General features: G+C 73.4%; 49 protein-coding genes (2 of these 49 cut by a window edge). 18 read left to right on the forward strand and 31 right to left on the reverse strand.

The window, feature by feature from the left end:
* On the reverse strand, positions 1–468 hold the 5' portion of the coding sequence (locus CLV63_RS01995; protein ID WP_106581088.1) for an SDR family NAD(P)-dependent oxidoreductase. Its footprint begins 213 nt before the window's first position; the window shows 468 of its 681 coding nt (coding positions 1–468); it begins with the start codon at positions 466–468; its stop codon lies beyond the left edge, outside the window.
* Between the two features lie 183 nt (positions 469–651).
* Between CLV63_RS01995 and lhgO the strand changes: the two genes are divergently transcribed.
* Positions 652–1,857 (forward strand): L-2-hydroxyglutarate oxidase, encoded by a 1,206-nt coding sequence (lhgO, locus tag CLV63_RS02000; protein ID WP_106581089.1) that lies wholly within the window; start codon positions 652–654, stop codon positions 1,855–1,857.
* A gap of 83 nt (positions 1,858–1,940) precedes the next feature.
* On the opposite strand, the gene CLV63_RS02005 is transcribed toward lhgO, so the two are convergent.
* From CLV63_RS02005 to CLV63_RS02035, 7 genes are all read right to left on the reverse strand, one after another.
* A complete protein-coding gene (locus tag CLV63_RS02005) occupies positions 1,941–2,345 on the reverse strand; it encodes a hypothetical protein (protein ID WP_106581090.1) in 405 nt (134 codons plus the stop codon).
* Between the two features lie 108 nt (positions 2,346–2,453).
* Positions 2,454–2,807, reverse strand: a complete 354-nt coding sequence (locus CLV63_RS02010; protein WP_106581091.1) for a VOC family protein — start codon at positions 2,805–2,807, stop codon at positions 2,454–2,456.
* A 74-nt stretch (positions 2,808–2,881) separates the two neighbouring features.
* Positions 2,882–3,352, reverse strand: a complete 471-nt coding sequence (locus CLV63_RS02015; RefSeq protein ID WP_106581259.1) for a Clp protease N-terminal domain-containing protein — start codon at positions 3,350–3,352, stop codon at positions 2,882–2,884.
* Between the two features lie 107 nt (positions 3,353–3,459).
* Positions 3,460–4,650, reverse strand: a complete 1,191-nt coding sequence (gene fahA / locus CLV63_RS02020; protein ID WP_106581092.1) for a fumarylacetoacetase — start codon at positions 4,648–4,650, stop codon at positions 3,460–3,462.
* A 188-nt stretch (positions 4,651–4,838) separates the two neighbouring features.
* Entirely contained in the window at positions 4,839–5,597 is a 759-nt protein-coding gene (locus CLV63_RS02025) for an SDR family NAD(P)-dependent oxidoreductase (RefSeq protein ID WP_211301096.1), read from the reverse strand.
* A gap of 208 nt (positions 5,598–5,805) precedes the next feature.
* Positions 5,806–7,500, reverse strand: coding sequence for an FAD-dependent monooxygenase (locus CLV63_RS02030; protein ID WP_106581094.1), 1,695 nt, complete (start codon positions 7,498–7,500; stop codon positions 5,806–5,808).
* A 58-nt stretch (positions 7,501–7,558) separates the two neighbouring features.
* Positions 7,559–8,518 carry an MBL fold metallo-hydrolase gene (locus CLV63_RS02035; RefSeq protein ID WP_106581095.1) on the reverse strand — a complete coding sequence of 320 codons (960 nt, stop codon included), beginning with the start codon at positions 8,516–8,518 and terminating at the stop codon, positions 7,559–7,561.
* Between the two features lie 275 nt (positions 8,519–8,793).
* Between CLV63_RS02035 and CLV63_RS02040 the strand changes: the two genes are divergently transcribed.
* Together CLV63_RS02040 and CLV63_RS02045 are read left to right on the forward strand one after the other, a co-directional pair.
* Positions 8,794–10,569: a gamma-glutamyltransferase family protein gene (locus CLV63_RS02040; protein ID WP_106581096.1), complete on the forward strand. Its 1,776-nt coding sequence runs from the start codon at positions 8,794–8,796 to the stop codon at positions 10,567–10,569.
* Between the two features lie 110 nt (positions 10,570–10,679).
* Positions 10,680–11,399, forward strand: coding sequence for an IclR family transcriptional regulator (locus tag CLV63_RS02045; protein WP_106581097.1), 720 nt, complete (start codon positions 10,680–10,682; stop codon positions 11,397–11,399).
* Positions 11,400–11,893: 494 nt separating this feature from the next.
* Here CLV63_RS02045 and CLV63_RS02050 read toward each other — a convergent pair whose 3' ends face one another.
* The 3 genes from CLV63_RS02050 to CLV63_RS02060 all read right to left on the reverse strand — a co-directional run bounded on the left by CLV63_RS02050 (position 11,894) and on the right by CLV63_RS02060 (position 15,452).
* Positions 11,894–13,078: a C40 family peptidase gene (locus tag CLV63_RS02050; protein WP_394339728.1), complete on the reverse strand. Its 1,185-nt coding sequence runs from the start codon at positions 13,076–13,078 to the stop codon at positions 11,894–11,896.
* Between the two features lie 158 nt (positions 13,079–13,236).
* The gene (locus CLV63_RS02055) at positions 13,237–14,904 is read right to left on the reverse strand and encodes a bifunctional 3'-5' exonuclease/DNA polymerase (RefSeq protein ID WP_106581099.1); all 1,668 of its coding nucleotides are present in this window, start codon (positions 14,902–14,904) and stop codon (positions 13,237–13,239) included.
* Between the two features lie 56 nt (positions 14,905–14,960).
* Positions 14,961–15,452 carry a MarR family winged helix-turn-helix transcriptional regulator gene (locus tag CLV63_RS02060; protein ID WP_245928524.1) on the reverse strand — a complete coding sequence of 164 codons (492 nt, stop codon included), beginning with the start codon at positions 15,450–15,452 and terminating at the stop codon, positions 14,961–14,963.
* Positions 15,453–15,528: 76 nt separating this feature from the next.
* Between CLV63_RS02060 and CLV63_RS02065 the strand changes: the two genes are divergently transcribed.
* A complete protein-coding gene (locus CLV63_RS02065; RefSeq protein WP_106581101.1) occupies positions 15,529–16,737 on the forward strand; it encodes an FAD-dependent oxidoreductase in 1,209 nt (402 codons plus the stop codon).
* A 40-nt stretch (positions 16,738–16,777) separates the two neighbouring features.
* Here CLV63_RS02065 and CLV63_RS02070 read toward each other — a convergent pair whose 3' ends face one another.
* From CLV63_RS02070 to CLV63_RS02095, 6 genes are all read right to left on the reverse strand, one after another.
* Complete coding sequence (locus tag CLV63_RS02070; RefSeq protein WP_106581102.1) at positions 16,778–17,878, reverse strand: Gfo/Idh/MocA family protein; 1,101 nt, start codon at positions 17,876–17,878, stop codon at positions 16,778–16,780.
* A gap of 206 nt (positions 17,879–18,084) precedes the next feature.
* Positions 18,085–18,711, reverse strand: coding sequence for a methylated-DNA--[protein]-cysteine S-methyltransferase (locus CLV63_RS02075; RefSeq protein WP_106581103.1), 627 nt, complete (start codon positions 18,709–18,711; stop codon positions 18,085–18,087).
* Positions 18,708–19,190 (reverse strand): RNA polymerase sigma factor, encoded by a 483-nt coding sequence (locus tag CLV63_RS02080; RefSeq protein WP_106581104.1) that lies wholly within the window; start codon positions 19,188–19,190, stop codon positions 18,708–18,710. The genes CLV63_RS02075 and CLV63_RS02080 overlap by 4 nt, the downstream gene beginning before the upstream one ends.
* Before the next feature lie 438 nt (positions 19,191–19,628).
* A complete protein-coding gene (locus CLV63_RS02085) occupies positions 19,629–21,053 on the reverse strand; it encodes an HNH endonuclease (protein ID WP_106581105.1) in 1,425 nt (474 codons plus the stop codon).
* An 831-nt stretch (positions 21,054–21,884) separates the two neighbouring features.
* Positions 21,885–23,234, reverse strand: a complete 1,350-nt coding sequence (gene allB, locus CLV63_RS02090) for an allantoinase AllB (protein ID WP_106581106.1) — start codon at positions 23,232–23,234, stop codon at positions 21,885–21,887.
* 138 nt (positions 23,235–23,372) lie between these two features.
* The gene (locus CLV63_RS02095; RefSeq protein WP_245928525.1) at positions 23,373–24,680 is read right to left on the reverse strand and encodes a DUF6986 family protein; all 1,308 of its coding nucleotides are present in this window, start codon (positions 24,678–24,680) and stop codon (positions 23,373–23,375) included.
* Between the two features lie 250 nt (positions 24,681–24,930).
* Between CLV63_RS02095 and CLV63_RS02100 the strand changes: the two genes are divergently transcribed.
* Positions 24,931–25,734 carry an IclR family transcriptional regulator gene (locus tag CLV63_RS02100; RefSeq protein ID WP_106581108.1) on the forward strand — a complete coding sequence of 268 codons (804 nt, stop codon included), beginning with the start codon at positions 24,931–24,933 and terminating at the stop codon, positions 25,732–25,734.
* Positions 25,735–25,799: 65 nt separating this feature from the next.
* Here CLV63_RS02100 and era read toward each other — a convergent pair whose 3' ends face one another.
* The 6 genes from era to CLV63_RS02130 all read right to left on the reverse strand — a co-directional run bounded on the left by era (position 25,800) and on the right by CLV63_RS02130 (position 30,769).
* Positions 25,800–26,768 carry a GTPase Era gene (era, locus tag CLV63_RS02105; protein WP_106581109.1) on the reverse strand — a complete coding sequence of 323 codons (969 nt, stop codon included), beginning with the start codon at positions 26,766–26,768 and terminating at the stop codon, positions 25,800–25,802.
* Positions 26,769–26,889: 121 nt separating this feature from the next.
* Positions 26,890–27,249: a cytidine deaminase gene (locus CLV63_RS02110; protein ID WP_106581110.1), complete on the reverse strand. Its 360-nt coding sequence runs from the start codon at positions 27,247–27,249 to the stop codon at positions 26,890–26,892.
* 35 nt (positions 27,250–27,284) lie between these two features.
* On the reverse strand, positions 27,285–28,643 hold the full coding sequence (locus CLV63_RS02115) for a hemolysin family protein (RefSeq protein WP_106581111.1): 1,359 nt from the start codon (positions 28,641–28,643) through the stop codon (positions 27,285–27,287).
* Positions 28,640–29,140, reverse strand: a complete 501-nt coding sequence (ybeY, locus tag CLV63_RS02120; protein ID WP_106581112.1) for an rRNA maturation RNase YbeY — start codon at positions 29,138–29,140, stop codon at positions 28,640–28,642. The genes CLV63_RS02115 and ybeY overlap by 4 nt, the downstream gene beginning before the upstream one ends.
* 63 nt (positions 29,141–29,203) lie before the next feature.
* Positions 29,204–30,259: a PhoH family protein gene (locus CLV63_RS02125; protein WP_106581113.1), complete on the reverse strand. Its 1,056-nt coding sequence runs from the start codon at positions 30,257–30,259 to the stop codon at positions 29,204–29,206.
* Positions 30,260–30,412: 153 nt separating this feature from the next.
* On the reverse strand, positions 30,413–30,769 hold the full coding sequence (locus tag CLV63_RS02130; RefSeq protein ID WP_106581114.1) for a histidine triad nucleotide-binding protein: 357 nt from the start codon (positions 30,767–30,769) through the stop codon (positions 30,413–30,415).
* Positions 30,770–31,304: 535 nt separating this feature from the next.
* Here CLV63_RS02130 and CLV63_RS02135 point away from each other — a divergent pair.
* The gene (locus tag CLV63_RS02135; RefSeq protein ID WP_106581115.1) at positions 31,305–31,844 is read left to right on the forward strand and encodes a SigE family RNA polymerase sigma factor; all 540 of its coding nucleotides are present in this window, start codon (positions 31,305–31,307) and stop codon (positions 31,842–31,844) included.
* Positions 31,841–32,470: a hypothetical protein gene (locus CLV63_RS02140; protein ID WP_106581116.1), complete on the forward strand. Its 630-nt coding sequence runs from the start codon at positions 31,841–31,843 to the stop codon at positions 32,468–32,470. The genes CLV63_RS02135 and CLV63_RS02140 overlap by 4 nt, the downstream gene beginning before the upstream one ends.
* An 87-nt stretch (positions 32,471–32,557) precedes the next feature.
* Here CLV63_RS02140 and CLV63_RS02145 read toward each other — a convergent pair whose 3' ends face one another.
* The 3 genes from CLV63_RS02145 to hrcA all read right to left on the reverse strand — a co-directional run bounded on the left by CLV63_RS02145 (position 32,558) and on the right by hrcA (position 35,611).
* Complete coding sequence (locus CLV63_RS02145; RefSeq protein WP_106581117.1) at positions 32,558–33,298, reverse strand: 16S rRNA (uracil(1498)-N(3))-methyltransferase; 741 nt, start codon at positions 33,296–33,298, stop codon at positions 32,558–32,560.
* A 159-nt stretch (positions 33,299–33,457) separates the two neighbouring features.
* Positions 33,458–34,597 carry a molecular chaperone DnaJ gene (gene dnaJ, locus CLV63_RS02150; RefSeq protein WP_106581118.1) on the reverse strand — a complete coding sequence of 380 codons (1,140 nt, stop codon included), beginning with the start codon at positions 34,595–34,597 and terminating at the stop codon, positions 33,458–33,460.
* A complete protein-coding gene (hrcA, locus tag CLV63_RS02155) occupies positions 34,598–35,611 on the reverse strand; it encodes a heat-inducible transcriptional repressor HrcA (protein ID WP_106581119.1) in 1,014 nt (337 codons plus the stop codon).
* A gap of 178 nt (positions 35,612–35,789) precedes the next feature.
* Here hrcA and CLV63_RS02160 point away from each other — a divergent pair, with 178 nt between their 5' ends.
* The 3 genes from CLV63_RS02160 (at position 35,790) to CLV63_RS33970 (ending at position 38,699) form a co-directional block, all read left to right on the forward strand.
* Complete coding sequence (locus CLV63_RS02160) at positions 35,790–36,437, forward strand: hypothetical protein (protein ID WP_106581120.1); 648 nt, start codon at positions 35,790–35,792, stop codon at positions 36,435–36,437.
* Between the two features lie 83 nt (positions 36,438–36,520).
* Entirely contained in the window at positions 36,521–37,372 is an 852-nt protein-coding gene (locus CLV63_RS02165; RefSeq protein WP_106581121.1) for a DUF3097 domain-containing protein, read from the forward strand.
* Positions 37,373–37,478: 106 nt separating this feature from the next.
* Positions 37,479–38,699, forward strand: a complete 1,221-nt coding sequence (locus CLV63_RS33970; RefSeq protein ID WP_211301097.1) for a DUF4870 domain-containing protein — start codon at positions 37,479–37,481, stop codon at positions 38,697–38,699.
* Positions 38,700–38,726: 27 nt separating this feature from the next.
* Here CLV63_RS33970 and hemW read toward each other — a convergent pair whose 3' ends face one another.
* Complete coding sequence (gene hemW / locus CLV63_RS02180) at positions 38,727–39,959, reverse strand: radical SAM family heme chaperone HemW (RefSeq protein ID WP_106581122.1); 1,233 nt, start codon at positions 39,957–39,959, stop codon at positions 38,727–38,729.
* A 40-nt stretch (positions 39,960–39,999) separates the two neighbouring features.
* Complete coding sequence (locus CLV63_RS02185) at positions 40,000–40,659, reverse strand: MOSC domain-containing protein (protein ID WP_245928526.1); 660 nt, start codon at positions 40,657–40,659, stop codon at positions 40,000–40,002.
* 357 nt (positions 40,660–41,016) lie between these two features.
* On the opposite strand from CLV63_RS02185, the gene CLV63_RS02190 reads away from it, so the two are divergent.
* Positions 41,017–42,633: a glycoside hydrolase family 13 protein gene (locus CLV63_RS02190; RefSeq protein ID WP_106581124.1), complete on the forward strand. Its 1,617-nt coding sequence runs from the start codon at positions 41,017–41,019 to the stop codon at positions 42,631–42,633.
* 516 nt (positions 42,634–43,149) lie between these two features.
* Here the strand turns inward: CLV63_RS02190 and lepA are convergent.
* Positions 43,150–44,994: a translation elongation factor 4 gene (gene lepA / locus CLV63_RS02200; RefSeq protein ID WP_106581261.1), complete on the reverse strand. Its 1,845-nt coding sequence runs from the start codon at positions 44,992–44,994 to the stop codon at positions 43,150–43,152.
* A 331-nt stretch (positions 44,995–45,325) separates the two neighbouring features.
* On the opposite strand from lepA, the gene CLV63_RS02205 reads away from it, so the two are divergent.
* The 7 genes from CLV63_RS02205 to CLV63_RS02235 all read left to right on the forward strand — a co-directional run bounded on the left by CLV63_RS02205 (position 45,326) and on the right by CLV63_RS02235 (position 54,776).
* Positions 45,326–46,327, forward strand: coding sequence for a hypothetical protein (locus CLV63_RS02205; protein ID WP_106581125.1), 1,002 nt, complete (start codon positions 45,326–45,328; stop codon positions 46,325–46,327).
* A gap of 244 nt (positions 46,328–46,571) precedes the next feature.
* Positions 46,572–46,841 (forward strand): 30S ribosomal protein S20, encoded by a 270-nt coding sequence (gene rpsT / locus CLV63_RS02210; RefSeq protein ID WP_106581126.1) that lies wholly within the window; start codon positions 46,572–46,574, stop codon positions 46,839–46,841.
* A 166-nt stretch (positions 46,842–47,007) separates the two neighbouring features.
* Positions 47,008–48,000: a phosphotransferase gene (locus CLV63_RS02215; RefSeq protein WP_106581127.1), complete on the forward strand. Its 993-nt coding sequence runs from the start codon at positions 47,008–47,010 to the stop codon at positions 47,998–48,000.
* Between the two features lie 1,213 nt (positions 48,001–49,213).
* Positions 49,214–50,458, forward strand: coding sequence for a helix-hairpin-helix domain-containing protein (locus CLV63_RS33975; RefSeq protein ID WP_211301098.1), 1,245 nt, complete (start codon positions 49,214–49,216; stop codon positions 50,456–50,458).
* A gap of 85 nt (positions 50,459–50,543) precedes the next feature.
* A complete protein-coding gene (locus CLV63_RS02225) occupies positions 50,544–52,901 on the forward strand; it encodes a ComEC/Rec2 family competence protein (protein ID WP_106581128.1) in 2,358 nt (785 codons plus the stop codon).
* A 214-nt stretch (positions 52,902–53,115) separates the two neighbouring features.
* On the forward strand, positions 53,116–54,090 hold the full coding sequence (gene holA / locus CLV63_RS02230; RefSeq protein WP_106581129.1) for a DNA polymerase III subunit delta: 975 nt from the start codon (positions 53,116–53,118) through the stop codon (positions 54,088–54,090).
* Between the two features lie 86 nt (positions 54,091–54,176).
* Complete coding sequence (locus tag CLV63_RS02235) at positions 54,177–54,776, forward strand: Uma2 family endonuclease (protein ID WP_211301099.1); 600 nt, start codon at positions 54,177–54,179, stop codon at positions 54,774–54,776.
* A 225-nt stretch (positions 54,777–55,001) separates the two neighbouring features.
* Here CLV63_RS02235 and CLV63_RS02240 read toward each other — a convergent pair whose 3' ends face one another.
* A complete protein-coding gene (locus CLV63_RS02240) occupies positions 55,002–56,210 on the reverse strand; it encodes an amidohydrolase family protein (RefSeq protein WP_106581131.1) in 1,209 nt (402 codons plus the stop codon).
* A 267-nt stretch (positions 56,211–56,477) separates the two neighbouring features.
* Positions 56,478–57,153: the 3' portion of a GTPase HflX gene (hflX, locus tag CLV63_RS02245; RefSeq protein ID WP_106581132.1), read on the reverse strand. The gene runs 842 nt beyond the window's last position; 676 of the gene's 1,518 nt are visible here — the last part of the coding sequence; its start codon lies off the right edge, out of view; its stop codon occupies positions 56,478–56,480.

Raw genomic sequence — 57,153 nt, forward strand, 5'->3', positions numbered from 1 at the left:
CAGGACGGCGGACTTCGCGGTGATGTACCCGACGGCGCCGGGGAACGGGCGCACCGCCGCACGGCTCGACACGCACACGATCGACCCGCCCCCGCCGTCGACGAGGTACGGCAGCGCCGCCCGCGACACCAGGAACGTCGGCAGCACGTTCAGCTCGATCTGCCGCCGGAAGTCCGCCTCGCTCGTCTCGTGCACGCGAGCGCCCATGGCGAAACCGCCGACCAGGTTCACGACCGCATTGAGCGGGCGCTCCGGGTCCGCCGCCGCGACACGCACGCACTCCGCCGCGTCGTCGGCGTCGAACAGGTCGGCGCGGACCAGTTCGAGCCCTGGTTCCGGGGTCCAGAGCGCCCGCTCCTCCGGCACGATCCACGGCACGACGACGCGCCGGCCCGCGGCCAGCATCGCCCGCACCACCGCGGTCCCGAGTCCGCCCGTACCGCCGGTGACCAGCGCGGTCCCGCCCATGCGCATCCTCCACGTCGCACCACTGAGTCCGTCGATGACGCCCCCACTGTGGCCCACCGGACCCGGCGCCGCCAACCCGGCGCGCGCCGCACCGCACCGGATCCCGCCCGCGGACCGGACCGCCGCCACTGGATAGGGTCCGTCCCACAGGGCGCTGCCGACGGACACGGAGGGGGCCGGGACATGGCGGGAAACCGGATCGGGATCATCGGGGCCGGGATCGTCGGACTGGCGCTGGCGCGGCGGCTGAGCCGCGACGGCGCGCAGGTGACCGTCCTGGAGAAGGAGGACCGGGTCGCGGCGCACCAGACCGGCCGCAACAGCGGGGTCGTGCACGCCGGCCTGTACTACCGGCCGGGCTCGCTGAAGGCCCGCCTGTGCCGCAGCGGCGCGGTGCGGCTGCGCGACTACTGCGCGGAGCACGGCATCCCCTACCAGGAACTGGGCAAGATCCTGGTCGCCGCGAACGCCGAGGACGCCGCGCGGCTCGACGGGATCGAGGTGCGCGCCGGGGAGAACGGCGTCCCCGGCGTCCGGCGGGTCGGCCCCGGCGGACTGCGCGACCTCGAACCCCACGTCGCCGGCGTCTCCGGGCTGCACTCCCCGCACACCGCGGTGACCGACTTCGCCGCGGTCGCCGCCGCCATGGCGGAGGACGTCCGGCTGACCGGCGGGCGGGTCGTCACCGGCGCGCCGGTGGTCGGCGTCCGGCAGACCACCGACTCCGCATCGGTCCTGACCGGCGCCTCCGGGCGGCGGCTCCGCTGGGACTTCGACAGCCTCGTCATCTGCGCCGGGCTGCACAGCGACCGGTTGGCGCAGATGGCAGGGGCGCCGCGCGAGCCGGCGATCATGCCCTTCCGCGGCCAGTACCTCGAACTCGCGCCGCACCGGCGGCACCTCGTCCGCGGCCTGGTCTACCCGGTGCCCGACCCCCGCTACCCGTTCCTGGGCGTCCACCTGACCCGGCATGTCCACGGCGAGGTGAAAGCGGGGCCCAACGCCGTCCTCGCGACCGCGCGGGAGGGCTACCGCTTTCGCGACTTCGCGGCGCGCGACCTCGCCGACACCCTGCGCTGGCCGGGCATGTGGCGGCTGGCCCGCCGGAACTGGACGGTGGGCGCGCGCGAGATGGCGGTCGCGGCGTCGCGGGCCGCATTCGCGCGCGAGGCGCGGCGCCTGGTTCCCGAGGTGCGCGCCGCCGACCTGCGCCCCGCCCCGGCGGGGGTGCGGGCGCAGGCGCTCGACCGCGCCGGGCGGCTGCTCGACGACTTCGCGGTCGACACGAGCGGGCGCGTCAGCTCGGTCCGCAACGCCCCGTCGCCCGCCGCGACCTCGTCGCTGGCGATCGCCGATTACCTCGTGGACGAGGTGCTGGAGCTGCGCTGACCTGACCTGACCTGCCGCCGCGCCTGCGTGCGGCGCCCAGCGGCCCGCCCACGCGACCCGTCCGAGCGGCCGGGTCCCGGTGGTCAGTCCCGGCGCGGGGCCTCGGTGCGGTGCACGCGCGACGCCAGCCCGCCCGGAGGGCCGCCCGTGCAGGGCCGGGGCGCGGCGAGCCAGCCGCACAGCCGCGCCAGTTCCCCGGGCGTGCCGATGGGGCCCACGAGGTAGGGCGGTCCGGTGGGCGTCGTGCCGCTCTCAGCGGGCTGCACGACCGCGCTGAACCCGGGCCGCGGCGACGCGCTCCGCCGGTCGGCGCACAGCCCGATCAGGCAGTGGGCCGACAGGAGGATGCCGTGCGGTGTGGACCGGACGGTCCTGCGCAGCCGGTCCATCGCGTCCCTGCCGGGTGCGTGCGGGCAGGTGCTGCACCCGCACGTCACCGTGACGAACCCGGGACGGCCGTCGCGGCCGCGCGCAGCAGGGCGGTCCATAGCGCTCCTCGATACCGATACAACGCGGAGAACCCCCGCGCCCGAGCCGGGCCTGACCCCGACTCGAATGAAAATGATTTTCATTTTATATCATCGACGGAGCCGGCCTCACTCGACCAGTTCGAGGACCTCCAAGCGGTTGCCATGCGGATCGTCGGTGTAGAAGCGGCGCATCCCGGGGAACCCGTCGTCCCACACGACCGGGGACCCGGCCGCCGAAAGGCGGCGCGCCCACGCGTCGATGTCGCCGACCAGCAGCCCCGGGTGGGCCTTGCGGGCCGGCCGGAAGTCCTCCTCGACACCCAGGTGGAGTTCGATGCCGAAGCCCCGGAACCAGCAGCCGCCGCGCCCTTCGAGCGAGGCCGGTTTCGGGATCTCGGCCAGACCGAGCACACCCTCGTAGAAGCGGCGCGAGCGGTCCTCGGAACCGGGCGGGCAGGCGAGGAGCACGTGGTGCAGCATGGGGGACCTCCGCGTGGTCGGCGAACGGCGCGGGGCCGAACCTAGCGCACCTCGATGCCCGCGCCGCAGCGGAATCAGCCGCCGTCGGCGGCTGATTCCGCTGCGGCGTGGAGGGCGGGGACGTCGACCCCGGCTTCTTCCAGGGCGTGGACGGCGGTGCCCGTCTCGTCGGTGAGCACGCCCAGGAACAGGTGGGCGGCCCCGATGTCGCCCTGGCCCCGCTGCACCGCGGCGCTGAGGGCACCCTTCAGGGCCGTCTTGGTGTCGCCCCCGAACGGGATGTGCCCCCCGCGGAGCTTTTCGAGCAGGCCGCGGCCCTCCCTGCGCCGCTCGTCGACGGCACCGAGGACCTCCTCGGCGCTGCTGCGGAGCGGGCCGGGGTCCGCGCCCGCCGACCGCAGCGCTCGGGCCCCGGCCCCCGCGTCGTCGTCGATGAGGGCGAGGAGCAGGTGCCCCGCCCTGACCCGCTGGTGGCCGAGGCGCACCGCCTGCGCCTGCGCCCCGGTCACGGCCGCACGTGCCTCTTCGGTGAACCGCTCGAACATGATCCCGACCTCCATTGCCGCCGACTGCCATCGACATCTACGTTCGTCAATTTACATTGACGAACGTTCGAAGTCAATGAATGTTGACGGCATGAGGTTCGGTGTTCTCAGCAGTTCCCCGGGACGACGGTTCCGCGCACCTCTCCCAGGCTGATGGTGCCGCCGCCCATGCCGCGCGCGGTGGCGGAGATGGCGACGGTGTCGCCGTCCAGCAGGAAACCGCGGCGGCCGAAGTCCAGCTCCAGCGGCTCGGCCCCGTTCCACGTGAGTTCCAGCAGCGACCCGCGCTGGTCGGGGCGGGCCCCGGACACCGTGCCCGAGGCGTAGAGGTCCCCCGTGCGCAACGATGCCCCGTTGCAGGTAAGGTGCGCGAGCATCTGGTCGGGCGTCCAGTACATCGCCGCGTACGGCGGCCGGGAGACGAGCTCATTGTTGACGCGGACCTCCATGGCGAGGTCGAGCCCCCAATCGGCGCCGCGGTGCAGGTACGGCAGCGGAGCGGGGACCTGCTCCCGCCCCGCGAACCGGGCGGCGCCAAGCGCGTCGAGGGGGACCACCCACGGCGAGACCGACGTGGCGAACGACTTGCCCTGGAACGGGCCGAGCGGCACGTACTCCCATGCCTGGATGTCGCGCGCCGACCAGTCGTTCACGACCACCACGCCGAACACGTGCTCGGCGAAGGCGTCGGTCGGCACCGAACGGCCGAGCGACGTGCCGGTACCGACCACGAACCCCAGCTCCGCCTCGATGTCGAGCCGGGTGCTGGGGCCGAACACCGGTTCGCCGGTGTCGCCCCTGCGCTGCCCGCACGGCCGCACGATATCGGTGCCCGACGGCACCACGGTGCCCGCGCGGCCGTGGTACGCCACCGGCAGGTGCCGCCAGTTGGGATTCAACGGCTCCTCGCCGGGCCGGAACATCCGGCCGACGTTGGTCGCGTGCTCCAGCGAGCTGTAGAAGTCCACGTAGTCGCCCACGGTGAACGGCGGCAGCAGCCGGGTCTCCGCGAGCGGCACCAGGTGCGGTTCGGCCTGCGGGCGGGCGGCGTCGGCCGCGAGCATCCCGGCGGCCTTGGAACGGGTCGACCGCCAGGCGGTCGACCCCCGCGCCATGAACGGGTTGAGCGAATCGGCGAAGAACTCGGGCTCGCCCAGCGCGCCCGCGAGGTCGAGGATGTGGTCGCCGATGCGCACACCCACCCGGGGGGCGGCGCCGCCCCGGACGAACACTCCGTAGGGCAGGTTGTCGGCGCCGAAGCCGGAGTCGTCGGCTCCGGGGACCCAGGTGGTCGACACGGTTCTCCTTATTGACCGGACTGCACTGGCCGGACTGAACTGACTGGACCGCACTGGCCGGACTGCACTGGTCGGACCGCACTGACCGGACCGCACTGCTGACTGGACCGCACTGCTGACTGGACCACACTGGCCGGACCGCACCGACCGGGCTCGACCGGCCGGACCGCGTTGGCGTGCGCGGTGCGCTACTTCTCGGCGAACAGCGGACCGCGGTGCAGGCGGTGCTGGGCCGCCTGCGCCAGGGGGCGGACGACCAACCGGTCGATGTTGACGTGCGCCGGCTGGGCGATCACCCAGGTGACGCAGCCCGCGACGTCCTCGGGCGTGAGCGGGCGGTCGACGTCGGCGTAGACCGCGTCGGCGCGGTCGGCGTCGCCCCGGTACCGGTTCAGCGCGAACTCGCCCGTGTGCACCATCCCGGGGGCGATGTCGATGACGCGCACGGGTTCGCCGCACAGCTCCAGGCGCAGCGTCTCGGTGAACGCGCGCTCGGCGTGTTTGGCCGCCGTGTACCCGCCGCCGCCCTCGTAGACGCCGAGAGCCGCCGTCGAGGTGATCGTGACGATGGTCCCGCACTCGTCGCGCGGCGCCCGCAGCAGCGGCAGCAGGGCCTGGGTGACGTGCATGCTGCCGAGCACGTTCACCTCGTACATGCGCGCCCAGTCGGCGGGGTCGCCCGCGGCGACGGTCTCGGTGCCGAGGGCGCCGCCCGCGTTGTTCACCAGGACGTCGCAGCGCTCCAGCCCGCCGACGGCGGCGTCGACCGCGGCACGGTCGGTGATGTCGACGGGGAACGCGCGCCCGCCCAGTTCCGCCGCCAGCGCGTCGAGCCGCTCGGCCCGCCGCGCCAGCAGCACCACCTCGTAGCCCGCTGCGGCGAGGCCGCGCGCGCAGGCCGCCCCGATTCCGCTGCTCGCCCCGGTGACCACCGCGGTCTTGCCCATCACACCCACACCCCACTGCCGCCGGACCGCCAGGTGCCCGGAACCGACCGCCGGGCACCGCTCGTTCAGGATCAGGCGGTCCCCGCCGTTGCGGGCGCCACCTGATCCACCCCGAACCTTAGGCCCTGCACGTCCGTTGCGCGGCGCACGCCCCACCGTCTGGGCGCCCGCCGACCCGAGAACCCGCCCCGCACTCGGCGGCGGGACGTCAGGGCGCCGGGGCGGGGGCCCGCTCCGCCACTCCGGGTTCGGCGGGGTCGCGGCGCCCGCTGGCGCGCTGGACGGCCGCCCGGACCTCCCGCGGGTCGGCGTCCGGGAGCACGGCGCACAGGTGGGCGTCGGGCCGCAGGACGTACACAGCGCCCGGCACGCCGCCGAGGAGCGCGGTGAGCCGCCCGTCGGGGTCGATGGCGTCGAGCGCGTGGACCCGCACGGGGACCGGGAGACCGGCGACGGCCGACGCGGCGGCCGCTGCGCCCGCTGCGTCGGGAGCGAGCACGGTGAACCCGGCGCCGAGGAGCCGGCGGAACCGTGTGGCCCCGGTACCGCCGGGGCCGCGGCACGGGCCGTCGGGGCAGATGGCGCCGGGCACGGGCCCGCCGACGCCCGGCCGTGCCGGGCTGGTCAGCGGCGAATCGGCGTAGACGTGGGGCACCGCGAGCCGGCCGGAGTCGATGCTCTCGCGCGCCGCCGGGTCGGTGATGGCGCGTTCGAGGGTGGACCGGCGCACCTCCCACTGCGCTTCGTCCTGCGGCACGAGGAAGCGCATGGTGGCGCCGGTGACGGCGAGGTTCTCCAACGCGGCGGAGCGGCGTTCGCTCGCGTAGCTGTCGAGCAGCGCCTCGCTTTCGCGCTCCCCCGCCAGGCGCCGCGCGACAGCCAGCTTCCAGCCGATGTTCTCGGCGTCCTGGACCCCGGAGTTGAGGCCGCGCGCGCCGAACGGCGCGTACAGGTGCGCGGCGTCGCCGGCCAGGAACACGCGTCCGGCGCGCAGCCGGTCGGCGCACCTCTCGTGGAAGCGGTACACCGACGACCAGACGACCTCGTAGGGCCGGTCGCCCACGATGCGCCGGATGCGCTCCTCCAGCGCGCCGCTGCCCGCTTCGGCCTCGGGGTCGTAATCGTCGGGGACCTGCCAGTCGATCCGCCAGGTGGAGTCGGGGCACTGGTGGACGAGCACCTGGCGGCCCGGGTTCCACGCCGGGTCGAAGTAGAACCGGCGCTCCTTGGGGAACGGCAGGTCGGCCCGGATGTCGCAGATGAGGAAGCGGTCGGCGTAGGACTCCCCGGGGAAGCCGATCCCCAGGAGGCCGCGGACCGCGCTGCGCGCGCCGTCGGCGCCCACCAGATGCGTGCCGCGGTGGGTCCCCTCGGCGGCGCCCCCGGTGCGCACGGTCACGCCCCCGGCGTCCTGCGCGAGCCCGGTGACGGGGCTGTCGAAGCGCAGGGCGACGAGCGGTTCGGCGGCCGCGGCGCGCATCAGCTCCTGCTCGACCCGCGCCTGGGAGATGTTGATCCAGGGCGGGAGCTCACCGGTGAACGCCGGGGCCCGCCCGGCGAAGGTGACCGTGCGGATCTCGTGCTCGCGGTAAAAGGTGCGGGCCGTCGTCCAGGTGGTGCCTTCGGCGAGGAGCCGCTCGGCGGCGCCGAGCCGGTCGAAGACGTCCAGGACGTCGCGCTGGAAGCAGATGGCCTTGGACCCGGTGGTCCGGAAGTAGGCGGCGTCGCGCTCGGCCTGCGCCTCCAGGACCACCGACGGCACGCCGAACCGCGCGAGGGTCAGCGCCGTGCACAGCCCCACCGGCCCGGCGCCCGCGATGAGCACCGGAGGGGCGTCCGGTGCCGCGGCGGGCGGCGGACGGTCGTCGGCCGCCGCGGCCGGGGGCGGAACGATCGGCGCCATGGTCACTCCTGTCGGTTCCCGTGCTCCCGTGCTCCCTGCTCGCTGCCCCCGGCGGTGGTCAGTCCTGCAATCGGGCCCAGATCTCGCGGTCGCGCTCGGCCGTCCACACCGTTGGGCGCTCGACGCCGTCGTACTCCTCCCAGAGCCGGGCGACGTCGAAGGGCAGGCAGTGCTCGAAGATGGGCCACCGGCCGAACGTCGGCGCCAGCGCGGTGTGCGCGGCCTGGAACGCGTCCTTGAGGGTGCCGCCGCCGCGGTGCACCGCTCCGACCTCGGCGCGCATGACGTCGAGGAAGCCGCGGGTCTGGTCGACGGCCGCCGCGCAGGCCTCGGCCCCGCGGGCGACGGCGCCGCGCCCGCCCACGAGCGCCTCGGCGCCGAAGGCGGCCACGCGGTCGAGGGTGGTGGTGGCCCATTCGTGGTGGAAGGCGTCGCCGGTGTAGAGGGCGGCCTGGGCCTCGACGAGGTCGCCCGCGAACAGGATGCGGTGCCGCGGCAGCCAGGCGACGATGTCGCCCTCGGTGTGGCCGCGCCCGCAGTGGGCGAGGACGAGTTCGCCGCGGTCGCCGCCGAGGTCTATCGTGAAGCGGTCGTTGAACGTGGCGGTCGGCCAGGTCAGCCCCGGGATGGACGACGGGTCGCGGAACAGCCGCGGCATGCGCCCGTACTCGCTGTCCCAGTCCTGCCTGCCGCGCTCGGCGATCAGGGCGCGGGTCTGCTCATGGGCGACGACGACGTCGGCATCGAACGCGCTCGCGCCGAGGACCCGCACCGCGTGGTAGTGCGAGAGCACCAGGTAGCGCACCGGTTTGTCGGTGTGCTGCCGGAGCAGGGCCAGCCAGTCGCGCGCGGCGACCGGTGTGGCCAGCGCCTCGAAGCAGACGACGAAGTCCTCGCCCTCGATGGCGCCGACGTTGGGGTCGCCTTCGGCGGTCAGCGCGTACACGCCGTCGGCGAGGACCTCAAGGGTCTGCTGCTTCTCATCGAGGTCCGTGGAGCTCGCGAAGGGCTTGCCCATTCGGGACGCACTCCTTGTTCGATTCTTGTTCGATTATCGAATTTATGGTTCGTTATTAGAGATTCGCGGTACGAGTGATGGTAAGTGTGACCCGCCCCACCCACAAGCCCCCGAATCCGTTGCCGCCCGACTGGTAATCCTCGAACCGCCAACCCGCAAACTGTTACCCCCCGACTACCGACGTCCCCCGGCCGCGGCACCCGGAAACGGCAACACCGCCGCGGCGCAGGTCCGGCGGCCCCGCCGGACCTCCCCCACGGAAAGGCACACCCGCGATGCCCGACTTCACCACCCGGCCCGAACTGCGCGGCGGTTTCGGCATGGTGGCTTCGACGCACTGGTTGGCGAGCGCGGCAGGGATGTCGGTACTCGAACGCGGCGGCAACGCCTTCGACGCCGCCGTCGCCACCGGCTTCGCCCTCCAGGTCGTCGAACCGCACCTGAACGGCCCCGGCGGCGAGGTCCCGATCATCTTCCAGGCGGTGGGCGGCGAACCGACCGTCCTGAACGGCCAAGGGCCCGCCCCCGCCGCAGCGGACATCGCGGCGTTCGCGGGGATGGACCGCGTCCCCGGCAGCGGGGTGCTGCCGGCGTGCGTGCCCGGCGCCTTCGACGCCTGGCTGCTGCTGCTCCGCGACCACGGCACCTTCGAACTCCGCGACGTCCTGGAGTACGCCATCGGCTACGCGGCCGGCGGCTTCCCGCTGCTGCCGCAGATCCGCGCCAAGCTCGCCGACGTCGCCCCGGTGTTCTCCCGCTGGTGGCCGACCTCCGCCGAGCTGTACCTGCCCGGCGGGTCCCTGCCCCGCGAAGGCTCGTCCCTGCACAACGAGGTGCTGGCCGGCACCTTCAAGCGGATCCTCGCCGAGTCCGGCGGCGCCGCCCGCACCCGCGAGGGCCGCATCGACGCCGCCCGCCGGGTATGGCGCGAAGGCTTCATCGCCGAGTCGATCGCCGCGTTCCTCGCCCAGCCGCGGCCCGACGGCAGCGGCGCCCACCACGACGCGCTGCTCACGGCCGACGACCTCGCCCAATGGCGCGCCCGGTACGAACCGACCGCGCACGTCGACTACGCGGGACTGACCGTGCACAAGACCGGGCCATGGGGCCAGGGGCCGGTCTTCCTCCAGCAGCTCCGGCTCGCGGAGGAGCTCGGCACCGGGGAGCTCGACACCGGGTCGGCCGAGTTCGTCCACCGCGTCGTGGAGGCCGCCAAGCTCGCGTTCGCCGACAGGGAGGCGTGGTACGGCGACCCCGACCACACCGATGTGCCGCTGGACGCCCTCCTCGACCCCCGCTACGCCGCCGCCCGCGCGGCGCTGGTCGCCGACGACGCGTCCCTGGACCTGCGCCCCGGCACCGTCGCCGGCCGCGAGCCGTTCGTCGTCGACCCGGTCCCCGCCGGGACCTACGGCCCCGGCTTCGCCACCACGGGCGAGCCCACACTCGACGGCGCCGTGCAGCGGGGCGACACCTGCCACCTGGACGTGGTCGACGCCGCGGGGAACATGATCGCCGCGACCCCGAGCGGCGGCTGGCTGACCGGCTCACCCGTCATCGGCGACCTGGGATTCCCGCTCGGCACCCGCGGCCAGATGTTCTGGCTAGACCCGCGGTCGCCGAGCGCGATCGCGCCCCGCAGGCGCCCGCGCAGCACACTCAGCCCGACCCTGGTCACCCGCGGCGGCGACCCGGTCATGGCGTTCGGCACCCCGGGCGGCGACCAGCAGGACCAGTGGTCGTTCACGTACTTCCTGCGGCTCATGCACGGCGGCATGGACCTCCAGGCCGGGATCGACGCCCCGATGTTCCACACCAACGCGTTCCCCTCGTCGTTCCACCCGCGCGAGACGGCGGCGGGCGAGGTCCTCGTCGAATCGAGGCTGGGCGCCGACGCGATCGCGGACCTACGGCGGCGGGGGCACCGGGTGGTCGTGGCCGACCCCTGGTCGCTCGGCCGGCTGAGCGCCGTCGCACGCGACCCCGGCACCGGGGAGTTGCGGGCCGCGGCGAACCCCCGCGGGGCGCAGGGCTACGCGGCCGGACGGTAGCACTCCGGTACGGCGCCCCCGGCGCCGTACCGGCTCTGCACCGGCGCCGTACCGGCGCCGTACCGGCTCCCTTGTGAAACGATGGACGACCTCCCGCGATAGGAGTGCGCATGGCCGACGGCGCAACCCCACGGAACCACGGCACCGAGCCGTCGGGCAGCAGGTCCCAGACGCTCGACCGCGGCGTCCGGGTGCTGGAGACCCTGCGCGACCGCGGCCGCCCCATGACCATCATCGACCTCGCCCGGTCGCTGGAGGTCCACCGGTCGATCATCTACCGGATCCTGCGCACATTGGAGGACCACCGGCTGGTGGCCCGCACCGCCGACGGCGGCTACGAGCTCGGCCCCGGGCTGCCCGCGCTGGCGCGCGGCGTCTCCCGGCCGTTGCAGTCGGCCGCGCTGCCGGTCCTGTCCGGGCTGGCCGACGAGACCGGGATGACCGCGTTCGTCGTCGTGCCGAGCGGCGATGAGGCCGTCACCCTGCTCACCGTCGAACCGCGCCAATCGGACGCGCACATCGCCTACGCGCCGGGCGTGCGCCACCCGCTCGACCGGGGTGCGCCGGGCCTCGCGCTGCTGGCCGCCCGCCCCGAGCGCGCCGGTGAGCGCTCCGAGGTGGCGCGGGTCCGCGAGTCCGGCTGGGCGTACTCGCGCAGCGAGGTGCTGACGGGGATGTCGGCCGTCGCCGCGCCGATCCCCTCGGCGCCCGCACCGGCGTCGGTGGCGCTGATCTTCCTCGAACCGCCCGAGGGCGACCCCGAGGAGCGCCGGGTGCTCGGCGAGCGCGTCCGGGCGGCCGCCAAGGAGATCACGGCCGGTCAGGGGTAGCGCCCCGGCGTGCCCGCTCCGAGCGGGCCGCGGGGGCGCATCCGGGGAAGGCGCTGGTCGCCGCCGCGGGGCGGCGATCCGGGCGGTTTTCCGCCCTTGCGGTCATCGCTCTCCCACTCTTGCCAAATCGCCCGTTCACTGCTTTCCTTGACCCGGAACACAACGTTGTTCGAATAAAGAATCGCCTTGTTCGATTAACGAAATACGTCCCGCAGGGTCGGTACTACTGAACCCCCTCCCTCAGTTGCCCCCTGCCTCCCCTCTTGGGCTGAGTCCGGCCACTCCCCTCCCGGCCGTACTCAGCCCATGAGGCCAATGGGGCCGTGCCCACGGGCACGGCCCCATTCTCTGTGCCGCCCTGTGCCGCTCTCTCGCCCTGTGCCGCCCTGTGCCGCTCTCTGCCGCCGCTGCGCCGCTCCGGCGCTGTGCCTTCCCAGTGCCTGCCCTGCGCCTGCCGTGCCGCCCGCCGCTCCCCGGCGGGGCCGGGCCACCCCTCAGGTGTGGACCCGGACCACCCCGGCGAGCTTGGCGGTGCGGACGTCGGTCTCCTTCACGACGTCGCCGGTGCGCGGCGCCTCCAGCATCTTCCCGTCGCCGAGGTAGATCGCGACGTGCGAGATGTAGTCGGGCGCGGTGGGGTCGCTGCGCCAGAAGATCAGGTCGCCGCGCTCGGCGTCGGCCAGCTCGACGTGCTCGCCCGCGTACCACTGGTCGTGGGTCACGCGGGGCACCGCCACACCGGACTTCGCGAACGCCCACTGCACCAGGCCGGAGCAGTCGAACCCGCCATCGGGGGTCTCGCCGCCCCACACGTACGGCACGCCCTTCTGGGACTCGGCGGCCGAGATCATGGACTCCACGACGTCGCCGCCGACGGCGTCGCCCTTGGCGTCGGACGGCCGGGGCTCGGGGTTCTCGGCGAGCAGTTGCAGGGCGACGTCCTCGCCCAGCGCCTCGGTGAGGTCGTCCTTGAGCTTCCACAGGTCGGCCTTTGGCGCGGAGACCACCAGCGCGTTGCCCTCGGGGAAGCCCATCGCTGCCGCCGACTCGCGGGAGACCAGCGCGTCGATACCGGCGACACCCGACGTGGCGTGGGTCCACACCTCCTTGCGGACCTCGCCCTTGCCGCCCGCGACGGTGACGTCGGAGCCCACCTTCAGGCCGCGCTGCTTCCCCGCGTCGTTGGACAGCGCGATGCGGCCCTCGGCGATGCCCTGCCACACCTCGTCGGACTTCGCCGAGGGCTTCGGCGCGAAGTTGCGGAACGTGGACGGGTCGACGCCGAGCACCGAGGTGGCCTCGCCCTCGACCTGGACCCGCGCGGCGTCGACGACCTCGACGGCCTTGACGCCCTTGAGGCCGCGCACCTTCTCGATCTGGGCGTCGCTCAGGGTGTCGGCCGCCGCCGCGAAGTACTGGCGCGAGCGCGCCTTGTCGAACTCCGCGACGTCGACGTCGCGCTTGAGGTCGCGGGTGTCGGCGACGGGAGGGGCGTCCTTCGTGCCGCGCTGCGCCCCCTCGCCCGATGCCGCGGCGCGCGGCTCGGTGGTCTGGGCGTCGACAGGGGGGCGGTCCTGGACGTTGGGGACGGGGTCGGCCCATGCGGGCGGCGCGAACCCCCCGAGGACCACTGCGAACGCCACCGTCGTGCCAGCACACTCCGCCCAACGACGCCGCACTCCGCACCAACTCCCAGTCGTCTCCGCGCCTCGGGCCGCCGCGGGGGACCCGGTCGGCCGTGCGCGTTCTCGGTCCAACCAAGAATGGAACCATCGGGCGCGCAATTCAAGCGACCGCGTGGTGAACCTTTGTGCCACGCCGGGAGTCGGCGAGCGGTTCATGCGTCGGCATAGCAGTCGACCACGGAGATGTCCAAGGGGAACCTGACCGGAGTCGGCCCGAAGAGCAGCGCGCGGGTCTGCTCCTCGGCGTCGTGCAGCAGCTCCACGACCGGCCCGGCGAGCGCGCGGGGGACGTGCAGCACGAGTTCGTCGTGTTGGAAGAACACGAGCTGGGCCGTTCCGGGGGCGGGGTCGAGCCGGGTGAGCCCGCGCCGGACCGCCGCCATGAGGACGAGGGCCCACTCGGCCGCGGTGGCCTGGATGACGAAGTTGCGGGTGAAGCGGCCGCGCTCGCGCGCCGCGCGGGCGCCGTCGCCGCTGTCGCCCGCCACCCGCCGCCAGGAGGGCGACGGCGGCGGGCAGGTGCGGCCCAGCCACGACCGGACGAGGCGGCCGCGCTCCCCCAGGCCGGCGGCGCCGTCGACGTAGTCCATGGCGCGCGGGAAGGTGCGGCGCATGACGGCGAGCAGCGGGGCGGCGTCGCCGCCGGTCTGGCCGTACATGGCGGCGAGCACGCCGATCTTGGCGCGCTCGCGGTCGCCGCCGAACTCCCCGGCGAGCCGGGTGTAGAGATCCTCGCTGCCCGCCGCGGCTGCGAGGGCGGAGTCGCCGGACACCGCGGCGAGGATGCGGGGTTCGAGCTGCCCGGCGTCGACGGTGACGAGGGTGCGGTCGGGGTCGGCCATGACCGCGCGCCGCACGATCTTGGGGATCTGCAACGCGCCCCCGCCCCGGGTGGCCCAGCGGCCCGAGACAACGCCGCCGACGACGTAATCGGGCCGGAACCGGCCACCGCGCACCCAGGAGTCGAGCCAGGACCAGCCGTGGGCGGAGTGCAGCCGCGCCAGCTCCTTGTAGCGCAGCAGGTGCGGGATGACGGGGTGATCGACCTCCTTGAGCACCCAGGAGCGGGTCGACGGCACCGGGTGGCCGATGGCGCCGAACGCCTTCAGCAGCTGGACCGGGGAGTCGGGGTTGACGGTGCGGCCGAACTCGGCGCTGATGCGGGCGGCGAGCTCGGCGAGGACGGGCGGGCGGTCGCCGCGCGCGGGCCGCTTGCCGAGCTGCTCGCTGAGCACCTGGTCATGGAGGTCGGGCCGCCACGGCACGCCGTCGTGCCCCATCTCCACGGCGGTCATGGCGCCGGCGGACTCGACCGCCCCGAGCAGCGCGAACCGGCCGGGGTGCGCGATCGCGGCGATGCGGCGGCGCTGGTCGGCGTGGACCTCGATGACCGCTGTGAGGGGGTCGACCCCCGGCGGGAGGGTGGAGAGGTCGGGTTCGAAGAGCGCCGGGGGCGTCTCGGCGCCGGTGCCCGCGGAGCGCACGGGGTCGGGCGGGACCACGTGCCCGTGCAGCCGGGCCCAGGCCGCGCCGAGGCTGTGGGCCTCGCCGAACCGCCCCGCGTGACCGAGCAGCAGGCTCTCGACCAGGGTGATGTCGTGGCACCGGCCCAGCCGCACCGAGCGCTCGACCAGCGCGGGGTAGACCTCGCCGGTATCGGCCCAGACCCACCGCGGCGGTTCGGCGGCGGCGTCCTCGACGGCCCCGACGGCAGCGGTGAGGTCGGCGACGTGGCGCACCTCGCCGGACGGGCGGTCGTCGGCGTCGAGGACGCACAGCCGACCGCTGCCCTCGTCGCCGGGGACCACCGCGATGCGCATACTCCGATTGTGCGCCCCGGCTGTGACAGTACGCCCGGCGAGCACGCCCGGTGCGGTCAGCCGCCCTGTGTGCGCAGTTCGACCGTTGCCCGGCTCTGGATCTCGGTCGAGCGCTCGACGAAGTCGAGGATGAGCGCCAACTGGTCGTCGTCGTACTCGCCGTACAGCTTGGCGAGTTCGCCGGTCAGCCCCTCGAAGGACGACCCGACCTCGGCGAGGCGGCTCTTGTCGAGGGACACGACGACGCGGCGGCGGTCGTTCTCGTCGCGTGAGCGGCTGACGTGGCCGGACCGCTCCAGCCGGTCGATGACCCCGGTGATCGAGGCCGGCGCCAGCCCGCTGTGCCGCACGAGTTCCCCCGCCGTGAGCGGGCCGTGCCGGTCGAGCAGGTCGAGCGTCTTCCAGTCCGTCGAGCTCATCCCCAGCTTCTCGCTGAGGACCGTGTGGAACATGACCGCCGCGTTGCTCATGCGGCGGCCGGCGTCCCCGAGCCGCCCGAGCAGCTCGGCCCGCCGCGGTCCGACCGCCGGCCCGTCATCGCTTGACACGGCTTCCTCCTTCGATTTAAATTTCTTTCGATCGAAAGAAATAATAGCACCCCGCTTCAGATCCCCAGGAGAGACCATGAAAGCGCTGATCATCGGTTCCGGCGTCGGCGGCCCCGTTGCCGCCGCGGCATTCAAGCGTGTCGGCATCGACTCCGTCGTCTACGAGGCGCACCAGAGCACCGCCGCCGCCCTCGGCTCCTTCCTCTCCCTCGCCCCCAACGGCCTCGCCGTCCTGCGCGCACTGGACCTGCTCGACCCCATCCGCGCCCAGGCCGAACTCCCCACCACCGCCATCCAGTTCCAGAACGGCTCCGGCCGCAGCCTGGGCGTCATCCCCGACAACTCGGAACAGCTCGGTGCGGACCTGAGCACCATCACCATCATGCGGGGCGCGCTCCAGGACTCGCTCGCCGAAGCCGCCACCGCGCAGGGCGCGCGCATCGAGTTCGGCAAGCGCATGGTCGGCTACACCGAGACCGAGAACGGGGTGACCGTCGAGTTCGACGACGGCACCACCGACCACGGCGACGTCCTCATCGGCGCCGACGGGATCCACTCGCGGACCCGGTCCATCCTCGACCCGGCCGCCCCCAAGCCCGAGTACACCGGCCTGCTCAACTGCGGCGGCGTCGCGCCCCCTGTCGACGCCCCCGGCACCCCCGAGAGCACCATGCGCATGATCTTCGGCAGCCGCGCCTTCTTCGGCTACCAGGTCGCCCCGGACGGCTCCGTGTACTGGTTCGTCAACTTCCCGTACCGCGAACCCGGCCGCGCCGAGCTCGCCGCGCAGGACCCGGCCGAGTGGCGCCGCCACATCATCGACCTCTTCTCCGACGACAGCGCGTTCATCACGCGGATCCTCGAAGCGAGCCCGGTGGAGAACTTCCAGACCTTCGGGGTGTACGACATCGCCTCACTGCCGCACTGGTCGCGCGGGCGCGTGGGCCTGCTCGGCGACGCCGCCCACGCGGTGTCGTCCTCCAGCGGGCAGGGCGCGTCGCTCGCCATGGAGGACGCCGTGACCCTCGCGAAGCACCTGCGCGACATCGATGACCCGGTCAAGGCGCTGCACGCCTACCAGGAGGCGCGGCGGCCCCGCGTCGAGAGCATCGTCGCCGAGGGGCGGCGGCGCGGCAACAACAAGCTGACCACCGGGACCGTCCAGGTGTTCCTGCGCGACCTGACCCTGCCCGTGGTCTTCGCGATGATCTCCTGGCGCAAGAAGCACTCCTGGATCTTCGACCACCGCATCGACATGGCCGCTCCGGCGAACGGAGCGCGGTGACGGCGGCGCGGCGGATCCCACCGCGCCGCCGCTCCCGGCGTCACAGGTCGCCGGGAGCCGCCGCCCACGGCACACCTTCGGGCCGCTCGCAGGTGGTCGCCACCGGCAGCCACACCCGCTGCTCCGAGGCCTCGACCAGGGTCAGCATGACGTCCAGGACGTGCATCGCGACCTCTGCCGAGGCGCGGTGCGGCCGACCCGTGGCGATGGCCCGCGCCATGTCGGCCACCCCGTACCCCCGCGCGGCGCCGCGGTAGCCGGCCGAGGGCGCGAGCGTCCGCCACTCCCCGCCCGCGGGGTGCAGCTCCACCGCCCCGTCGAAGTAGTTGGGGTCGGGCACCGACAACGAGCCCTCGGTCCCGTGCACCTCGATTCGGGGCACCCGGGCCGCGTGCACGTCGAAGCTCATCACCAAGGTGGTCAGGGCACCGCTCTCGTGCTCGATGAGCCCGGTGACGTGGGAGTCGACCTCGACCGGGAACCGCACCCCCTCCTTGCGCCCGGAGCCGATGGTCCTCTCCGTGCGCACCCGCGAACCGGCGCCGGTCACCCGGGCGACCGGGCCGAGCAGGTGCACCAGCGCCGTCAGGTAGTACGGCCCCATGTCGAGCAGCGGGCCGCCGCCCGCGAGGTAGTAGAACTCCGGGTCCGGATGCCACACCTCGGGCCCCGAACCCACCATGAACGCCGTGGCCGACACCGGCTCCCCCAGGACCCCCGACTCCACCGCGCGCCGCGCCGTCTGCGTGCCGGCCCCCAATACGGTGTCGGGCGCGCACCCGACCCGCACCCCCGCGCCCCGCGCGGCGGCGAGCACCGACTCGGCGTCGCCGCGGGTGGTCGCCAAGGGCTTCTCCCCGTACACGTGCTTGCCCGCGGTGACGGCGGCCAGCGCCACCTCGGCGTGCAGGGCCGGCACCGTGAGGTTGAGCACCGCATCGACGTCCTCGCGCGCGACGAGCTCCCCCGCGCCCGCAACGGCCGCCGCCCCCGGGGCGAGGGCGAGCGCGGCACGCGCACGGGCGGGGTCGATGTCGGCGACGGCGCTGACCCGGACGCCGGGCAACAGCCCCAGCGTCTCCAGGTAGGCGCCGCTGATCTTGCCCGCTCCCGCGACACCGACGTTCAACGGAGCACCCAAGGCAGTCCCTCCACTTTCTTCCAGCCAACACTGCTCGTTCCGGCCACTACTGCCGGGCCCGGCGAGCGCCTGGGGTCAGGGGATCGGGCGCGGGCCCCGGTTCGGTCCGCTCTCAAGCAAGCCCCGGATCCGCCGCTCCTGTCAACGGTTCGGGCCGCGGAGAATGGGCGCCGCCGCTGCCCGTGCGGGTGGCGGCGGCGCACCCGTCAGGCGGCCTCCAGGGCGAGCAGGGCGCGTTTGGCGTCGACACCGCCCACGTACTGGCCGACCGACCCGTCGCTGCGCACCACCCGGTGGCACGGGACCACGACCGGCAGCGGGTTCGTCGCGCACGCTGTGCCCGCCGCGCGGACCGCCTTGGGACTGCCGGCCGCCGCCGCGACCGCCGCGTAGCTCGCCGTCGCGCCGTAGCCGATGGCGGGCAGGCGCATCAGCACGTCGCGCCGGAACCCCCGCGCGAGCCGGAAGTCCAGCGGCAGGTCGAAGGCCTCCCGCCGGTGCGCGAAGTACTCGTCCATCTCGCGCGCCGCCGCGTCCAGCCGCGCCGGGGCCGCGAGGATGCGCGGACTGATCTCGGCGGCGATCCGGGCGAGGACGGCGTCGTGGTCCTCGCGTTCGTAGGCGACGCGGACCAGGCCCTCCTCGGTCGCCGCCAGCAGCAGCGAGCCCACGGGGGTGTCGAGCGTGCGGTAGGCGACGTCGAGCAGCCCCTCCGCTCGCGCGGCCGCCGCCAGGCGCTCGTGCAGCCGGCCGATCGCCGACGCGTCGGCTTCGGGCACCGCGGCGAGCACGTCGTCGTGCGGTGCGGGTCCGGAGGTGTTGGAGGTGTTCATCGGTCCGCTCCTCTCGGGTAAGTGGTGCGCAGCGCCTTGATGCCGTCGGCCGCCGCCCGCCTCGCTGCGGCGGCGCTGCCGCCGACGAGGCGCGCGACCTCGGTGTAGGGCATCCCCGCCAGGTGGTGGTAGGCGATCGCCTGGCGCTGCCGGAGGGTCAGCGCGGCGAGGGCGGCCCACAGCTCGGGGTCGCGATCGTCCGGGGCGGGATCGCGCACCGGCACCTCGGGCGGCTCGTCCGCGGGGACGGGCGCGCGCCGCCGCGCACGGTACTGGTCCAGCGCCCTGCGGTGCGCGATGGTGACCAGCCACGCCTCGACATTGCTGTCGGGTCGCAGGTCAGGGTAGGCGCGCATCGCGGACAGGAATGTCTCGGACCAGGCGTCCTCCGCGTCGTCGGGACCGAGTACGGCCCGGCACACTCGCAGGACGGCCGGCCCGTACTCGGCCACGACCTCTTCGAACGGTTTCAGCGTCACAATGGGTCAACGCTACGGGCCGCCGGAATGTGAGGCCGCCCCCCGGCACAATCGCGCGCCACACCCAACCGGGTGTAAGCGTGGGCGTGCGGGCGTGGGTGCCCCCGTCCGGTCCGCAGCGCTCCGCGCCGCCCCGACACCGCTGACGCGACAGGCACGAGGACGCTGGTGCCGACGCCTCGGATGCCTCGGGCGACGGGGGTGGGCTGCCGCCGCGGCTGCGAAGCACCCGGCGGCACCACGGTGCTCCGCGCAGGACAGCCACCGCAACCACCGCCACCGACCGGTCTGCGGGTGCGGCCCGCCGAGGCAGGCGTGGGCGCCACCGGCCGGGCCGTGGTGGGGGCGGCCTTCGGCATCACCGGCTCGTGGGCATGGGTGTGGCCCGTCGGGGCGGATGCCCCGACGGGTCGGGTGGACAAGAGGTGGGGGCCGGGCTCAGGCCGCCTGGGGCGGGGCCGGTCCGGTATCGGGCGGCGGATCACCGCCCGGCCCGCCCGGGGCAGAACCCGGAGGCGGCGGGGAGCCCGGCGGGGCGGGCCCCGGAGGCGGCGGGGATGCCGGGGGCGCGGGCGGCGGAGCGGATCCCGGCGGTGGTACCAGCGGCCCCGGCGGCACGACCCCCGTGGCCGGGCGGCCACCCGACCGGCGCGCAGCGGCGGCCCGGGCGCGTTCCTTGGCCACGTTGTGGCGCCGGCACAGCGGCTGGAGGTTGTAAAGCGAGGTCGCCCCGCCCTCCCACCACGCCTTGATGTGGTCCATCTCGCACCACGCCGCGGGGCGGTCGCAGCCGTGCTCCCACTGACAGCTCTGGAACCGGGCCAACACCGCCGCGCGCAGATGTGGCGGGCAGATCCGCTCGGCCCGACCCACATCCAGCGGCGCGCCGGTGATGGGGTCGGTGACCAGGCGGCGCAGCCGGCAATCGGAGGCCAGCGCTCGCACCGCCGAGACCGGCCACACCGTGCCGTAATCACTCACCGCGGGTGGGGAGCCCGGCTCGCCCTGGAGGGTGGCCAGCGGCACGGTCAGGCGCAGCTGCGGGGCCGCGGTCCCGGGGGCGTGCCCGGCGTGGGACAGCGCGAACCGGGCCATGTCCAACGCCGCGTCGAACATCCGCTGGTCGGCCCGCCGCTCATCGCCCTCGGCGGGCGGGGCCATGAACGCCTCCAGCGCGGCGCGCCACTCATCACCGGTCGCCGAGTCGCCTCCCATTGAGAAGGAGAACCCGCCCTCGGCCGACTGCGCCATGGACGCGGTGCGGCCGAGGTGGCGGTCGTGCTCCTGGTCGTCGTGGCGCTCGGGATCGAGCACGGCGTTCAGCCGGGCCCCGAGGATGTCGAGGTCGCGGCAGGTGGTGACGGGGTTCAGCGCGTGGGTGAGGAGGTGCTCCTGGGCGGCGGCGGCGAAGTCGGCCGGTTCGGGGTACGTGCTGCGGCAGCGGCGCGGCAGGCACTTCTCCACCCAGTGCAGGATGCGGGAGGCCTTGCCCGCGGACAGGGTGCCGTCGGCGACGGCGGCCATGGTGGCTTCAAGGCCGGGGGCGGGGTGGGCCAAGGCGGCGTAGAAGCGGCCCTGGTCGCGGGGCAGCCCGGCCTTGCAGGCCGCGAAGTCGGCGAGGCCGCGGTGGCCCGCGCGGCGGGTGCCGCCAGCGGTCTCGGCCGCGGCGAGCAGGCCTGCGATCGCGGTCTGGAGGCGGCCGGTGGCGCCGAGCAGGGACAGTGCGTCCTCGGCGACCGCGGATCCGGCACCCGGCGGCACAGTCGTAGCGGTGGGGGTGGTGAGCTGGGTGATGGCGGCGTCGAGCAGCTCCAGCGCGCGGGCCGCGGGGCCCGGCGCCGGAGGTGTCATCTGCTCGTCCATAAGTTCATTTTACCTACTTACACCTGCGATTACGAGGTTTCATTCGGCTGTTTCCGGGCGGTTTTCGTACGGATCCTCCGGCGGGGCGCCATGGCGGTGGGGTAGTGAAACGGGCGTGGATCGGGCCGCCACGACCGTTTCCGCAAAACCCCAGGTCAGGCCCGCGCCCACCCGCCCGTCTCGGGGCGGGTGATCACGACGGCCCTCGGGCACCGGGCGAGGCTGCCCGGCCCCGGCCCCGCCCAGGACCGGGCGGTGTCCTCCCGACCCGGACCGCCTGCGGGACGACCTTGCCGCCGGGCCGCCTGCGGGTGGCCGGTGATGAAAAGGCGGCAGCGACGGCGGGGCCCGGGCCCGGTGGTCCTCCGCAGCGTGTCAGCGGGCCGCGTCCACCCACCCCCGGCGACCGGCCTCCGTGCTGTCTCTTCCACTTCAGGGCGCCCGAAGAGGAGAAAACAGCACGGAGGCTGCTGGAAAAGCCGAAAGTCCACGCCCCGCGCGGACGACCGCCACCCCCGGAACCCTGCGCCTTTGGTGCTGCTGGATGACCGCCGCCCCAGGCCCTCGCCGCCCTTGGTGCTGCTGTTGCCCACCGCATACCCGCATGCGGCCCGGCGACAAGGCCGCCCCGCAGCCGGACCGACCCCAAAAAACCGGCCCGAGCGGCACTCTCAGTGCCGCTCACCGCAGGGGGACACTCCACTCCCGCCCAGGGGCAGGCCGCCGAACTCCCGCCCAGGGGCAGGCCGCCGAACAGGTCGACGCGGTACTCGGACGGCCCCGGTCATCCTCTGGGACGGCCCTGGGGCATCCCCCGGAACAGGCCCCCGGTCATCCCCGGGTGAGGAGGCGACCGCGCGGGGCGTCCGGGTCCACCGGCGTTCCGCGCAGCCACGTGGCGCGCACGACGCCGCGGAGCAGCGCGCCGTCGTAGGCGCTCAACGGGTTCTTGTGCTGGAGGGTCCGCGCGTCGACGGTCGACTCCGCGGCCGGGGCGACCACCGCGAAGTCGGCGTCGGACCCGACCGCGATCCGCCCTTTGCCCGCGGTGCCCGCGATCCGGGCCGGTGCCGCGGCCATCCAGCGCACCACGTCGCCCAGTGCGAACCCGCGCCGCTGCGCCTCCGTCCAGACAGCGGAGAACCCCACCTGGAGCCCCGACACCCCGCCCCATGCGGTGCCGAAGTCACCGGTCGCGAGGTCCTTGAGGTCGGGCGTGCTCGGCGAGTGGTCGCTGACGATGCAGTCGATGAGCCCCTCGCCGAGGGCCTGCCACAGCGCGTCGCGGTTGGCGGCGCCGCGGATGGGCGGGCAGCACTTGAACTGGGTCGCCCCCGCGGGCACCTGTTCGGCGGCGATGGTGAGGTAGTGCGGGCAGGTCTCCACGGTGATCGGAACGCCGTCGTCCTTCGCACGCCTGATCATCGGCAGGGCCGTCGCGCTCGACAGGTGCAGGATGTGGGATCGCGTTCCGGTGGCGCGTGCGGTCTCGATGACCAGGGCGATGGCGTCGTGCTCGGCCTCATCGGGGCGCGACGCCAGGAAGGAGGCGTAGTCGCGCCCTGCCGCGTCCGGGGCGGCGTCGAGCACCCCTGGATCCTCGGCGTGCACGATGAGCAGGCCGCCGAACGTCCCGATCGCCTCGGCCGCCGACCGGAACTCCGCGGCGGTGAGGTGGCCGAACTCATCGACTCCCGAAGGCGACAGGAACGACTTGAAACCGTAGACACCCTGGTCGTGCAGCTTCTTCAGTTCGGCGACGCCTCCGGGGGCCGTGTTCTCGGGCACCGCACCGCCCCAGAACCCGACGTCGACGCTGACCTGCCCCTCGGCGGCCGACCGCTTCGCCGCCAGCCCTGCGGCGGTCGTGGTGGGGGGAATGCTGTTCAGCGGCATGTCCACGATGGTGGTGACGCCGCCGGCCGCCGCGGCACGCGTCGCGCTGGCGAAGCCCTCCCAGTCGGTGCGGCCGGGCTCGTTGACGTGGACGTGGCTGTCGACAAGACCGGGCAGCAGTACCTCGGCGCCGTCGAGTTCGACGTCGCTGCGGGCGCGCAGCGGCGCGGCGTACTCCGCCACCGCGGCGATCCGGCCGTCGCGCACCGCCACGGCGGCGGGCCGCTCGCCTTCAGGGGTGACGGCGCTGCGGGCCCGGATCACCAGGTCGTAGTCCTCGGACATGTCTTCCCCCTATCGCGTTTCCGGGCACCGCGCCCGTGCGGGCCGCCCTCGGCCGTCCCGGCCGGTCCGGCGTCCCGGCCTGCCCGGATTCCCCACCCGGTCACCCACCGGACCGGCGTCCCGGCTCTCCAGTACCGCTCAGCCGTCCTGGCCGACCCTGCGGTGCGCGAATCCGGTGATCTCCTCGGTGCTCGCGCCGGTGGCCTCGGCGACCTCGTCCGCGCCGAGCGCGCCGCATTGGACACCGCGGGCCAGCACGGCGGCGAGTGCCTGCGCCGTTGCCGGCTCGTCCATGACGCCGCCTTCGACGGCGCCGAGGTAAGCGCGCAGCCGGGCCGCCGCCGGGGCGAACGCCTCGCGGTAGAACGCGTAGGTGGCGAGGTAGCGGGTTACGAGTTGGTGCGGGTGCATGTCCCAGCCCTGGTAGTAGGCGCGTTCCAGGGACCGGCGGACGAGTCCGGCGTGCAGCCGCCACGCGGCGTGCACCTCGGCGGGGGTGCCCACGGGGACGATATTGGTGGCGCCGTCGGAGAGCCAGACCCCGGTCCCTGCCGCCGCGAGCTGCATGACGGCCTTCGCGTGGTCGGCGACGGGGTGCGCCATGCTCTGGAACGCCGCGGTCACCCCGCACGCCGCGCTGTAGTCGTAGGTGCCGTAGTGCAGGGCGGTGACCCGGCCATCTCCCACGTGCAGCATGCGCGCCACCGCCGCGGCCCCGTCGGGGTCCATGACCGACTGCGGGGTCTCGATCTGGAGCTCGAACCCGAGGCGCCCTGCTGTCAGCCCGAACCGCTCCTCGAGCCGTTCGGCCACCCACACCATGGCCTCGACCTGGTCGACCGAGGTGATCTTGGGCAGTGTCAGCGTGAATCCGTCGGGCAGCTCCCCCGCGTGCTCCAGCACGGCCTGGACGAACATGCCCAGGCTGCGCAGGCCGCGGCGGCGTCCGGCGGCCTCCATACCCTTGAACCGGATGCCCCAGTACGGCGGCGCGGCCCCGGCCGCCTGGTCGGCGGCGAGCGCCTCGGCCGCCGCGAGCAGGTGCGCGTCCTCCTCGGCGTCGGGGCGCGCGCCGTAGCCGTCCTCCAGGTCGATGCGCAGGTCCTCGACCGGTTCGTCGCGCAGCTTCGCGAGGACGCGCGGCAGGCACTCCTCGACGGCCTGCCGGTCGATCCCCGTCGCGTCGGCGAGGGCGGCGGTGTCGGGCGCGAACGTCTCGACCGAGCGGGCCGCCTGCTCACCCCAGTCGCGCGCGATGCCGCGGCTGATGCGGTCGGCGGGGACGTACACCGTGTGCACGGGTTGGCGGCGGCCCGTCTCGCCGGGGAACCGCGACGCGAGGAGCGCGTCGGATTCGGCGAGCCGCTCGTCGAGCGCGTCGCCGAGCCGGTCCCATCCCTCGGCTCCGGCCTGCTGCCTGTCCTGCCCGGCCTGCTGCACACCCACGTCCGCCGTCCCCTTTCCGCTCACGCGGCCCGGTTCGCCCCGCAGTCGTCCCGCATGGTCCCGGTGTCCGCCGATCCACCGTGCCATACTTCTATATCGCGGACAATAACTTCTGCAATTCGGAACGAACATCGCGGGTCCGGTGCCCGGCCGGGGACCGCCTCCGAACATCCGGCGCCGGATTTTCGTATCGCAGAAAGCGAAGTCCGAATACAGTGTCGACGGAGCCGAACCGCCGGGGCGGCACGTGATGGGAGCACCACCGTTGGCAACGCCACAGACAACCGCAGACAGCGAGGTCCGCAACCGGTCCGGCGGGGTCCAGTCCCTCGACCGCGCGTTCGCCCTGCTGGAGATCATGGCCGACGCCGGTGGTGAGATCTCCCTCAGCCAGCTCGCCGGCTCCTCCGGCCTGCCGTTGCCCACCATCCACCGGATCATCCGCACGCTGGTCGGGAACGGCTACGTCCGCCAGCTCCCCTCGCGCCGGTACGCCCTCGGGCCGCGCCTCATCGGCCTCGGCGAGAGCGCGTCGCGCATGCTCGGCACCTGGGCCCGGCCGCACCTCGCCGAACTGGTCGAGCAACTCGGCGAGACCGCCAACCTCGCCATGCTCGACGGCGACAAGGTCGTCTACGTCGCGCAGGTGCCGTCGCCGCACGCGATGCGAATGTTCACCGAGGTCGGCCGCCGTGTGCTGCCCCACTCCGCCGGGGTCGGCAAGGCCCTGCTGGCGCAGCTCCCCGAGAACGAGGCGCTGGCGACCGTGCGCCGCACGGGGATGCCGGCCGCCACCGACCGCACGATCACCACCCACGACGAGTTCGCCACCGAGCTCGACCGCATCCGCGAGCGCGGCTACGCCATCGACGACGGCGAACAGGAGATCGGGGTGCGCTGCCTGGCGGTGCCCGTTCGCGGCGGACCCGCCATGATGGCGGTCTCCATCTCCGGCCCCGAAGCCCGGGTGAGCTGGGACTTCGTGGAGCGGGCGGCACCCATCGTGCAGCGCAGCGCGGCGAGCCTCGCCGTGGACCTCAACAACCAGAGCTAGCTGCGGCCCGCGGCCCGGCCCAGGCTCCGACCCTGGCCCTGGCCCTGGCCCGGGCCTGGACCGGGTCAGGTCTGCTGGTCGAATCCGAGCCGGCGGAGCTGCTTGGGGTCGCGCTGCCAGTCCTTCGCGACCCGCACCCGCAGGTCGAGGAAGACCTTGGCGCCCAGCAGCGCCTCGATCTGCGCGCGCGCCCTGGATCCGACGTCGCGCAGGCGGGCCCCCTTCGACCCGATGACGATCGCCTTCTGGCTGGAGCGCTCGACGTACAGCGAGGCGTAGATGTCGATGAGCTCGTTCCCCGGCTCGCGGTCGCGCCGCTCGCTCATCTCGTCCACGACGACGGCGATGGAGTGCGGCAGCTCGTCGCGGACCCCTTCGAGCGATGCCTCGCGCACGAGCTCGGCGACCAGCATGGCGTCGGGTTCGTCGGTGAGGTCGCCCTCGGGGTAGAGCGGCGGCCCTTCCGGCAGGTGGCCGCAGAGGACGTCGGTCACTGTGTCGACCTGGTAGCCGCTTTCGGCCGACACCGGGACGACATCGGCCCACGCGCCCAGTTGCGACACCGCGAGGAGCTGCTCGGTGATCTGGGAGCGGTCGGCGGTGTCGGTCTTGGTGACCAGCGCCACCACCGGGGTGTTGTGCTGCTCGGCGAGCTCGCGGGCGATATAGGTGTCGCCGCGCCCGATGGGCTCGTTCGCCGGCACGCAGAAACCGATGACGTCGACCTCGACCAGTGTCGAGCGCACCAGGCTGTCGAGCCGCTCGCCCAGGAGGGTCCGCGGCTTGTGCAGGCCGGGGGTGTCGACCACGATCAGCTGGGCGTCGTCGCGGTGCACGATGCCGCGCACCGTGCGCCGGGTGGTCTGCGGGCGGCTGCTCGTGATCGCCACCTTCTGCCCCACCAGCGCGTTCATCAATGTCGACTTGCCCACGTTGGGGCGGCCGACGAAGCAGGCGAAGCCGCTGCGGAAGCCCTCCGGGGCGGCGGGCATCGGCAGCGGCACCCGGAGTCGTTCGAGGTCGAGGTCGTCCATGTGTCCAGTCTCGCTGGCGTTCGGAGCGGGCGGAACCATCGCGGCGCCCGCCGTCTGCGGTACCGCCGGTCTGCGGCACCGCCTGTCGGCCGTACTGTCGGCCGTACCGCTGGTGCGCGGTTCAGGGCCGGTGCACGGCCCGCACGGTGCCGTCGGGCGCGGCGAGGACCACCACCGCGGCGGAGAGCTCCGCCGCGACAGCGAGGTCGGCGTCCGCCGGGGCGCCGGCCGCGGAGACCACGACGGCCGCCTCCAGGGACTCCGCCCCGCTCGACACCGCCGCCGCCACCGCGGCCTGGAGCGCCGTGACCGCCAACGACGCCAGTGCCACGGTCGTCGCGGCGTAGGTGCGGCCGGTCTCGTCGCGCACCGCCGCGCCCTCGGCCGCGCCGTTGCGCGCGCGGGAGGACCGCGCCAGTGTCAGCAGTTTGGCGTCCTCGGCCGCCAGCTCCTCGGGGCCCTGCGGCCCGGGGGCGTTCATCGGGTGGCACTCCTCACGGTTGCTTCACAGTTGCTTCACGGTTGCTCCGCCGCGCCGGGCGGGTCACCGGCCGGCATGCGCTCCACCAGGACGGTGGCCGTCTGGTTGCGGCGGCCCGACGGGTCCTCCGCTGTGAGCCGCAGGCCGGAGAACTCGACCTCCGAGCCGGTGAGCGGCACCCGGCCGAGGACGTAGGCGAGCAGGCCGCCGACCGTCTCGACGTCGTCGGCGTCGAGTTCCACGTCGAACAGCTCGGCGAGTTCGCCGAGCGGCAGCCGCGCGGTGACGCGCGCCTTGTCCTCGCCCAGGCGCTCGATGGGGGGCACCTCGTCGTCGTACTCGTCGGTGATCTCGCCCACGATCTCCTCGACGATGTCCTCGATGGTCACCAACCCGGCGGTGCCGCCGTACTCGTCGATGACAACGGCCACGTGGATGCGCTGCTGCTGCATCTCGCGCAGCAGCTCGTCGATCGGCTTGGAGTCGGGGACGTAGGTGGCGTCGCGCATGATGTCGCGCACGGTGCGGCTCCCGTCGGCCGCGGCCCCCTCGCTCTCGGCCTCACTGCGCCCGGCCCAGGTGTCGCGCAGCCGGGCGACGACGTCCTTGAGGTAGACGATCCCCACGACGTCGTCCTCGTTCTCGCCCGCCACGGGGATGCGGGAGAACCCGCTGCGCAGCGCCAGCGCGAGCGCGCCGTCGACGTCGTCGTCGTGGTCGATGAACACGATGTCGGGGCGAGGCACCATGACCTCGCGCACCGAGGTGTCGTCGAGCTTGAAGACGGAGTGGATCATCTGCCGTTCCTCGGCGTCGATGACATGCCCGCGCTCCGCGAGGTCGACCATGTGGCGGAGCTCGTCCTCACTGGCGAACGGCCCTTCCCTGTCGCCGATGCCCCGCGGGGTGAAGGCGCGCCCCAGCCACACCAGCAGCTGGGCGAGCGGCCCGAGCACCAGGGTGATGGGGTGGACCACGCTCGCCCCGACCAGCGCGACCGCAGCGGGGAACTGGCGGCCGAGGATGCGCGGTGTGACCCCGATCAGCACGTAGTTCACCAGGACCATCAGCACGGCCGACGCGGTGACCGCGACCCAGCCGAGTCCGAGCCAGTCGATGAACCCGACGGCGAGCGCCAGCGTCGCCAGGACCTCGCAGACCACCCGCAGCAGCAGCACCATGTTGAGGTGCCGGGCGGGGTCGGCCGCGATGATCTCCAGCTGCCGGACGCCGCGGCGGTCGGACCCGACGAGTTCGGACACGCCCATGCGCGAGGCGCGGGCCAGCGCGACCTCCGCGCTCACGAAGAACGCCGCCAGCAGGGACAGCAGGACGGCGAATCCGAACGCGGCGCTCAGCTCCAGCGCTTCGCGCCCGGTGACGGCATCGATCATCGGACGGAGTCGGGCGCCGGCTTGGCCGCGGTGGCGGTGTCCTCGCCGCGGCTCGTGAGCCACCCTTCGACCAGTTCGGCCTGGAGGCCGAACATCTCCTTGTGGTCCTCGGGCTCGGCGTGGTCGTAGCCGAGGAGGTGCAGGATGCCGTGCGTGAGCAGCAGGTCGACCTCTGCCTGCTCGCTGTGCCCGCCCCGTTCGGCCTGGCGCTGGGCCACCTGCGGGCAGATGGCGACCTGGCCCAGGACGCCGGGTGCCGAGGTGCGGCCGGGGCCGCCGGGGCGCAGCTCGTCGATGGGGAACGACAGCACATCGGTGGGACCGGGCTCGTCCATCCACCGCACGTGCAGGTCGGTCATGACCTCTTCGTCCACGAGGTTGACGGACAGCTCGGCGAGCGGGTGGACGCGCATCTGGTCGAGGACGAACCGGGCGAGCTGAGCGAGCCGGGCTTCGTCGCCGGGGACGCCGGACTCGTTCGCGACGTCAATGGTCATGTGCCGTGCCTTCGTTAGTCATGAGAAAGCCTCCCGCGGGGCCGCGGCCCCGCGGGAGGGAGATCACCTGGCGCCGTTCGGCGATGTGCCGGAACGGGACCGCCCGGCGTGCGTGCGCGCGCCGTTGTGCTGGACGTTCTGTTCGAGGTCGTAGCGTCCGTAGGCGTCGACGATCTCGCTGACCAGCTTGTGGCGGACCACGTCGTTGCTGTTCAGCCGGCAGAAGCCGATGTCGCGGATGCCTTCGAGGATGTGCTCGATGGTGCCCAGGCCGCTGGCGTGCCCGCCGGGCAGGTCGACCTGGGTGACGTCGCCGGTGACGACGACCTTGGAGCCGAACCCCAGGCGGGTCAGGAACATCTTCATCTGCTCGGGCGAGGTGTTCTGCGCCTCGTCGAGGATGATGAAGGAGTCGTTGAGGGTGCGGCCGCGCATGTAGGCGAGCGGCGCCACCTCGATGGTCCCGGCCGCCATGAGCTTGGGGATGGACTCCGGGTCGAGCATGTCGTGCAGGGCGTCGTACAGCGGCCGCAGGTAGGGGTCGATCTTCTCGTACAGGGTGCCGGGCAGGAACCCGAGGCGCTCGCCGGCCTCGACGGCCGGGCGGGTCAGGATGATCCGGTTGACCTGCTTGGCCTGCAACGCCTTCACGGCCTTCGCCATGGCGAGGTAGGTCTTGCCGGTGCCGGCCGGGCCGATGCCGAACACGACGGTGTGCTTGTCGATGGCGTCGACGTAGTGCTTCTGGTTCAGGGTCTTCGGCCTGATGGTGCGCCCGCGCGCCGAGAGGATGTCCAGGGTGAGGACGTCGGCGGGACGCTCGGAGCCGGTGCCCTGGCTGCGCAGCATGCCCAGTGTGCGGTCGATGTCATCGGGGCTGATCTGGGCGCCGCCCTTGACGAGTTCGAGGAGTTCCTCGATGAGGCGCACCACCATCGAGGTCTCCTCGGGGGTGCCACTGACGGTGATCTCGTTGCCGCGGACGTGGATGTCGCTGGCAAAGGAGCGCTCGACGGTCCTCAGCAGTTCGTCGCCGGACCCCAGCAGTCGGACCATCAGGTGCTCGGCCGGTACGACGATCTTGACCTGATTGCGGTGCTGTTGCGTTGAATCGACCATGGTGTGGCCTGGTGGCCGTCTCGCCCCTACCCTTCGCATCCGTTGAGGTCGGGCCCGGTCTTCCGCGGATGGTCGCGGGAGCTGCGGTCCGGCCCTGTGACATCTGTGATTCTACCAACGCCGACCGGTCGTCCCCGAGTGGATTTCCGCCGGTTACCCGGGGGGCCATTGGAGGCCGCGCCCGCCCAGGACGTGGGCGTGGACGTGGAAGACGGTCTGCCCCGCTCCCGAGCCCGTGTTGAACACCACTCGGTAGCCGCTCTCCGCGACCCCGTCGGCGACCGCGACCTCGTGCGCTTCGCGCACCATCTCGTCGGTGAGGCCGGTTCCCGCGGCCGCTGCCGCCGCGGCGTCCGCGAAGTGCTCGTGCGGAATGACCAGCACATGCGTCGGCGCCTGGGGGTTGATGTCGCGGAATGCGAGGGTGCGCTCCCCTCTCCGGACGATCTCGGCGGGCACGTCGCCCGCCACGATCTTGCAGAACAGGCAGTCCGGGTCGGTCGCCGCCACCGGAGGTCCCCCTTTTGGATCGTCGCTGTTTGGATCGTCGCTGTTCGGGCCGGTTCCGCTCGGCCGTGCCGCCCGGTCGGGCCCGCTGTACGGCACCAATGATGCCCGAGTGCGGGGTGGTGTCGTCCGCGGGCCGCGCGCACCGTTCCCGGCCCGGCCTGTTGGCCGATTCCGCCGCAGCACTGCGCGCGATCTCCTACGGTGGGACGCGCGGTCCGCTCCCACAAGCGCGCGCTGGGCCCGCGCCAAACCGACGTGATTGGCCTTTCCTGGCCGGAAACGCGGCGGAGAACGCGGGTTATTCTGGTCGTTCGCGTGGATTCCGCAAGGAGTTGCCGAAGCGGGCCACCAGAACTGTCGGGCGGAGCAAGGCGAAGGTGAGTGTTCGGTGAAGGCCGTCCCCCGGTGGTTCGCCGCGCGCGGGCGCCCCGCCCCGGAACCGCGCGAGACCGCCGCTACCGAACGAGGCGAATCGGCGCCACTCCGTCGTAAACCCGACGAGGCCGACACGCGTCCTAACAACGTGACGGAGACAATGGTGGCGGCGTCGTCCGCGGCGGCCATCACCGCAGAAGCCGCGGAATGGGACGCCGACCAAGCGGTGACTCAGCTCTACAGCGCCCATTACCGCCCGCTGGTGCGGCTCGCGACCCTGCTCGTGCGCGACTTCGCGACCGCCGAGGAGGTCGTGCAGGACGCCTTCGTGGCCATGCACGGCGCCTGGCGGCGGCTGCGCGACCCCAACAAGGCGGTCGCCTACCTGCGCCAGTCGGTCGTGAACAAGGCAAGGTCGGTGCTGCGGCACCGCGCGGTGGTCGACAAGCACGCGCCCAAGGCGCTGCCCGATGAGCCCAGCGCCGAGCACGGCGCGCTCGGGCTCCTCGAACGCGCCGCGGTCATCGAAGCGCTCCGGGGACTGCCCACCCGGCAGCGCGAGGCCATCGTGCTCCGCTACTACGGCGACTTCTCCGAAGCGCAGATCGCCGACGCCATGGGGATCAGCAAGGGCGCCGTGAAGAGTCACACCGCCCGAGGTATTGCCGCACTGCGCTCTGTTCTGGAGCAGACGACATGACCGAACCGTTCAACGACGAGACGGACGACCGGCTCCGCGCGATCCTGCGTGCCGAGGCCGACTCCGTCGCGCCTTCAGCCGACGCGCTGGAGCGCATCCGCTCCCGCACCCAGCACCGCCCTTTCGCCTCCTGGCTCGGCCTGTCTTGGCTGCGGCCCGCCACTGCGGTCGCCGCCGCGGCGGCGATCGTCGGCTCGGTCCTCATCGGCACACCGCAGATCCGCGAGCAGTTCATGCCCGGCCCCGTCACCTCGGCCGAGTCCTCGCACTCGCCCGACACCGAGACCGGCGAGGGCCGCCCGCACGGTGAGCCCTCCGAGCCGCCGGACGGCGACGAGCCGCCCGGCCCGGGTGGCGGCGAGCCCGCACCGCAGCCGACCCCGGAGAACCCCCCGCCGCACGAGGACCCCGAGGAGCAGCCGCGCATCTCCTCGAACTGCTCCGAGCCGCCGGCCGAGCCCCCGGCCGCCCGGTCCGGCGCCGAAGAGGACGCCGCCGAGGAGTGCCGTCCCACAGAGGGCCCCGCGGAGCCCGGTCCCACACCCGGCGGCGAGGTCCCCGGCGAGAGCCCGCCGCCCAACACCGGCCAGCCCGAGCCGAGCCCGCAGCCCGAAGTCCAGCCGTAGCGGGTGCCGGGTACCGGCCCGGCGGGTACTGAACAGGACGCGCGTCGGTGGCCGAGAACCAGACCGCGGGCATGCCGCCGGGGACTGCTACCAGCGCCCGGTGCGCGCCTGGAGGACCGAGAGCGCGGCGACCCCCGCCGTCGAGGTGCGCAGCACCGTGGGGCCCAGGAGCGCGCGCACACCGCCCGCGGCGTCGAACGCCGCCAGTTCGGTGTCGGTGAGGCCGCCCTCGGGGCCCACCACCAGCACGATGTGCGCGTCCTCCGACGGCTCCGGCAGCGGCAGCGCCGCCAGCCGGGTGTCGGCCTCTTCGTGCAGCACGATCGCCGCGGTGGCGGCGCCCACCGCCGCGGCGGCCGCGGCGGTGGCGGTCGGCTCGGACACCTCCGGCACCCTGCTGCGCCGCGCCTGCTTCGCCGCTTCGCGGGCCGCGGACCGCCATTTCGCCAGTGCCTTCGCCGCACGGTCGGGCTTCCACCGGGTGACGCAGCGCTCGGCGGCCCACGGCACGATGGCGTCCACACCGGCCTCGGTCATGAGTTCCACGGCGAGTTCGCCGCGGTCGCCCTTCGGCAGCGCCTGCACGACGGTGATGCGGGGGCGCGGCGGCGGTTCTTCGGCGCGGTCGACGACGTCGCAGGTGATGGTGTCCTTGCCGGTGGAGGCGACGACGCAGCGCGCGCGGACGCCCGCCCCGTCGACCAGGTCGACGGTCTCGCCCTCGCGCAGCCGCCGCACCGCGGCGGCGTGGCGGCCCTCAGGACCGGTGAGGACGACGCGGTCGAGGGCGAGGGCGCCCGGCTCGGTCACGAACACCGGTGCGGTCACGGTCCCGTCCTCTCGATCGGCCCGGCGGGCGCCGCGCCCCGGGCGGTGCAGCACAGCGGCCGGGCCCCTCGGATGAGGGCCCCGGCCAGGGGTCGAACAGCGCGCCGGCGCGCACCGGAAGCGGCGCCCGCCCCCGGAGAGGCGGGCGCCGCCCGCCGGTCAGCGGGTGCCGAACGCGTCGCGCAGGCGGGAGAAGAAGTTGCCGTGCCCCGGGCTGAACTTGCCCGGAGGGTGGTTCTCGCCGCGCAGTTCCGCGAACTTGCGCAGCAGCGCCTCCTGCTCCTCGTCGAGCTTGTTCGGGGTCTCGACGTTCACCCGGATCATGAGGTCGCCGCGGCCGGGGTCGTTCAGGTGCCGGCAGCCGCGGCCGTCGAGGGTGATGACGTGGTCGGAGTTGGTGCCCGGCCGGACGTCGACCTCCTCCTCGCCGTCGAGGGTCTCGATTGTGAGGGACGCGCCGAGCGCGGCGGCGGTCATGGGAACGGTGACGGTGCAGTGCAGGTCGTCGCCGCGCCGCTCGAAGATCGGGTGCGGCTTCTGCACGATCTCCAGGAAGATGTCGCCGCGGGGCCCGCCGTTGGGGCCGATCTCGCCTTCGCCCGCGAGCTGGATCTGGGTGCCGTCCTCGACACCGGCGGGGATCTGCACCTTGCGGGTGACCCGCTCGCGGACCCGGCCCTCGCCCGCGCAGTCGGGGCAGGGGTCGGTGATGACGGTGCCCTGCCCGGCGCACTGCGGGCACGGCCGGGTGGTCATGACCTGACCCAGGAAGGAGCGGGTGACCTGAGACACCTCGCCGCGCCCCTGGCACATGTCGCAGGTGTGGCGCTGGGTGCCGTTGGCGGTGCCCTCGCCGTGGCAGGTGTCGCACAGCACCGCGGTGGGGAACGTGACGTCCTTGGTGACGCCGAACGCGGTCTCGGAGAGGTCGAGCTCGACCCGCACCTTGATGCTGCGGCCGCGCCGCGCGCGGTCGCGCGGTCCGCGCCCGCCACCGCCGCCCCCGCCGAAGAAGGCGTTCATGATGTCGTCGAAGGGGAACCCCGCGGCGCCGCCGCCGAACCCGCCGCCGGCACCGGACTGCGCGAACGGGTCGGCGCCCATGTCGAACATGCGGCGCTTGCTCTCGTCAGAGAGGACCTCGTAGGCCTGGGTCACTTCCTTGAAGCGCTCCTGGGTGGCGGGGTCGGGGTTGACGTCGGGGTGGAGTTCCCGCGCGAGCCGCCGGTATGCCTTCTTGATCTCGTCCTTGGACGCCTCGCGCCGCACTCCGAGGATCTCGTAGTAATCCCTGGCCACTTACTGCCCCGCCAAGATCGTTCCGACGTAACGTGCCACTGCGCGTACCGCTCCCATCGTTCCCGGGTAGTCCATTCGGGTCGGGCCCACAACCCCGAGTTTGGCCAGCGACTGGTCGCCGATGCCGTAGCCGGCAGAGACGATCGACGTGGATCGCAGGCCCTCGTGGGAGTTCTCGGCTCCGATGCGCACCGAGAGCATGGACGGGTCGCCCACCTCACCGAGCAAACGTATGAGGACGACGTTTTCTTCCAATGCCTCGAGAACCTCACGCAGGCTAGCCGAGAAATCGACCGCCGCGAGATTCGCGGTCCCCGCGAGCATGATCTTCTCCTCGTGCCGCTCCACGAGGCTCTCCAGCAGCACCGACAGGACCAGCGCCGCCATGGGGCGCTCCTCGGGGGGCATCTGCGCGGGGAGGTCGGAGACGGACGTGGGCACATCGGTGAGCCACGTGCCGACCAGCGCCCGGTTCAGGCGCCCGCGGAGGTTCTCCACGGCGTCCTCGGTGACCTGCCCCATGCCCTCGATGACCCGCTGCTCGACGCGGCCGGTGTTGAGGATGAGCACCATCATGACGCGCTGGCCGCCCAGCGGGACGAGCTCGATGTGCTGCACCGATGAGCGGGTCAGCGACGGGTACTGCACGATCGCGACCTGGCGGGTCAGCTGCGCGAGCAGCCGCACCGTGCGGGCGACGATCTCGTCGAGGTCGACCGCGCCGGTGAGGAAGGTCTCGATGGCGCGGCGCTCCGCCTGCGACAGCGGCTTGACGTTGGACAGCCGGTCGACGAAAAGGCGGTACCCCTTGTCGGTGGGCACCCGGCCCGCACTCGTGTGCGGCTGGGCGATGTAGCCCTCTTCCTCCAAGGCCACCATGTCGTTGCGGATGGTCGCCGGCGAGACGCCGAGTGTGTGCCGGTCGGCGATGCCCTTGGAGCCCACGGGTTCATTCGTGGACACGTGGTCCTCGACGATGGCACGCAGCACGGCGAGTTTGCGCTCGTTGAGCACAACCCCACCTCCTGGCACTCCGTGGTCCTCAGTGCTAATTCTATGCGCCCGCCGACCGCTCCGCAGGGGCGGGAGCCGCCCTCGCGCTCCGCGCGCCGGTCAACGGGCCGTGAACCGCCACGTCACCGGCCCGCCGCACGCCGTGGCCCGGTCCGGGCGACAGTGCGAGTATGAGGCCATGTTCCACGCGCCCCAGCCGAAACCCGCGGAGCTCCGACCGCGCCGATGGTGGTACTGGGCCGGCGGCCTGGTGATCCTGGCCGGGTTCGTGGCGGGCATCACCGGATTCGCCATCGGCCTGGTGAGCGCCCTCGGCATGCCCGAACTCGAAACGAGGTTCCACGCCGGCGAGGAGGCCGTCCTCCAGGCCGGGCGCGCCAACGACGATACGCGCACCTGGCTCCTCTACGCCGACCGCCCGATGACGTCCTCCGAGGTCGACGACTCCTGCACGATCGACGGCCCCGACCCGGACGCGGCCTTCGACATGGCGAACTTCAGCCAGGAGACGACGTCCGGCGACCAGACGTGGGTCCTCGCCGCCGCCATCGACATCAGCGAACCGGGCACTTACACCATCGCATGCGCGGCGGACAGCGGTGCCGAGTTCGGCGTCGGGTACGGCGACAACGGGGTGAGGTTCGCCACCGGGCTCGCGGGCGGGCTCGCGTCGTTCTTCCTGCTGCCGGCGCTCGGGCTGGTCATCGGCGTGCCGATCCTCATCGTGACGGCCGTCCGGCGCCGCAGCCACCGCCGCAGGCTCATGAGCGGGGCCCGGCCGGACGCGTGGGGCCCCGGGTACGGCGGGCCCGGGTACGGCGGGTGACCCGCCAGGCCGCGCGCGGCGGACCGCGGACACGCCGCGCCCGCACTGCCGCCGCCCTCGGGCGGGCCACTAGAATCCCGGCCGTGCGCAGGAATCCCGAGAAGCCCTCATCCCGGTACCCGGCCGACGTCCTCGCCGGCGACTGGCGGCGGCCCCGCAAGGGCATCGTCAAGGAGGTCCCGGCTGAGCAGGGGCTCGTGGCGGAGTCCGGCGACGAAGGGTTCTGCGGCGCCGTGGTCGCCTGCGACAAGCAGACCGTCACGCTGGAGGACCGCAACGGGCGGCGCCGCGTGTTCGACCTCGCCCCCGCGGCCTTCCTCATCGACGGCGTGCCGGTGACCCTCGTCCGGCCCACCGCCGCCGCCCGGCCGGCTGCGCTGCGCAGCGCGTCGGGCTCCGTCGCGGTGCGCGACCTGCGGTCGCAGGTCGCGAAGGAGAGCCGGATCTACGTCGAGGGCGTGCACGACGCCGAGTTGGTCGAGCGGATCTGGGGCCATGACCTGCGCGTCGAGGGCGTGGTGGTGGAGTACCTGGAGGGGATCGACCACCTGCCCGAGATCGTGGCGGAGTTCGGCCCGGGCCCGGGCCGGCACCTCGGCGTGCTGGTCGACCACCTGGTCAAGGGCTCCAAGGAGAGCCGGATCGCCGCCGAGGTCACCTCGCCGCACGTCCTGGTCGCCGGGCACCCGTTCGTCGACGTCTGGGCCGCGGTGAAACCGTCCGCCGTGGGGATCCCGGCGTGGCCGGAGGTCCCGCGGGGTATCCCGTGGAAGGAGGGCGTGCTGGAGCGGCTGGGGTGGCGTGAGGAGCCGCCGGACGCCTGGCGGCGCATCCTCGGGTCGGTCCGCACCTTCGCCGATCTGGAACCCGAACTGCTCGGACGCGTCGAAGAACTCATCGACTTCGTCACCGCCGCCGACTCCAGCGGGGGCTAGGCTCGTTCCGAGGACCGCGCGTCGCGCGTCTCCGGACGCGCCCGTACCAATGCGACCGGAACCCCGCGATTCGGCCCGGCACAATAGGCAAGAGCCAAGGGACACCATGAGCGAGACACCGCCCCATTCCCCACCGCCCCACGATCCCGCATCGGGCGGCCAGCAGGCCCATGGCCCCAATCCGTCCGGGCAGGCGGGTACCGGCGGTCAGCCCGGCTACGGTCAGTACGGGCAGCACCCGTCGGGAGAGCAGCAGGGCTACGGCCAGGAGCAGCAGTACCCGAGCGGCGGGCAGCCCGGCTATGGACAGCAGGGCCGGCAGGGCTACCCGCAGGCCCAACCCGGCGGCGCCCAACCGGGGTACGGCCAGGAGCAGTACCCCAGCGGCGGCCAGTCCGGCTACGGGCAGCAGGGCCAGCAGGGCTACCCCTCGGGAGCGCAGCCCGGCTACGGCCAGCAGTACTCCAGCGGCGCCCAGCAGGGCTACGGCCAGCAGGGTTACGGCCAGCAGGGGTACCCGCAGGCCCAGCCCGGCGGCCAACCCGGGTACGGCCAGGAGCAGTACCCCAGCGGCGGGCAGCCCGGCTACGGGCAGCAGGGCCAGCAGGGCTACCCGCAGGCCCAGCCCGGCGGCGCCCAACCGGGCTACGGCCAGGAGCAGCAGTACTCCGGCGGCCAGCAGGGCTACGGGCAGCAGGGGTACCCGCAGGCCCAATCCGGCGGCCAGCCCGGGTACGGCCAGCAGCAGTACCCGGGCGAGGCCCAGCAGGGGTACGGGCAGCCGGGCTACGGCCAGGAGCAGCAGCAGTACTCCGGCGGCGCCCAGCAGGGGTACCCGCAGGCGCAGCCCACCGGCGCGCAGCCCGGCTACGCCGACCCCCAGCAGGGCTACCCGCAGGACCCCGCCTACGCGCAGGACCCCGCCTACGCGCAGGGCTACGGCGCGCAGCAGCAGGGCGCGGCGGGCGGCGCCGGGTCCGACGACGTCACCTGGTCGATGATCGCGCACCTGGCCGGGATGATCATGTCGTGCGTGGGCTGGCTGCCGACGATGATCATCCACATGGTCAAGAAGCAGCGCTCGGCCTTCCTCAAGCACCACACCAGCGAGGCGCTGAACTTCCAGCTCACACTGCTCATCCCCTACGTGATCTCCTGGGCGCTGTTCCTCGGGCTGGCGGTGTTCGCCCCCGACTATTCGCGCATCGGCTCCGGGCTGATCATCGTGGTGTGGGGGCTCGCGATCGTCGCGGGCGTCATCGCCGCGTTCCAGACCACCAAGGGGAAGTGGTTCCGCTATCCGGCGACGATCCGCTTCGTCAAGTGACCTGCGCGCCGCCGCCGGACCTTCGCGTCACGTGAGGTCGCGGACCACCGCGTCGGCCAGCAACCGGCCGCGCCGTGTCAGCACGGCGCGGCCGTCGTCGTACGCGGCGGGGTCGAGCAGGCCGTCTGCCGCCGCGCGCGCGGCGGCGCGCAGGCCGTCGGGCTCCAGCAGGTCCAAGGGGCACCCCTCGACGATGCGCAGCTCCAGCAGGATGCGTTCGAACCTGCGGTCGGCGGCGTCCAGGGTCTCGCGCGCCTGGCCGGGGCTGCGCCCCGCGGCGAGCCGCGCGGCGTAGGCCGCGGGGTGCTTGACGTTCCACCAGCGCGTGCCACCGACGTGGGAGTGCGCCCCGGGGCCGACGCCCCACCAGTCGCCGCCGGTCCAGTACAGCCGGTTGTGGCGGCTGCGCCCCGCCTCGGTCGTCGCCCAGTTCGACACCTCGTACCAGTGGTATCCGGCCGCGGACAGCAGGTCGTCGGCCATCAGGTAGCGGTCGGCCATGGTGTCGTCGTCGGGCGCGGCGAGCTCGCCGCGCCTGACGCGCGCGGCGAGCCGGGTGCCGTCCTCGACGATCAGCGAGTACGCGGAGACGTGGTCGGGCCCCGCTGCGACGGCGGCCTGGAGCGACTCCTTCCAGTCGGCGTCGCTCTCGCCGGGGGTGCCGTAGATCAGGTCCAGGTTGACGTGGTCGAATCCGGCCTCGCGGGCCCAGGTGACGCACTGCTGCGGGCGGCCGGGCGTGTGGGTGCGGTCGAGGACGTCCAGCACGTGCGGGCTGACGCTCTGCATGCCGAAGGAGACGCGGGTGAACCCGGCGTCGCGCAGGGCGGCGAGTGAGTCGCGGTCGACCGTCTCGGGGTTGGCCTCGGTGCTGACCTCGGCGCCGGGCGCCAGGCCGAACTCGGCGTCGACGGCGGCGAGCACCCGGCCGAGGTCCGCGGGGCTGAGGAGGGTGGGTGTGCCGCCGCCGACGAACACCGTCTCGACGGGGAGTTCGGCCGCGCCGAGGACCCTGCGTGCCTGCCGGATCTCCGCGACGGCCTGGTCGGCGTAGGTCTCGCGGGAGGAGGCCGCGGTGCCGTCGGCGGAGCGGAGTTCGGTGGCGGTGTAGGTGTTGAAGTCGCAGTAGCCGCAGCGGGTGACGCAGAACGGGACGTGCACGTAGAGGCCGAACGGGCGGGTGCCCAGGCCGGCGAGGCTCCCCGCCGGGAGCCGGCCGTCGTCGGGGACGGGCTCGCCGTCGAGCGGTACGGAAGGCATGTGTCCAGTGTCGGTGATGGTGACCAGCGGCCGCGCCGACTCAGGAGGGGCCCGCTGCGCGCCGGCGGCGCACCTGGTCTGCGACGGGCCGCCATTTGTCGGAGCGGCCGGGGATCGCGAGGACGCGCTCCAGCAGGTCGAGGTCGTTGTCGCGGCCGGCCCGGAACGCCGTGGTGAGGTCGATGCCGTGGTCGGGGCGGTACTCGGTGATGACGGGGTCGCCCGCTGCGACCTCGCCCTCCTCGACCACCCGCAGGTAGGCGCCGGTGCGCGCCTCCTCGCTGAACCGCTTCACCCAGCCCGGTTCGTCGTCGAGCCACGCCTTGAAGACGGAGCACGGGGTGCGGGGCACGGTGACCTCGAGGAGCGCGCTGCCGATGCGCCAGCGCTCGCCGATGCGGGCGCGGCTGACCTCAAGGCCGGTCGTGGTGAGGTTCTCCCCGAACACGCCGTCGCGGAGCGGCCGGCCGAGGCGTTCGGACCACAGGTCGAGCTCTTCGCGGGCGTAGGCGTAGACGGCCTGGTCGGGCCCTCCGTGGTTGGCGAGGTCGGCCTGCTCGTCGCCGTCGAGGCCGAGCGTGTGCACCGCGACCCGGCCGGGTGCCGGCCGCTTGTCGATCGCCGTGCGTTTGAGCCGTCCGGCCCAGTCGGCGTCGACAGCGGTACCGACGTTGACCGAGCCCACGAGCGCCATCCCCATGGTGTGCACGGTAGTACAGCCGCGGCCGGTCCCGGTCGGCCGGTGCCCCGCCGCGGCCGTCCCGCGCCGCCGCGGCGGAGCGCCCGTACGCGCGACGCGGGCGCGCCCGGCCCTGCGGGGCCGCGGACAAGGCCCCCCGGATATCGGCACCCACCCCGGATGTGCCGTTCGGCACGCGTGAGATCGTCGCAACGCCTGCGCCCGCGCGCCGGACCCATGCCGACGGACCGGCCGCGGCGCCATGGACGCGTGTCAACGCCACCAGAGGCCGATCCACCAGAGAACCAGGCAGAACCAGGCAGTCTTCCGCACGGATTTCCGGACATCCGCTCGATGCAGGACCTGAGGAGAACCCGCATGCAGCCGACCCCCGCAGAGTCGCCCGCCACCGGCGGCGAATGGTGGCGCGACGCCGTCATCTACCAGGTCTACGTCCGCAGCTTCGCGGACTCCAACGACGACGGTGACGGCGACCTCGCCGGGATCGCCGGGCGGCTCCCCGATCTGGCGTCCCTCGGCGTGGACGCGATCTGGCTGACCCCGTTCTATGTGTCCCCTCTCGCCGACGGCGGCTACGACGTCGCCGACTACCGCGACGTCGACCCCCGGTTCGGCACCCTCGCCGACTTCGACGCCATGCGGGAACGCGCCCACGAACTCGGGCTGCGCGTCATCATCGACATCGTCCCCAACCACACCTCCTCGGCACACGCGTGGTTCCGCGCGGCGGCGGCAGCGGCGCCGGGCTCGCCGGAGCGCGCCCGCTACATCTTCCGTCCCGGCACGGGACCCGGCGGCGACGAGCCGCCCAACAACTGGCGGTCCCTCTTCGGCGGGTCCGCCTGGACCCGGCTCAAGCGCCCCGACGGCACCCCGGAGGAGTGGTACCTGCACCTGTTCGACTCCGAGCAGCCCGACCTCGACTGGAACCACCCGGAGGTGCGGGCCGAGTTCGCCGACGTCCTGCGGTTCTGGCTGGACCGCGGGGTCGACGGGTTCCGCATCGACGTGGCGCACGGCATGGTCAAGGACCCCGCGCTGCCCGATGTCGCCGAGGGCCTGCCGACCGAGCTGATCGACGCGACCGTCGAGCTGCCCTACTTCGACCAGGACGGCGTCCACGACATCTACCGGGAATGGCGGGCGATCACCGACGAGTACAGCGGCAACCGCGCGATGGTGGCGGAGGCGTGGATCCTGGACGCCGAGCGGGTCGCCCGCTACCTGCGCCCCGACGAGCTGCACCAGTCGTTCAACTTCGAGTACCTGACCGCGCCGTGGGACGCCGCAGCCCTGCGCGCGGTCATCGACTCCTCCCTCGCCGCCAACGGCGCCGTGGGCGCGCCGTCGACCTGGGTGCTGTCGAACCACGACACCGTCCGGCACGTCACCCGGTACGGCGGCGGGGCGCAGGGGCTGCGCCGCGCCAGGGCCGCGGCGCTGCTGATGCTGGCGCTGCCCGGGTCGGCCTACCTGTACCAGGGCGAGGAACTGGGCCTGCCCGAGGTCACCGACCTGCCCGAGGAGGCCCTCCAGGACCCCACCTGGCTCCGTTCCGGGCGCACCGAGCGCGGCAGGGACGGCTGCCGCGTCCCGCTGCCGTGGTCGGCCGGCACGGCCCCGTTCGGGTTCGGCGCGGCGGACAGCATGCCGTGGCTGCCCGTCCCGCCGGCGTGGGGTGCGCTTGCGCGCGGCGCGCAGGAGGCCGACCCCGGTTCCACGCTCTCCCTGTACCGCGAGGCGCTGCGACTGCGGCGGGAGCTCACCGCCGCCGACACCCTGAGCTGGGGCGCGGCCCCTGAGGACGTGCTCGTGGTGCACCGCGGTGCCGGGTTCGTGTGCGCGGTCAACCTGGGCGGGGACGTCGTCGAACTCGCGCTGCCCGGCGAGGTGCTGCTGTCGAGCGCGCCGGTCGAGGCGGCCGGCGGCGTCGTCCGGCTGCCCGGCGACACCGCCGTGTGGCTGCGCGCCTGACCCGGAAAGGCCCGTGCGCGGTACCGCCCCGCGCCCGGGCCTACTTCTTCCTGCCCGACCACCGACCGCCCGGGCCTACCTCTTCTTGTCCTTGTCCTTCTCGCCCCCCGCATCAGCGGACAGCGCGGAGATGAACGCCTCCTGCGGGACCTCGACACGGCCGACCACGCGGGCAAGAGAACACAGCATCTTCTTCCTGCCCGACCACCGACCGGCCCGCGCCTACCTCTTCTTGTCCTTGTCCTTCTCGCCCCCCGCATCAGCGGACAGCGCGGAGATGAACGCCTCCTGCGGAACCTCGACACGGCCGACCACGCGGGCAAGAGAACACAGCATCTTCTTCCTGCCCGACCACCGACCGGCCCGCGCCTACTTCTTCTTGTCCTTGTCCTTCTCGCCCCCGGCGTCAGCGGACAGCGCGGAGATGAACGCCTCCTGCGGAACCTCGACACGGCCGACCACGCGGGCAAGAGAACACAGCATCTTCTTCCTGCCCGACCACCGACCGGCCCGCGCCTACTTCTTCTTGTCCTTGTCCTTCTCGCCCCCGGCGTCAGCGGACAGCGCGGAGATGAACGCCTCCTGCGGAACCTCGACACGGCCGACCATCTTCATCTTCTTCTTGCCCTCCTTCTGCTTCTCCAGCAGCTTGCGCTTGCGGCTGATGTCGCCGCCGTAGCACTTGGAGAGGACGTCCTTGCGGATGGCGCGGATGTTCTCGCGGGCGATGACGCGCGCCCCGATGGCGGCCTGGACGGGCACCTCGTACTGCTGCCGCGGGATGAGCTCGCGCAGCTTCTTGGTCATTTCCACGCCGTAGGCGTAGGACTTCTCCTTGTGCACGATCGCGGAGAACGCGTCGACGGCCTCGCCTTGGAGGAGGATGTCGACCTTGACCAGGTCGGCGACCTGCTCGCCTTGGGGTTCGTAGTCGAGCGAGGCGTAACCCCTGGTGCGCGACTTGAGCTGGTCGAAGAAGTCGAACACGATCTCGGCGAGCGGCAGCGTGTACCGCATCTCGACGCGGTCCTCCGACAGGTAGTCCATACCGAGGAGGGTGCCGCGCCGCCCCTGGCACAGCTCCATGATGGGGCCCACGAACTCGGCGGGCGAGAGCACAGTGCCGCGCACGATGGGCTCGCGCACCTCTTCGATCTTGCCTTCGGGGTACTCGCTGGGGTTGGTCACCGTGTACTCGGTGCCGTCCTCCATGACGACCTGGTACACCACGTTGGGCGCGGTGGAGATGAGGTCGAGGTTGAACTCGCGCTCCAGGCGCGCGCGGGTGATCTCCAGGTGCAGCAGGCCGAGGAAGCCGCAGCGGAAGCCGAACCCCAGCGCCACCGAGGTCTCCGGCTCGAACACCAGCGCGGCGTCGTTGAGCTGGAGTTTCTCCAGGGCGTCGCGCAGCACGGGGTAGTCGGTGCCGTCCATGGGGTACAGCCCGGAGAACACCATGGGCTTGGGGTCGCGGTACCCGGAGAGGATCTCGGCTGCGGGCTTCGCCGCCGAGGTCACGGTGTCGCCGACCCTGGACTGGCGGACGTCCTTCACACCGGTGATGAGGTAGCCGACCTCGCCCACGCCCAGCCCGGCGACCTTCGTGGGCTCGGGGGAGCTCACCCCGATCTCCAGCATCTCGTGGGTGGCCTTGCTCGACATCATCTGGATGCGCTCGCGGGTGGTGAGCTCGCCGTCGACGACCCGCACGTAGGTGACCACGCCGCGGTAGGTGTCGTAGACGGAGTCGAAGATCATGGCGCGGGCGGGGGCGTCGGGGTCGCCCACGGGGTGCGGGATCTTCGCGACGATCTCGTTGAGCAGGTCGTCGACGCCGATCCCGGTCTTCGCGCTGACCTTCAGCACGTCGGAGGGGTCGCAGCCGATGATGCCCGCGAGTTCCGCCGCGTACTTCTCGGGTTGCGCGGCGGGCAGGTCGATCTTGTTGAGGACCGGGATGATGGCGAGGTCGTTCTCGATCGCCATGTACAGGTTCGCGAGGGTCTGCGCCTCGATGCCCTGCGCGGCGTCGACCAGCAGGACGGCGCCTTCGCAGGCGGCGAGCGAGCGCGACACCTCGTAGCTGAAGTCGACGTGTCCGGGGGTGTCGATGAGGTTGAGGACGTAGGTCGCGTCGTCGACCGCCTTGTAGGGCAGCCGGACCGCCTGCGACTTGATGGTGATCCCGCGCTCGCGTTCGATGTCCATGCGGTCGAGGTACTGGGCGCGCATCTGGCGGTCCTCGACGACCCCGGTGAGCTGCAAGATGCGGTCGGCCAGAGTCGACTTGCCATGGTCGATGTGCGCGATGATGCAGAAGTTGCGGATCAGCGCGGGATCGGTCCGTTGTGGCTGTGGCACCGTGGTCAGTTCACATTCCTCGAAGAGTTCGGGCATGGGCGAAGCGCAGCGGCACGTGTGCCCGGCGGCAGGTGGTGCCTTCAATGATCCCATGTCACCGGTGGCGCCAGGGCAGCACCGGGTGGCGGGACGCATGGCACGTCGTCCAAAGGTTATGTGACGGTCCGGCCGGCGGTGATTGCCGCACGCCTCCCCGGGGGTCGCGCACACCGGCGGGCGACGGGTACGAAGCACATGGGTTGGTCCGGCCCGCGGGATATCCGGCGGGCCGAACGGGTAAGCGGCAGGCGCGCGGCGCGGACGGCGCTCGCGCAGAGCGGTGGGAGTTCCGGTGAAATGGCTGGCCAAACGGGTCTTCGCAGGTCTGGCGGCGCTTCTGGTGGTCGCGGTGGGCGCCGGCGCCCTGCTGGGGATGCAGTTCTCCGGCAAACCCGCGTCGTGGGCGGGGTCGACCGGGCACAACGCGGCGTGGCTGGGCGGGGCGTGGGTCAACGGCGAGCGTGACCGCGCCGACTTCGCCGAGTTGCTGCCCCGGTTGAAGAAGGGCGGTTTCACCGAGTTGTACGTGCACGTCGGCGCGATCGGCCCCGAGGGAGGCGTGGACGTCGAGGACCTCGGCGCGGCGAAGGCGTTCCTCGGCTGGGTGGAGCGGGAGCGCCCCGAGGTCCGGGTGCTCGGCTGGCTGAGCCACCGGGCGTCGGGCTCCTCCCTGGTCGAGGACCGGTTCGACAAGGCGGCGCGCAAACGCGTCGCGGCGGCGTCGGGCGAGGTCGTCGACGCCGGATTCGACGGGGTCCACTACGCGGTCTCGCCGGTCACCAGCGGCGACCCGTCGCTGCCGGACCTGCTGGAGCGCACCCGCGCGGAGGTGGGGAAGGACCGGCTGATCTCGGTGGACGCGCAGCCGCTGGAGCTGCTGGTCGGCATGCGCCTGCCGGTGTTCCTCGTGAACCAGGAGGAGCTGTACTGGTCGAAGGGCTACGTGCAGCGGATCGCGGAGGAGGCGGACTCCATCGTCGTGCGCGGGCACGACACGGGGATGCCGATGACCTCGCTGTACGGCGGCTTCCTCGTGCGGCAGACGAAGCTGCTGCTCGACGCGGTGCCCCAGGACGTGTCGGTGCGCGTCGGGGCGCCGTCGTTCCAGCACGCCCGCTGGGGGGAGGAGTCGGCGACGGAGACCGTGGAGACGGCGGCCGAGGCGGTGCGGATCGGGCTGACCGAGCACGGGAAGCGGCGCGACGACTTCGGCATGGCCCTGTACGTCCTCGACGAGGCCGACAACACGGATTGGGCCGCGTACTCTCGGGGGTGGATGCGCCCCGGCGGGTGACCCGCACGCGTCCCCTTTGTTCCGTTCGGAGCACTGCGTTCTGTTCGGAGCACTGCCCGGCCGGATGCATAATTGAAGTCCGTGTCTCGGACGTTCCACGTTTGTCCTGCGTCCCGCTCTCCGGCGGACCCGCAACACACACCCTGCGCCGACGCGTGCCAGCCCCTCTGTAGGAAACGGCTGCTCCTGGGGGAGGCCCACGCGTTCGGCACGTTGATCTGAATTCACTGGAGCACGTTTTCGCATGGCGAACATCAAGTCGCAGAAGAAGCGCAACCGGCAGAACGAGAAGGCCCGGCTGCGCAACCGGTCGGTCAAGTCGTCCCTGAAGACGGCCATCCGCAAGTTCCGCGAGGCCGCCGAGGCCGGCGACACCGAGAAGGCCGCGGTCCTCCAGCAGGCGGCGGCGCGCCAGCTCGACAAGGCTGCGAGCAAGGGCGTCATCCACAAGAACCAGGCCGCGAACCGCAAGAGCGCGATCGCCAAGCGCGCCGAGGCGGTCGGCAAGGCCTAAGGCGGCATCCCGCGCGTCCACTGCGACGCCGACGCCTATGGGGCGGCAGCACAACGGTGCGGCCGCCCCTCGCGCGTTCTCCCAGGAGGACGCGGGGCGCTGCCCTGGGCATGGGGCCCGCCCTCGGCTCCCCTGGCCGCATGCGGTCCCCGCCTACCATCTGCTGATGGACGTCGACGGCCTCCGGCTGCCCCTGTGGGACGACCCCGCGCTCCGCGGCGAGGTGCTCGGCTGGGTCGACGCCCGCCTCGCGGCGCGCGGCGCCCGCCGCGGGCCCGCTCCCCCGCGGATCCGCGTCCGCCCGTACTCGACGGCGGCGCGCTTCGAGTCGTCCATCGGCCCGGTGTGGTTCAAGGCGACCCCGCCCGCCGCGCGGTTCGAGCCCGCTCTCGCTGAGGCGCTGGCGGCGTGGCGTCCCGACCTGGTCCTCACCCCCATCGGCGTCGACCGGTCGCGGGGGTGGCTGCTGCTGCCCGACGGCGGACCGCAGCTGCGGTCCCTCCGGCCCGCGCCCGTGGGCCTCCCGGTGTGGGCGGAGCTGCTGGCCGTCCTCTCCGGCATGCAGCGCGACCTGAGCGGCCGCGTACCCGACCTCCTCGGTCTCGGGGTGCCGGACCTGCGGCCCGAAGCGCTCGGCGGCCTACTCGACGCGTTCCTCGCCGACCCGGCGGTGCGCGGCGCACTGGGCGCGGACGGGGTCGAGGCGGTGCGGCGCCGGCGCGAGCGGTTCGACGCGCAGTGTGCGCGCCTCGCCGAGATCGGGATCGCCCCCTCCCTCGACCACGGCGACCCGCACCCCGGCAGCGTGTTCCTGCGGGACGGCCGCCACGTGCTCTTCGACTGGGGCGACGCCTCGGTCGCGCACCCTTTCGCCACGCTGCACATCCCGCTGCGGTTCGCCGCGCAGGTCTCCGGTGCGGCGGAGGGCGACCTCGCCCGGCTGCGCGACGCCTACCTGGAGCCGTGGACGGCGGAGCACCCGCGCACCCTGCTCACCGAGGCCGCCCGCCTCGCTGTGCGGCTCGCCGCGCTCGGCAGGGCGCTGGCGTGGTCGCGGACGTTCCCCGCTCTTGTCGAGCGGTGCCGGCCGGAGCAGGCCGTGCAGGTCGCCCAATGGCTGCTGCACCTCGCCGGACGGGACGGCGCCGACCCCCGGTGAACGCCCCGCTCGGGCCGCCACCGCACCGGCGGCCCGCCGCACCGCTCACACCGCTCACACCGCCGCCGCGGCTCGACTGCGCGCGCGGCCGCCGCGGTTCCGGCGTCGGGCACCTCCGGGATCCGGCAGCAGAACGTGACCAGCAGCCCGGCGATGGCAAGGGCGAAGATGATCCGCAGCACGAGCACACGCACCTTCCGCGACGCGATGGGGGGATGGCCGCGCCGTCCTGACGCCACTGATTTCCGCGCGGCCCCCGTCTGACGCCTCCACGCCGGAATCAATGGGCGAACGGCGCGATTCCTCCGGTATTGGCAAGGCTCGTCCCCCGGCCGGGGCGGGGTTCCGGCACGAAGCACGCGGCCCACGGGACGGCCCGATACCCTCGGACTTCCCGCTGATCTTGACGACAGGGTTCCCTCAGCGTCTGGTGCAGTTGCTGCTTCTCGGGTCGGTCCGTCCGCGGGCGGCCTTGTCGCCGGGCCGCGTGCGGGTGGTCTGCGGTGAACAGCAGCACCAAGGGCGGTGGGGAGCCGGGCCCCGGCGCCCGGCCTCCGTGAAGTAGTTTCCGCTGCGGGCGCCGTGAAGTGGGAAATACTTCACGGAGGCTTCCGAGAAACCCGACAGTCCACCTGAAACGGACATCGCGGCCGTGTCCCGGTATCGATACCGCACACACCGTGCGGTCTCAACGAACGCGGCGCCTCACCACGCCGCCCACCCGCCACCTCTGGTGCTGCTTGTCCGCACAACACACCGTGCAGGTCACCGCCGACCGGGGCCACTCGACGCCCTTGGTGCTGCTTGTTCCCGCAGACCACCCGCACGCGGCCCGGCGGCAAGGCCGCCCCGCGGACGGACCGACCCTGAAGAGCCGAAAGTCCACCCCTGATCGAGGGAACCCTGTCGTCAGGATCAGCGGGAGAAAATGGGCGTGAACGCGACCGCCCATCCCCGCCCCCCACCCGCCGTTGGCGCCGTCTTTCCCCGAGACCACCCCCACTCGACCGGCGGCAAGGCCGCCCAGCAGACAAGGTCGGTCCCGGAACCACCGGGCACGCCGTTCCTCCACCGGCCGCTCAGATGCGGACAAAGGTCAGATCAACACCACGAGCGCGAGGAAACCGACCCGCAGAGACGGGCGGGCGGGGTTGTCCACAGGGGCCCGGATCCGCGGTGACGCGGCGGGGCGCGCGTTCCTAGCGTGAATCGCATGTCGCCCTCGCATCGCTCCCCCGACCCTCCCGAGGACGGGTATGCCCGGCAGCGGCTGCGTGCGCTCACCGGCACCCCCGTGCACGACGACGCCGCATCGCCCGGGAGCCGCGCACCGGCCGCGCCCGGCCGCCGGCACCCCGGCACCGCACGGCCCGGCCCCGACGACGCCGATCCGCTCGCCCGCCCCCGCCCCCGCACTGGCCCGGCCGGCCCGCACACCGCTCCGCTCGACCACCCGCACGAACACCCGCACGACGACGCCGAACCCGCCGGCCCGTTGCCCGACGACGCCACGGACCCGGCGCTCCCCGCGGTCGGATCGCTGCCCAGCCCGCCCTATGCCCTCGGCGCCGCCGATCACCCCGGCGGCCGCCGCGCGCGGCACCGGGCCGCCGCAGCCGAACGGGGTCCTGCCGCACCGCCCCACCACCCCGGCCCTCCCGCCGACCCCGGCGAGCGTCCGGTCCCCGCCCGCGCGGGCCCGCCGCCGGGCTACGTCGAGGTGGCCGAGGACGCCCCTCCCCCGGGCTCCCGCCTCGCCGAATGGTTCGCCCGCGTGCTGCCCGAATCCGCCGAGCAGCCCAGGATCGGACGTGCCGGGCTCGGCGCGCTGCTCGGGGTGTGCGTCATCGCCGCCCTCGCCACCGGCTGGTTCCTGCTGCAATCGCGGCCCGAGCCGCACGCCGCGCCGGAGCCCCGGGCGGGCAGCGCGCCCCCTCCCGTGCCCGGCGCCTCCCCCAGCGGGCCGCCTCAGCAGCGGCCGAGCGGGAAGGTCGTGGTGCACGTCGGCGGCGACGTCGAGTCGCCCGGCATCGTCACCCTCCCCGCGGGGTCGCGGGTCAGCGACGCCATCAAGGCCGCCGGGGGGCTCCTGCCCGACGCCGACCCCGGCCTGCTCAACCTCGCGCGGCCGGTCGTCGACGGCGAGCAGATCCTGGTGGGCGCCACCCCGTCACCCGCCCCGGGTGCCCCGGGCGCCCCGGGCGGTGCCGCGCCCGCGCCGAGCGGCGCACCGGTCCCGGGGGCGGCACCCAGCCCGCTCATCGACCTCAACACCGCGACCCTCGAACAGCTCGACACACTGCCCGGTGTCGGCCCGGTGCTCGCCGAGCGCATCCTCGACTTCCGCACCGAGAACGGCGGGTTCCGCTCGATCGAGCAGTTGCAGGACGTCTCCGGCATCGGCGAGAAGCGCTTCGCCGACCTCCGCGACCTCGTCAGCGTCGCCGGTGCGCCGTGAGGCGCCCCCGCCCGCGGGCGCCGGTCCGGCCGCACCGTCTCCGCGGGGCGTCCGCCGCGCCGCGGCGCTCCCGCCCTGTCCGACCATGAACCCCCTCGGTCTCGACGCCCCCGGCCCCGCCCGGCCGCACGACCTCCGCCTGCTCGGTCCGGCCGTTGCCACCTGGCTCGCGTCGCTCGCCGCGACGGCCGCCGGCCCCGGCGCCGGTGCGGCCATGTCCGCGCTCCTCTTCGGCGCGGCGGCGGCCGCCGTGCCGCTGCTGCGCTCCCCGCGCGGCGGGGCGGTCGCCGGGCTGCTGGTCGCCGCGCTGCTGTGCGCGGCCGCCGCGTCGCTCGCCGCCGCGGGGCGGGGCGCCGCGGTCGCCGGGTCGCCCGTCACCGCGCGTGCGGCCGAGCGGGGCCACGCCGAGCTCGACGCCGTCATCACCGGCGATCCCCGGTCCAGGGCCGGGCCGCCGCAGCCGGGCCGCCCCGAGCTGGTCGTCGAGGCCCGCACCAGCCGGATCGACGTCCACGGCGAGCGCACCGCGACCCGTGTGCCCGTGGTGCTGCTGGTGTCCGGGGCGCAGTGGCGCACGCTCGTGCCCAGTCAGCGGGTCCGGTTCTCGGGCCGCCTGCTCCCCGCCGGGGACGATCCGCTGACCGCCGCGCTGGTCGCCGTCCGGGGGCCGCCGTCCCACACCACGGCCCCCACCCCCGCGCACACCGCGGCGGCCGAGGTCCGCGCCCGGCTCCGCGCGGCCTGCACCGTGCTGCCGCAGCCCGAGCGAGGCCTGGTCCCGGCGTTCGTGGTGGGCGACACCTCGCGGCTCCCCGAGCGCACCGCCGAGGACTTCCGCGCGAGCGGCATGACGCACCTGCTGACCGTCTCCGGCGCGAATCTCGCGATCCTGACCGGTGCCGTGCTGGCGCTGGCGCGCTGGTCGCGCTGGCCCACGGGGGTCACCGTCGCCGCGGGTGCCCTGATGATCGGCGTCTTCATCCTCGTGGCGCGGCCCGAGCCCAGTGTGCTGCGGGCCGCCTTCATGGGTGCCGTCGCGCTGCTCGCCCTCGCTCTGGGCCGCCGGCGCGCGGGCATGGCCGCGCTGTCCGCCACCGTCATCGGGCTGCTGCTGTTCGACCCCGGCTTGGCACACTCCTACGGTTTCGCGCTGTCGGTCCTCGCCAGCGGCGGGATCATGGTGCTGGCGCCGCGCTGGCGCGACCGCTGGGCGGCGCGCATGCCCGAATGGGCGGCCGAGGCGCTCGCCGTCCCCTTGGCGGCGCACGTGGCCTGCGCCCCCGTCCTGGTGCTCCTGTCGGCCGAGGTCTCCTGGGTCGCCATCCCCGCGAACGCCCTCACCGGCCCGCTGATGCCCATCGCCACCGTCGGCGGCTTCGCCGTCGCCGTGCTCGCCCTGGTGTGGCCGGGCGCGGCGGCCGTGGCGGTCTGGGTTCCGGCGGTGCCCGTTCTGTGGGCGCGCGTCATCGCCGAGTACTGCGCCGGGATCCGCGGCGGCGCCGTCCCGTGGCGCGGCGACCTCCTGGGCGCGTGCGTCCTGGCGCTGCTGCTGGTGCTGGCGCTGAGTCTGCGCGGTCGCGTCCGCAGGGTCGCCGCTGCGGCGGGCACGGCCGTCGCCACGGGCGTGTTCGCGGCCCAGTGCGCCGCACCGTCCTGGCCGCCGAACGGATGGCTGGCCGTCGCGTGCGACGTCGGCCAGGGCGACGCCATCGCGCTCGCCACCGGCGGGGGCGGCGCGGCCGTCGTCGACACCGGGCTCGACCCCGCGCAGGTCGACCGCTGCCTCGACGACCTGGGGGTCGACGAGGTGAGCCTGCTGGTGCTCACCCACGGCGACGCCGACCACGTGGGCGGCACCAGCGGAGTCCTCGACGGCCGCAGGGTGGCGGCCGCGGCCGCCCCGCCCGGTTTCGACCACGGCCGCTCGCGGCGCGCCCTGGAGCGGGCCCGTGTACCGCTGCGCGCCGTCGCCGCCGGGCACCGGTTCGCGTTGGGCGGGTGGTCGTTCACCGTGCTCTGGCCCGGCGACCGCCCCGCCGCGTCGTCCAACGACGCGAGTGTCGTCCTGCTCGCCCGCTGGTCGCCGCCCGACGGCTCCCCCGATTCCGACGTCACCGTCCTGCTGACGGGCGACATCGAGGAGAGCGCGCAGCGCTCCCTGCTGGGCGATCCCGCGATCACCGAGGTCGACGTCCTCAAGGTCCCGCACCACGGTGCGAAGACCCAGGAGCCGGCGTTCCTCGCCGCGACCCGGCCCCGCGTCACCCTGACCTCCGTCGGCGCCGACAACACCTACGGGCACCCGGCGCCGCGGACCTGGCGCCACCTCGAATCCCTCACCACGGCGAACTACCGCACCGACCGCCACGGCGACATCGCCGTCCTGCCGGGGCGCGGCGGCCCCGCGGTCACCCACCGCCCGCCCGCGGCACGCGACCGCTGACCGCTCCGACGCCCTTGTCTACTGTCGGCAACCGGGCGGGGTGAAAAGGGCTCACTCGCTCCACTATGGACGGGGAATCCGCTATGCGGCGAATGTTCGCTCACGTCCGATCGGCTCGGCTCCTGCGCAACGCACCGCGCAGCGGTCCGCCACCCGTGCCGCACACCGGGCTCTCGGGGCCTGCGGACCCGCGGGCATGGCAAGCTGTGTATCCATGAGCCCCAGTGCCGTTGCACCGCTCACCGTGGTGGTGGGCGACGAGGAACTGCTGGTCGACCGCGCCGTGGCCGAGATCGTCGCCGCGGCCCGCGCCGACGACCCCGACATCGACGTCCACGACCTCCTGCCCGCCCAGGTCACATCGGCCCGGCTGGTCGAGGCCACGTCGCCGTCACTGTTCGGCGAGCGGCGGATCGTGGTGCTGCGCTCGGCCCATGACCTCCTCAAGGACATCGCCACCGAGGTCACCGGCTACCTCAAGGACGGGCCCGAGGACGTCATGCTGGTGCTCGTGCACGCCGGCGGCGCCAAGGGAAAGGCCCTGCTCGACGCCGCCGTGAAGGCGGGCGCCGCGCGGGTCTCCTGCGCGAAGCCCACCAAGGCCCCCGAGCGGATCCAGTTCATCAAGGGCGAGTTCTCCCGTGCGGGCCGCCAGATCGCCCCCGACGCCGCCCAAGCGCTCCTCGACGCGGTCGGCAACGACCTGCGCGAGATCGCGGCGGCCTGCACCCAGCTCGCCGCCGACACCGACGGCAGGATCGACACCGCCGCCGTCGCCCGCTACCACACGGGCAAGGCCGAGGCCACGGGCTTCACCGTCGCCGACCGCGCCGTTGAGGGCAGGCTCCCCGAGGCGCTGGAGCAGCTCCGCTGGTCGCTGTCCGTCGGCACCGCCCCCGTCCTGATCAACAGCGCGCTCGCGGCCGCGGTCCGCGGCCTCGCGGTCGCGGCCCAACCGCCGCGCGGCATGCCTGAGGCCGAACTCGCCAAGCGCGCCAAGGTCCCCCCGTGGAAGCTGCGGACGCTGCGCCAGCAGGCGCGCGGCTGGACCCCGCAAGGGCTGGCGCACGCCATGCAGGTGGTCGCCGAGACCGACGCCCTGATCAAGGGCGCGGGCCGCGACCCGGCCTACGCCCTCGAACGCGCCGTCATCGAGATCGCGACGGCACGGAACGCCCGCGGCGGCTGAAAAACCACCCGGTGGACAACCCCCGAAAACCGTCCGCAGCCGACCCCCGGTCGGAATACTGGTCCTCATGCACCCAAGGAGGCAGTATGGCTGTTATGAGCATCGGGAAGACGGAGCCGCAGCAGCGCCCGCTCACCGTCGACGACCTGGCTCGCATGCCCGACGACGGCAGGCGCTACGAGCTGATCGACGGGCGGCTTGACGTGTCACCCGCGCCAGTCCGATGGCATACCCGCATCGAAGGGCGGCTTCAATACCATCTGGTCGGCCTTGCCCCGGAGGGTCTTGAGGTTCTACCCGGTCCAGGGATCAACTTCAATGCCGACCGCACCCACCACCGCATCCCCGACCTCGCAGTCGCCCAAGAGGACAACGGTGAGAGCCCTTACCTCACCAGTCCTCCATTGCTCGCGGTCGAGGTCGTTTCCCCCGAGAGCGTGTTCCGCGACCACCACACGAAGAAGCGCGAGTACGCCGAGTTCGGCATCGAGTCCTACTGGATCATCAGCCCGTACACCGACAAGCCCGGCATCGTCGAACTCCGTCTCGACCAGGGCTCCTACCGCGAGGTCGGACAAGCGTTCGGCGAGGAGGTCTTCGAGACCGACCTCCCGTTCCCGGTAAAACTGGTCCCCCGCTGGCTTGTCGAGAACGGCCCCTGGAAGCGGCACATCGGCGGCGAGTAGCCGCCTCCGCCCATCGGCCGTCCGCCCCGCGCCGCCCCACTGCCCCCGGGCGGCGCCCCAGAGGCCGCTGTGCCCGGCGGGAACCCACCGGTGGCCTGGCGGGGTCGCGGAACACCGTGCCCGTCCCGCAGAGCCCGATTCACGGCCGCGAACGCCCGCGCAGCAGGCGAGCCGTGGCCGCAGGCGCCGACCACCGGCGCGACCCGGCGGCTGTGCGGTGTGGGGTCAGCGGATGGCTTCGCCGCCGCGCCACACCCGCAGTGCGCGCAGGCCGTAGGCCCACGCGAACGCGCCCTCGTGGTCGGCGTCCCACTGCACGATGTCGGCGTAGCAGCCGGGTGTGAGGGACCCGCGGTCGGCGGTGCCCAGCGCGGTCGCCCCGCCGACCGTCGCCGCGCGCAGCGCCTCGATGACGCTCATGTTGAACATGGCGATGGCCATGCCCACCGAGAGCGACAGGGACGTCGACCCCGACTGCGACGGGTTGTGGTCGGTGCCGAGCGCCACCGGGACCCCGTGGTCGAGCAGGGCGCGCACGGGCGGGGTCCGGCGCTCGTGCAGGGAGGTCGTGGGGCACACGACGACGGGCGTGCTGGACTTCGCCAGCGCGAGGACGTCGTCCTCGTCGGTCTCGTGCAGCAGGTCGACCGACGAGCACTGGAGATCGGCCGCCATGCGGACCACCCCGTGGCGGGGTTTGGCGCAGGCGTGCAGGTGGGTCTGCAAGCCGGCGGCCCTGCCCTGCGACAGCAGCCAGTGGGCGTCCTCGGCGGTGAACTGCTGGTTGTCGCAGTAGACGTCGACGCCGTCGGCCCCGGCCTGGGCGGCGTCGCTCAGCCAGCCGCCGACCGCCTCGACGTAGTCGCGGGGGCGGCCGAAGTACTCGGGCGGGACGGCGTGCGCCGCGAAGAACGTGACGTGCAGCCGCGGCAGCCCGGGCTCCTCCTCCAGCGACCGCAGCAGCCGGACGTCGGCGAGTTCGCCGTCGCGGGTCAGGTGGTAGCCGGTCTTCGCCTCGACCGTGGTGGTGCCCGAGAGCAGCCAGTGCCGCAGGCGCTCGCGTACTCCGTTGCAGAGGGTCCAGGGGTCGGTCCCCCTGGTGACGGTGACCGTGGACGCGACCCCGCCGCCGGCGCCGCTGATCTCCGCGGGCGAAGCGCCGCTGGCGCGCATGGCGACCTCGGCGTAGCGGTTGCCCGCGTACACCGGGTGGGAGTGGGCGTCGACGAGGCCGGGGGTGACCAGGCCGCCGCCGAGGTTGTCGACTTCGTCGACGTCGACGATGTCGTCCAGCACGCCGGGGATGCGCTGCGGGAGCTCCGAGGCCGGCCCGACCCAGGCGACCCGGTCGTGATGCAGGATCATCGCGGCGTTGCTGATGAGGTCGGTGCCGGTCCACAGGCGGCCGATGTTCGTCAGCAGTCGGATCGTCATCGTGTCACCGATCGCCCCGCAGGGTCGCGAAGGATGGGCCGGGCGGTGTGGTCCCGGCGCCTCGGGACGTGTCAGCGCTCATGGAGGACCTCGCATTCGAATGCTCTGGCCGGAGGGGCCTGCCCCGGGGATGGCAAGGGGCGCCAGCGATGCACGATCACGTACCGGTGCGGAAACCGTAGTTGATGGAGCGACTCGATGTATAGCTCTCGGGTCACGAACGAAGAACGGCGGAGCACCTCTCGGTGTTCCGCCGTTCACATTCTGCTACGATCTGTCGGCTGCTGTCGTGAATTCCGCCAGTTGGCCGGCGAGCAGCTCGGGCACCCAGGCGTGCAGCACGGTACCCGCCTCGGTGTGGTCCTCCGCGACGATCCGGCCTTCGTCGTAGACCCGCGAGACCAGGTCGCCGCGCTCGTAGGGCACCACCACGCGCATTTCGCGGTCGAGGAGCGGCAGCGCCGCCGAGAGCGCGTCGATGAGCCGCTCGACCCCTTCGCCGGTGCGCGCCGAGACCTCCACGGCGTCGGGGTAGCGGGTGCGGAGCTGCTTGAGCCGCACCGGGTCGGCGGCGTCGGTCTTGTTGATGACGAGCAACTCGGGGACGTCCTGCGCGTCGATCTCGCCGAACACCTCGCGCACCGAGCCGAGCTGCTGCTCGGGGTCGGGGTGCGAGCCGTCGACGACGTGCAGGATGAGGTCGGCGTCGGCGACCTCTTCGAGTGTCGAGCGGAACGCCTCGACGAGCTGGTGGGGCAGGTGCCGGACGAACCCCACGGTGTCACTCAGAGTGAAGCTTCTGCCGTCGGGTGTTCGCGCGTGGCGAACGGTGGGGTCGAGCGTCGCGAAGAGCGCGTTCTCGACCAGGACTCCGGCGCCGGTGAGCCGGTTGAGGAGGCTCGACTTTCCGGCGTTGGTGTACCCCGCGATCGCGACGGCGGGG

The organism is Murinocardiopsis flavida, from assembly GCF_003014485.1.
Lineage (GTDB): Bacteria > Actinomycetota > Actinomycetes > Streptosporangiales > Streptosporangiaceae > Murinocardiopsis > Murinocardiopsis flavida.

What these genes read in the sequence shown, in the direction of transcription:
- CLV63_RS02190 (WP_106581124.1), top strand. Translation starts at nt 41,017, where the DNA reads ATGCAGCCGACCCCCGCAGAGTCGCCCGCCACCGGCGGCGAATGGTGG.
- CLV63_RS33970 (WP_211301097.1), top strand. Translation starts at nt 37,479, where the DNA reads ATGAGCGAGACACCGCCCCATTCCCCACCGCCCCACGATCCCGCATCG.
- CLV63_RS02065 (WP_106581101.1), top strand. Translation starts at nt 15,529, where the DNA reads ATGAAAGCGCTGATCATCGGTTCCGGCGTCGGCGGCCCCGTTGCCGCC.
- holA (WP_106581129.1), top strand. Translation starts at nt 53,116, where the DNA reads ATGAGCCCCAGTGCCGTTGCACCGCTCACCGTGGTGGTGGGCGACGAG.
- rpsT (WP_106581126.1), top strand. Translation starts at nt 46,572, where the DNA reads ATGGCGAACATCAAGTCGCAGAAGAAGCGCAACCGGCAGAACGAGAAG.
- CLV63_RS02085 (WP_106581105.1), bottom strand. Translation starts at nt 21,053, where the DNA reads ATGGACGAGCAGATGACACCTCCGGCGCCGGGCCCCGCGGCCCGCGCG.
- CLV63_RS02240 (WP_106581131.1), bottom strand. Translation starts at nt 56,210, where the DNA reads ATGACGATCCGACTGCTGACGAACATCGGCCGCCTGTGGACCGGCACC.
- CLV63_RS02030 (WP_106581094.1), bottom strand. Translation starts at nt 7,500, where the DNA reads ATGGCGCCGATCGTTCCGCCCCCGGCCGCGGCGGCCGACGACCGTCCG.
- CLV63_RS02045 (WP_106581097.1), top strand. Translation starts at nt 10,680, where the DNA reads ATGGCCGACGGCGCAACCCCACGGAACCACGGCACCGAGCCGTCGGGC.
- CLV63_RS02185 (WP_245928526.1), bottom strand. Translation starts at nt 40,659, where the DNA reads ATGGGGATGGCGCTCGTGGGCTCGGTCAACGTCGGTACCGCTGTCGAC.
- CLV63_RS02235 (WP_211301099.1), top strand. Translation starts at nt 54,177, where the DNA reads ATGGCTGTTATGAGCATCGGGAAGACGGAGCCGCAGCAGCGCCCGCTC.
- CLV63_RS02005 (WP_106581090.1), bottom strand. Translation starts at nt 2,345, where the DNA reads ATGGACCGCCCTGCTGCGCGCGGCCGCGACGGCCGTCCCGGGTTCGTC.
- CLV63_RS02100 (WP_106581108.1), top strand. Translation starts at nt 24,931, where the DNA reads ATGGGAGCACCACCGTTGGCAACGCCACAGACAACCGCAGACAGCGAG.
- CLV63_RS02035 (WP_106581095.1), bottom strand. Translation starts at nt 8,518, where the DNA reads ATGGGCAAGCCCTTCGCGAGCTCCACGGACCTCGATGAGAAGCAGCAG.
- era (WP_106581109.1), bottom strand. Translation starts at nt 26,768, where the DNA reads ATGGACGACCTCGACCTCGAACGACTCCGGGTGCCGCTGCCGATGCCC.
- CLV63_RS02125 (WP_106581113.1), bottom strand. Translation starts at nt 30,259, where the DNA reads ATGGTCGATTCAACGCAACAGCACCGCAATCAGGTCAAGATCGTCGTA.
- lhgO (WP_106581089.1), top strand. Translation starts at nt 652, where the DNA reads ATGGCGGGAAACCGGATCGGGATCATCGGGGCCGGGATCGTCGGACTG.
- CLV63_RS02075 (WP_106581103.1), bottom strand. Translation starts at nt 18,711, where the DNA reads ATGAACACCTCCAACACCTCCGGACCCGCACCGCACGACGACGTGCTC.
- CLV63_RS02140 (WP_106581116.1), top strand. Translation starts at nt 31,841, where the DNA reads ATGACCGAACCGTTCAACGACGAGACGGACGACCGGCTCCGCGCGATC.
- CLV63_RS02225 (WP_106581128.1), top strand. Translation starts at nt 50,544, where the DNA reads ATGAACCCCCTCGGTCTCGACGCCCCCGGCCCCGCCCGGCCGCACGAC.
- CLV63_RS02055 (WP_106581099.1), bottom strand. Translation starts at nt 14,904, where the DNA reads ATGCGCATCGCGGTGGTCCCCGGCGACGAGGGCAGCGGTCGGCTGTGC.
- CLV63_RS02025 (WP_211301096.1), bottom strand. Translation starts at nt 5,597, where the DNA reads ATGGGCAAGACCGCGGTGGTCACCGGGGCGAGCAGCGGAATCGGGGCG.
- ybeY (WP_106581112.1), bottom strand. Translation starts at nt 29,140, where the DNA reads ATGACCATTGACGTCGCGAACGAGTCCGGCGTCCCCGGCGACGAAGCC.
- CLV63_RS02110 (WP_106581110.1), bottom strand. Translation starts at nt 27,249, where the DNA reads ATGAACGCCCCCGGGCCGCAGGGCCCCGAGGAGCTGGCGGCCGAGGAC.
- CLV63_RS02015 (WP_106581259.1), bottom strand. Translation starts at nt 3,352, where the DNA reads ATGTTCGAGCGGTTCACCGAAGAGGCACGTGCGGCCGTGACCGGGGCG.
- hemW (WP_106581122.1), bottom strand. Translation starts at nt 39,959, where the DNA reads ATGCCTTCCGTACCGCTCGACGGCGAGCCCGTCCCCGACGACGGCCGG.
- CLV63_RS02115 (WP_106581111.1), bottom strand. Translation starts at nt 28,643, where the DNA reads ATGATCGATGCCGTCACCGGGCGCGAAGCGCTGGAGCTGAGCGCCGCG.
- allB (WP_106581106.1), bottom strand. Translation starts at nt 23,234, where the DNA reads ATGTCCGAGGACTACGACCTGGTGATCCGGGCCCGCAGCGCCGTCACC.
- CLV63_RS33975 (WP_211301098.1), top strand. Translation starts at nt 49,214, where the DNA reads ATGTCGCCCTCGCATCGCTCCCCCGACCCTCCCGAGGACGGGTATGCC.
- CLV63_RS02040 (WP_106581096.1), top strand. Translation starts at nt 8,794, where the DNA reads ATGCCCGACTTCACCACCCGGCCCGAACTGCGCGGCGGTTTCGGCATG.
- CLV63_RS02010 (WP_106581091.1), bottom strand. Translation starts at nt 2,807, where the DNA reads ATGCTGCACCACGTGCTCCTCGCCTGCCCGCCCGGTTCCGAGGACCGC.
- CLV63_RS02215 (WP_106581127.1), top strand. Translation starts at nt 47,008, where the DNA reads ATGGACGTCGACGGCCTCCGGCTGCCCCTGTGGGACGACCCCGCGCTC.
- CLV63_RS02135 (WP_106581115.1), top strand. Translation starts at nt 31,305, where the DNA reads ATGGTGGCGGCGTCGTCCGCGGCGGCCATCACCGCAGAAGCCGCGGAA.
- CLV63_RS02160 (WP_106581120.1), top strand. Translation starts at nt 35,790, where the DNA reads ATGTTCCACGCGCCCCAGCCGAAACCCGCGGAGCTCCGACCGCGCCGA.